This window comes from Pseudomonas sp. NC02 (genome assembly GCF_002874965.1).
GTDB lineage: Bacteria > Pseudomonadota > Gammaproteobacteria > Pseudomonadales > Pseudomonadaceae > Aquipseudomonas.
On record NZ_CP025624.1, the window covers coordinates 3,651,559 to 3,707,297 of the forward strand.

Here is a 55,739-nt window from a genome sequence, read left to right on the forward strand (position 1 = left end):
AGCTCAAGACCCTGGCGCCACTGCTGGAACGGGCGCAATACGGCATCGAATTTCGCTGCAAGAAAACCATCGCCCAGGCCATGACCCTGATGCAGCGCATCGAGGACGCCCAGGGCATGGCGCGCCTGGGGCACTTCTTTATCCTGATGGAAGTGCTGAGTGCCTGCGAGGACTACCATCTGCTCTCCGGCGTGACCACGCCGCAATTGGCGGACGAACACAGCATCGACCGCACCAACCGCGCGGTGGACTACATTTTTGCCCACTACGCGCGGGAGCTGTCCCTGGAAGAGGTGGCCGAATACCTCGGCATGAAACCCACCTATTTCTCCCGCGTGTTCAAACAAGCCACCGGCCGCACCTTCATCGAATTCGTCAACCGCCTGCGTATCAGCAAGTCCTGCGAGCTGCTGGCCGATGGTGACAAGGCCGTGACCGATGTGTGCTTCGAGTCAGGCTTCAACAACATCTCCAACTTCAACCGCCGCTTCCAGCAGCTCAAGGGCATGACCCCCTCGCACTACCGGCGCCTGGCGGTGCAGCGGTTAACCGAGCAGAACCTGGCCTGAAAACGCGCGTTCCTGTGGGAACCCGCTTGTGTGGGAGCGGGCTTGCTCGCGAATGCAGTGTGTCAGGCAGCGCAAATGTCGGCTGATTCACCGCCTTCGCGAGCAAGCCCGCTCCCACATTTGCATCGCGCTCACGCAGGAAGGCGATCGCTCCCAGCGAATCGTTTCAGCAATTTTCCGCTGCAGTGCAAAAAAGTATCAGTAAAAGTGCTCCCAAGGATTTGTCAGCACGTCAATTGAAGGCTGTAATCAACGCACACTCTTCCAGCTGTCGTGGAAGACACAACAACAATAACTGTCCTTCTGCAGCCCCTGGGCGCAGAAATGGAGTGCGCGATGAAGTTCACAGCCAAAGCTCTGCTTGCCTGCACCTGCATGACCCTCAGCGCCGTCAGTCTTGGCGCGCAAACCCTGACCATTGCCACCGTCAACAACAGCGACATGATCCGCATGCAAAAGCTCTCGAAAACCTTCGAGACCGAGCATCCGGAGATCAAGCTGAACTGGGTGGTACTCGAAGAAAACGTCCTGCGCCAACGCCTCACCACCGACATCGCCACCCAGGGCGGACAGTTCGACGTGTTGACCATCGGCATGTACGAAGCTGCACTCTGGGGCGCCAAAGGCTGGCTGGAACCGATGAAGGACCTGCCTGCTTCCTACGACCTGGACGACGTTTTCCCTTCCGTGCGTGACGGCCTTTCCGTCAAGGGCTCGCTGTACGCGTTGCCGTTCTACGCCGAAAGCTCCATCACCTACTATCGCACCGATCTGTTCAAGGACGCCGGGCTGACCATGCCCGAGCACCCGACCTGGACCCAGATCGGCGAATTCGCCGCCAAACTCACCAACAAGGACAAAGAGCAGTACGGCCTGTGCCTGCGCGGCAAGGCCGGTTGGGGCGAGAACATGGCGCTGATCACCACCCTGGCCAACGGCTACGGTGCACGCTGGTTCGATGAGAAGTGGCAACCGGAATTCAACGGGCCAGAGTGGAAAGACGCACTGAACTTCTACGTCGACAACATGAAGAAATCCGGCCCGCCGGGCGCTTCCAGCAACGGTTTCAACGAAAACCTGGCGCTGTTCAACAGCGGCAAGTGCGCGATCTGGGTCGACGCCAGCGTCGCCGGCTCGTTCGTCACCGACAAGACCCAAAGCAAGGTGGCTGACCACGTCGGCTTTACCTTTGCCCCGCACGAGAAGACCGACAAAGGTACTTCGTGGCTGTACTCCTGGTCCCTGGGGATTCCAACCAGTTCCAAAGCCAAGGACGCTGCCAAGGTGTTCACCACCTGGGCCACTTCCAAGGAATACAGCCAGTTGGTCGCCAAGACCGACGGGATTGCCAACGTACCGCCAGGTACCCGCAAATCGACCTACAGCGACGAATACATGAAGGCCGCGCCGTTTGCCAAGGTGACGCTGGAATCGCTGAAAGTCGCCGACCCGAAAGACCCGTCGGCCAAGCCGGTGCCGTATGTGGGCATCCAGCTGGTGACCATTCCTGAATTCCAGGCGATTGGTACCCAGGTCGGCAAGTTCTTCTCCAGCGCACTGACCGGTGGCTCCACTGCCGAAAAAGCCCTGGCGGATGCACAGACCTTCACCGAACGCGAAATGAAGCGGGCCGGTTATCCCAAGTAAAGCGGTCTCACCACACTGAATGTGGGAACCCGCTTTATGTAGGAGCCGGGCTTGCCCGCGATGCAGACAACTCGGTCTGTCAGTTTCACCGAGGCGCTCTCATCGCAGGCAAGCCAGCTCCCACATTTGACCGCACTCCGACCCGCATTCCGCATGTACCTGACTGGTCCTGATCACCATGAATACCACCACTGCCCAAGTGCAAACCGCTACGCCGGACAAGCCGCGTAAAAGCCGCCTGATCAACCCCGGCTGGTTCCTCGTCAGCCCCTCGGTGGCCTTGTTGCTGCTGTGGATGATCGTGCCGCTGGGCATGACCCTGTACTTCTCGCTGATTCGCTACAACCTGCTCTACCCCGGCGAAAACCAATTCGTGGGGCTGGAGAACTTCACCTACTTCATCACCGACTCGGGCTTCCTGCCCGGCGCCACCAACACCCTGTTGCTGGTGGGCAGCGTCTTGCTGATCAGCGTGGTGTTTGGCGTATTGATCAGCGCGCTGCTGGAAGCCAGCGAGTTCTTCGGTCGCGGCCTGGTGCGGGTGTTGCTGATTTCACCGTTCTTCATCATGCCCACCGTCGGTGCGCTGATCTGGAAGAACCTGATTTTCCATCCGGTGTCGGGGATCCTCGCCTACGTGTGGAAGCTGTTCGGCGCCCAGCCGGTGGACTGGCTGGCCCATTACCCGTTGCTGTCGATCATTATCATCGTGTCCTGGCAGTGGCTGCCCTTCGCGATCCTGCTGCTGATGACCGCCATGCAGTCCCTCGACCAGGAACAGAAGGAAGCCGCCCGCCTCGACGGTGCCGGCGCCATCGCGATCTTCTGGCACCTGACCCTGCCGCACCTGGCACGTCCGATTGCCGTGGTGGTGATGATCGAAACGATCTTCCTGCTCTCGGTGTTCGCCGAAATCTTCACCACCACCAACGGTGGCCCCGGCTACGCCTCGACCAACCTCGCCTACCTGATCTACAACCAGGCGCTGGTGCAGTTCGACGTGGGCATGGCCTCGGCCGGCGGCTTGATTGCCGTGGTCATCGCCAATATCGCGGCGATCATCCTGGTGCGGATGATCGGCAAAAACCTGACTGACAAGCCTTGAGGGCCGCGCCATGACGCTTCAACAATCCCGCCGCCTGCAAAGCGTGCTGCTCGGCACCCTGGCCTGGGCCATCGCGATCCTGATTTTCTTCCCGATCTTCTGGATGGTGCTGACCAGCTTCAAGACCGAAATCGACGCGTTCGCCACGCCGCCGCAGTTCATCTTCACGCCGACGCTGGAGAATTACCTGCACATCAACGAGCGCAGCAACTACTTCAGCTACGCCTGGAACTCGGTGCTGATTTCCTTCAGCGCCACCGCCCTGTGCCTGCTGATCTCGGTCCCGGCCGCCTACTCCATGGCGTTCTACGAGACCAAGCGCACCAAGGGCACGCTGCTGTGGATGCTCTCCACCAAGATGTTGCCGCCGGTGGGCGTACTGATGCCGATCTACCTGCTGGCCAAGAGCTTCGGCCTGCTGGATACGCGCATTGCGCTGATCATCATCTACACCCTGATCAACCTGCCGATCGTGGTCTGGATGGTTTACACCTACTTCAAGGACATCCCCAAGGACATCCTCGAAGCCGCCCGCCTGGACGGCGCCACCCTGTGGCAGGAAATGGTCCGGGTGCTGCTGCCGATCGCCAAGGGCGGCCTGGCTTCCACGGTGCTGCTGTCGCTGATCCTGTGCTGGAACGAGGCGTTCTGGTCGCTGAACCTGACCTCGTCCAACGCCGCGCCGCTCACCGCGTTGATCGCCTCCTACTCCAGCCCCGAAGGCTTGTTCTGGGCCAAATTATCTGCCGTGTCGACCCTGGCCTGTGCGCCGATCCTGATCTTTGGCTGGATCAGCCAGAAACAGCTGGTCCGCGGTTTGTCCTTCGGCGCCGTGAAGTAACGGCTCCTTCAAAAATATTTAGAAGCGGAGGCCCATCATGGCCAACCTGAAAATCAAGAATCTGCAAAAAGGCTTCGAAGGCTTCTCCATCATCAAGGGCATCGACCTTGAAGTGAACGACAAGGAGTTCGTGGTGTTCGTCGGCCCGTCGGGCTGCGGCAAATCCACCCTGCTGCGCTTGATTGCCGGCCTGGAAGAAGTCACCGAAGGCACCATCGAGCTGGATGGTCGCGACATCACCGAAGTCACCCCGGCCAAGCGCGACCTGGCGATGGTGTTCCAGACCTACGCCCTGTACCCGCACATGAGCGTGCGCAAGAACATGTCGTTTGCCCTGGACCTGGCCGGCGTCGACAAGAAGATTGTCGAGAGCAAGGTCAACGAAGCAGCACGTATCCTGGAGCTGGGCCCTTTGCTTGAGCGCAAGCCAAAGCAGTTGTCCGGCGGCCAGCGCCAGCGTGTCGCCATTGGCCGTGCGATTGTGCGTAACCCGAAGATCTTCCTGTTCGACGAACCCCTGTCCAACCTCGATGCCGCCCTGCGGGTGCAGATGCGCCTGGAGCTGTCGCGCCTGCATAAAGAGCTGCAAGCCACGATGATCTACGTGACCCACGACCAGGTCGAAGCCATGACCCTGGCCGACAAGGTGGTGGTACTGAACAGCGGCCGCGTGGAACAGGTGGGCTCGCCGCTGGAGCTGTATCACCAGCCGGCCAACCTGTTTGTGGCAGGCTTTTTGGGCACGCCGAAAATGGGTTTCCTCAAGGGCAAGGTCACTCGCGTTGACCCACAGAGCTGCGAAGTCGAACTGGACGCCGGCGGCCGCATCAGCCTGCCCCTGAGCAGCGCGACCTTGAGCGTCGGCAGCGCCGTGACCCTGGGCATTCGCCCGGAGCACCTGGAAATCGCCGCGCCGGGGCAAGCCACCCTGACCGTCACCGCCGACGTCGGCGAGCGCCTCGGCAGCGACACCTTCTGCCACGTGATTACCGCCAGCAAGGAGCCGTTGACCCTGCGGATCCGTGGCGACATGGCCAGCCAATATGGCGAGACCCTGCAGCTGTACCTGGACCCGACCCAATGCCATCTGTTCGACGCTGAGGGTGTTGCCGTGGCCCGCCCACTGCGCGCCGCCGCCTGATTTCGCGAGAATTTCCCGATGAAACTGAACAAGCAAAACCTCACGCAACTGGCGCCCGAAGTGCAACTGCCGGCCTATGCGATTGCCAATACCAGCCAGGGCATCGCGCACATCGGCGTTGGCGGGTTCCACCGCGCCCACCAGGCGTATTACACCGATGCCTTGATGAATACCGGCACAGGCCTGGACTGGAGCATTTGTGGTGTGGGCCTGCGCAGCGAGGACCGCAAGGCGCGGGACGACCTGGCCGGCCAGGACTACCTGTTCACCCTGTATGAACTGGGCGACACCGACGACACCGAAGTGCGCGTGATCGGCTCCATCAGCGACATGCTGCTGGCCGAAGACGGCGCCCAGGCGTTGATCGACAAGCTGGCCAGCCCGCAGATTCGCATCGTCTCGCTGACCATCACCGAAGGCGGCTACTGCATCGACGACAGCAACGGCGAGTTCATGGCCCACCTGCCGCAGATCCAGCATGACCTGGCCAACCCGGGCTCGCCGAAAACCGTGTTCGGGTTTATCTGCGCGGCGTTGACCCAGCGCCGGGCGGCCGGGGTGCCGGCGTTTACCGTGATGTCCTGCGATAACCTGCCCCACAACGGCGCCGTGACCCGCAAGGCGTTGCTGGCCTTCGCCGCGCTGCATGACGCCGACCTGCACGAGTGGATCAAGGCCAACGTGAGCTTCCCGAATGCGATGGTCGACCGCATCACGCCAATGACCAGTACCGCGCACCGCCTGCAATTGCATGACGATCACGGCATCGACGACGCCTGGCCGGTGGTCTGCGAGCCGTTTGTGCAATGGGTGCTGGAAGACAAGTTCGTCAACGGCCGCCCGGCGTGGGAGACGGTGGGCGTGCAGTTCACCGACGACGTGACACCGTATGAAGAGATGAAGATCGGCCTGCTCAACGGCAGCCACCTGGCATTGACGTACCTGGGCTTCCTGAAGGGCTATCGCTTCGTCCACGAGACCATGAACGACCCGTTGTTCGTGGCCTACATGCGCGCCTACATGGACCTGGACGTCACGCCCAACCTGGCGCCGGTACCGGGTATCGACCTGACCGAATACAAGCAGACCCTGGTGGACCGCTTTTCCAACCAGGCGATTGCCGACCAGCTGGAGCGCGTGTGTTCCGATGGGTCGTCGAAGTTTCCCAAGTTCACCGTACCGACCATCAACCGCCTGGTTGCCGATGGTCGCGAGACCGAGCGTGCTGCGCTGGTGGTGGCGGCCTGGGCGCTGTACTTGAAAGGCGTGGATGAGAATGGGGTGATCTACCGCATTCCAGACCCTCGCGCCGAGTTTTGCCAGGGGCTGGTGACGGAAGATGCGTTGATCAGCAAGCGGCTGCTGGGGGTGGAAGAGATTTTTGGTACGGCTATTCCCAACTCGCCCGAGTTTGTGGCAGCGTTTGAGCGGTGTTTCGAGAGCCTGCAGGATGTGGGTGTGAGCAAAACGCTGGAGCGGCTGCTCGCCAATCTCAACTGACGGAACCGAATCAAAAATGTGGGAGCGGGCTTGCTCGCGAAAGCGGTGGATCAGTCAATATTTGCATAACTGACACACCCTATTCGCGAGCAAGCCCGCTCCCACACTGACCGAGTTCTCCATAACAATGTGCTGAGCGACCCACCATGACCCAGCAAAACCTCTACCTCGGCATCGACTGCGGCACCCAGGGCACCAAGGCCATAGTGCTGGACGCCAGCAGCGGCAAAGTCCTGGGCCTGGGCGCCGCCAGCCACACGCTGATCAGCGGTGCCAATGGCCGCCGCGAACAGCACACCCAGGAGTGGCTGGACGCGTTTACCGAAGCCACTCACCGCGCCTTGCAACAGGCCGGGGTTGACGGCCAGGACATACTCGCCATCGGCGTTTCCGGCCAGCAACACGGCCTGGTATTACTGGGTGACCAAGGCCAGGTGCTGCGCCCCGCCAAGCTGTGGTGCGACACCGAAACCGCGCCGGAAAATGATCGCCTGCTGCAACACCTGGGCGGTGAAAGTGGCTCCCTGGAACGCCTCGGCGTGGCCATCGCGCCGGGCTACACCGTGTCCAAACTGCTGTGGACCCGCGAGCAACACCCGGAGGTGTTCGCACGCATCGCGCATATCCTGCTGCCCCACGACTACCTCAACTACTGGCTCACCGGCCGCGCCTGCGCCGAATACGGCGATGCCTCCGGCACCGGTTATTTCAACGTGCGCACCCGTGAATGGGACCTGGCACTGTTGCGCCACATCGATCCCGACGGGCGCCTGGAAGCTGCGCTGCCCGAGTTGATCGAGGCCAACCAGCCAGTGGGCACCATCCTGCCAGCCATCGCCGAGCGCCTGGGCATCAACCCGAATGCGCGGGTGTCCAGCGGCGGCGGCGACAACATGATGGGCGCCATCGGCACCGGCAATATCGCCCCCGGCGTGATCACCATGAGCCTGGGTTCATCCGGTACCGTGTATGCCTTTGCCGATCAGGCCAACGTCAGCCCGCAGGCGTCGGTCGCGACCTTCTGCTCCTCCAGCGGCGGCTGGCTGCCGTTGATCTGCACCATGAACCTGACCAACGCCACTGGGGTCATCCGCGAGCTGTTCGACCTGGACCTGGCGGCGTTCAACGCGTTGGTGGCCGAGGCACCGATCGGAGCCGACGGCGTGAGCATGCTGCCGTTCCTCAACGGCGAGCGGGTGCCCGCCCTGCCCCACGCCACCGGCAGCCTGCACGGCCTGACGATGACCAATCTGACCCGCGCCAACCTGTGCCGCGCCGTGGTCGAAGGCACTACCTTCGGCTTGCGCTATGGCCTGGACCTGCTGCGCCAGACCGGCTTGCAGAGCCAGAGCATCCGCCTGATCGGTGGCGGCTCGAAAAGCCCGGTGTGGCGGCAGATGGTCGCGGATATCATGAACACCGAAGTGGTCTGCACCGAACAAAGCGAAGCCGCAGCCCTGGGTGCGGCAATCCAGGCCGCGTGGTGCCAGTCCGGTGAAAGCCTGGCGCAGTTGTGCCAGCGCTGCGTGAGCGTCGACGCAGCCAGCCGCACACTGCCGGATGCCGGCAGCGTCAGCGCCTACCAGCAGGCTTATGAGCGTTATCAACAGCACGTGGCATCCCTTTAAGAGCGAACGAATATGTATTTGGTATGTGGCGAAGCGCTGTTTGATTTTTTCAGCGAGGACGATGCCAGCGGCAAGGCATCCAGGGTCAATTACAAGGCGATTGCCGGCGGCTCGCCGTTCAACGTCGCGGTAGGCTTGCGTCGACTGGGAATCGACGCGGGCTTTTTCGCCGGGATCTCCGACGACTACCTGGGCCGACGCCTGTTGCAGGTGCTCAAGGACGAAGGCGTGGGCGAGGATTACCTCGTGGAATTCTCAGCGCCCACCACCCTGGCAATGGTCGCCGTGGGCGCCAATGGCTCACCGCAATACAGCTTTCGCGGTGAAGGTTGCGCCGACCGCCAGTTGCAACTTGAGCATCTACCGGCGTTGGGCGACGAAGTACGTGGCGTACACATCGGCTCGTTCTCACTGGTGGTGCAGCCGATTGCCGACACGTTGCTGGCCCTGGTACGCCGGGAAAGCGGCAAGCGCCTGATCAGCCTCGACCCCAACGTACGCCTGAACCCGGAGCCGAACATCGAGCTGTGGCGCGCCCGCGTGGCCGAGCTGGTCAAGCATGCCGACCTGATCAAGGTCAGTGACGAAGACCTGCACCTGCTCTACCCCGGCCAAACCCCGGAAAGCGTCCTGCAAGGCTGGTTGCAGCACCGTTGCCAGCTGGTGTTCCTGACCCGCGGCGGCGACGGCGCGACGGTGTTCAGCCGCCAGCACGGCAGTTGGTCGGCGCCGGCGGCCAAGGTCGTCATGGCGGACACGGTAGGGGCTGGCGATACGTTCCAGGCCGCGTTGATTGCCTGGCTCACCGAGCAGCAACTGGACTCGGTAGAGGGCCTGCAACGGCTGACCCGCGAGCAGATCAGCAGCATGCTCACCTTCGCCATCCGCGCTGCCGCACTCACCTGCAGCAAGACCGGGCCGGACCTGCCCTACCGCCAGCAATTGAACTAGCCCCGCCTGCCCCCGCGCGCTGCGGGGGCAACTCATTTACTCCTTTCTCCTTTCCTCCACAACCTGTCAACTTTGACAGTTGTCAGTCGTGGTTTTCGGGTCAAGACTCCGGTTACGCCTCGTGCGCAAGGAAGTGGCGCTGACGTCATTGTGTTGCCGGGAGATTTTATGAAAAACATCAAGATTGGCTTGTTCGTAGGGATAGTGTTGGCCACGTCGGTTGCTCGCGCAACGCCACTGGATACCACGACAGACCTGAAGTCTATTGCATGGGAATATGTGTCCATTGAGTCTGTAGCACCCTATGCCCCATTGAAAACTTTGAGCCCAGAAAAGAGCGCCACTCAACCCGGATTCCCTGCGGGTTTCTGTAACGGCACCTCTGCAAATGGAATCAGTTGCCGCACGGGAGCGAGAAAAGCTGTCGGACATACACGCATAGGGGTGAATTTGCACTATTGAAGTGGCCAGCATGAGCCGGATACTTGGTTTGCGCAGCACGGGATCGTGTTGGCCACGTTGGTTCCAGGCGCAACGCCCGTCGATACAAAGGCAATTCTGGAAGATGTGAGGAGACCCAGTTGGACAGCTATACGCTGGAGGGTTTCAGCGGTAATGCGCAGGTACGCATGAGCTGGTAGGCTCACGCTTCCCTAGCGCGGGTAACCGCCCGGGCAACGATGGCGCCCACCACCGCCCCCACTATCGGTGCCGCCCAGAATAGCCACAACTGCATCAGGTATTCCCCGCCGGCAAACAATGCTGGCCCGGTGCTGCGCGCCGGGTTGACCGAGGTGTTGGTGACGGGGATGGCCACCAGGTGAATCAGCGTCAGGGTCAGGCCAATGGCAATCGGCGCAAACCCGACCGCCGCACCCGGGCCGGTGACACGCATGATGATGAACACAAAAAAGAACGTCGCCACCGCCTCTACCACCAACGCGGCCAGCAGGCTGTACTGCCCGGGGCTCAACTGGCCATAGCCGTTGGCGGCGAAAGCACCCACTTCAAACCCCGGGCGGCCACTGGCGATCAGCGCCAACACGGCGGCGGCGACAATCGCACCGGCGACTTGGGCAATGATGTACGGCACCACGTCAACGCCCGGCATCCGGCGCCCCACCCATAGGCCGATGGTCACCGCCGGGTTGAAGTGTGCACCAGAAATACTGCCCACCGCGTAGGCCATCGTCAGCACCGTCAAGCCAAAGGCCAGGGCGACACCGGCGAAGCCGATCCCGAGTTCCGGAAACGCCGCGGCCAGTATCGCGCTGCCGCACCCGCAGAAGGTCAACCAGAACGTCCCAAGAAACTCTGCTGCGATTTTCTTTTGCAAACCAACTCCACCCAATGCCAACGCCATCCGATTGATGGGCCTGGCGGCGACGGTAGCAAAAGCGATTAACTTGGCTGTATCAGACTTGTCCGGTAAACCGGTGAGCCTTTTTCTATGGCAGCGTTGCAACGACTGCATCGTCGGTGCCCGTGCTGTCTTCAGCACCGCCTGCCACATAAGTGCCGTTTGGGGATATCGCCGTCAGACCGCTTTCCTGACCGCCGCCGAACTGTGGAATGGCCACGGTTCCCGTCGCAGAAGTCCAGGTGGCGGCCTGGTGATGCTCGCCGGCATTTTCGCTGGTCAGTGCCACGACGTCGTTATCACTCAAATCCACGAAGCCTATATGTGTGCCGCCTGCCAACGGCGGAATCAACTGAGTGCTGCCCGACGAAGGCGTCCAGAAGGCCAACAGATGATGGCCATTGCTGTCCTGGTACGACACAACGGCATGCCCGTTATTGTTCAACCGCAAACCGGTGATTCGAGATGCCCCCGATACACCACTGATGCTGCTCAACTGAACCGGCGTGGCGCTTGGATTGGGCCAGTAGACGGCTTGGGGCACATCCGGCGCCGAGAAGTGGCAAGTGCCCAGCAACTGCACTGCATTGTTTACGCTGCTTACGCTGCAGCCCGTGCTACCGGCAGGTGTGGTCAAGGGCGTCGTGACCAAGGTGCCCAGTAGCCCGGTTTTCTGCACGACTTTGGCGACGGTGTTGCCAGACGCAGGATTCGGGCAGTCGAGCGCAACGGTGGGCACACCGTTTATAGGCGTGTTGTTGATGTCGGCGGGAAAGCAGTTGTCGTGCAGGGCGGACACTTGAAGCGGGGCTGTACTCCCGGAAAACCACAACACTGCCGTTGCGTCACCGGTACCGCTTAAGCTCGCCCCGGCCAATACATCGCTCTGGTTGAAGGCACTAATGACAGTGCGCGCCTCAGGCAGTAATCCAGTGCCCAATACCGAGACGGCTTGCAACGCCACCGGCGCAGCGCCCGGCGTAGCGCTGTTCCAGATGACGGCGGTGGCTCGATTGTCTGCCATTTTGCATGAGCCCGCTATTTGTCCGTTATTGTCTATAGCCACGGCGGTGCAGCCTTGGCCACTCACCAATGGCGGTAGCGGAACTTCAGTGCCTGCCGTGGACGCGACCCACGCCACGGATGGCCCCGAAGTAGTGCCCGGGGTACAGGTACCCACCACAACGCCCGAGTTGTTGACCGCCAAGGAAACACATTGCTTCCCGGCAGCCGTGCCTTCACCGACGAATGTTGCTGCGCTGACAGCGCCCGTATAGGCAGTTGCACCCGCCATCGCGAGAACCAGCGTGCGGTTGATCAAATTGTTCATGGCTATTCTTTCCTTGGAGGCCAGTTTGATGGCCGGCGGGTGAGACGTTTCAAGCGCCGGGGCAACCTAGTTATGGCACAGTTCCCAGGACAGACAACTGTCAGAGTTGACAGGTTGTGAGGTGATAAAAAAAGGCGTAATAGATGCTTCCCTCACGCAGCCCACGCCCCCATGAAGATGAAGCTTTTGTCAGTAAAGCCTCACTTAATCGATGGTTAATCCCCCGGGAAGACAGTTGATTCGACCGCACTCGCACGGCTCCAGCCGTTGCCCAGGGCGGCCGCGGCTCATCACGTTGTTGAGCCTGCGAACGACTTGCGGAGAAACACCATGAAACTGCGTACGTTAATGCTCGGTGCTGCACTGGCCCTGACGGCTGTAACGGGGATGGCGCAGGCTGACACCGCACCCGTCGTCACGCCTTATCACTACGGCGAGAAGATGGATGTGCAGAAGGTGCTTGCCATGCATGAAACCGATACCAATGAATGCAAGGTGATCAAGGCCGATATCAAGTTCGTGGACAGTCAAGGGAAAGTCCAGGACGTGGGCTATCACAAACTGTCGGAAGCCTGTGATTTCCAGAATTGAACCGATCGTTTTTTTTGTAGGAGCGAGCTTGCTCGCGAAAGACCCCAGCGAAACGCGGGAATCCTGAATGTAAGCGATGGCCTTGCGTTCTTCGCGAGCAAGCGCGCTCCTACAGGGGTATCCTTGAGCGCTCGTTACGGCTGAAAGGATTCGCCATGCAAGTGCACTTCCGTCCCCTCGCTACCTTCACTGCCCTGCTGTGCTTTGCCCTCGCGCTGATCTGGGGTTTGCGCCCGGACCTGCTCCTGTGGGTGTGGAGTGTTGAATACTCCAGCGCCACCGGCCTGGTCGCCCGACGCAACGCCGCGCTGTTCCTGGCCATTGGCATCATGTTTTACCGCGCCCGCCATTCCCCACCTGATGCGACACGGCACGCCATGACCTCCGGCTTTGCGATCGGCTGTTTTGTGCTGGCGATGTTGGGGATCAGCGAATGGATCAGCGGCCATGCGGGCCCGGGGATTTTGCTGGCGGTGATCACGGAAACGGCGTTGGGCCTGGCGTTTCTCCAGGCCCGCAAGTCTTCACTGATTGAAGCTCAACCGTCCGTTTAATAGACGTCCGTTTAATAGAAAGGACGCGCACCGGCTCGTTTGAGGGCCGGGGCATGGGTGTGGGTGTGCTTGAGGTCTTCACGCAACTCGGTAATCAAATTGCAGATCGCCCGACTGCTGTCGAGCTTGTTCGCGCAAATGCCGGTGACCACCAAGTCGACCCGGTCATGGTCGATCTCGTGATAAACCTTCACCGTCAGCGAGGCGTCTGGCGCCTTGGTGACTTCACAGCGCTTAGGCAGAAAACTTCCTTCAATAATGCCGCGTAATTCCAGATCCGAAAGCATGGCCGACCTCTCCTTTTATGAGATTGCCAATCGATTGTTATCAATATTCTTTATTCGTACGGCTGGCGAACGCGGTGACACGCTCGCCGTTTGCGCCTGACCAGCCCTGGCAGACGGCTTTGCTTACCCAGCGTACTAGGCTCGCTCGAAATGCGTTGGATCCTTTCCTCATAAGCGACGACATTACTTATATAAGTTACGTGGCAGACCGCCATCAACCCTCCCGTTTGAGGTATGAACCGTCGTGCTTGTAGCTCATTCAGAGTTGTAACAGGATCTTATAAAGCATTAAACGTGCCGCCATACGCACTGCCCTGCGCCCCAGACAAATCGGGGCTTTCGGACAAAATTACGTGCCGTCGATTCATGCGTCTTGCAATGAGCCTCCCTTGGCATCATGCAAATTGAAAGACCGCTCGCTATAAGTGCCCGCAACAAACTTTTTGACGCCTTCATAACCACTATCCAAACGGATGAATGTAACTAAATTAAACAGTCTTTAGGTTAAACGTTTAACCTGTCTGAGCAGCCACTCGTTCAGCAACATGCCGCAAACTATCGAAGTTGATATTGGCCCCGGAGTTGATCGCCACCCATGTTTGCCCCTGGAGGCCAGTCTTCCCGACATACTTGCGGATACCGGCGACAGCCAGGGCACCTGAAGGCTCAGTGATCGAGCGCGTATCGTCGTAGATCAGCTTGATGGCACTGCACAGTTCGTCATTGCTGACGGTGATCACTTCATCCACATGGTGCCGGCAGATTTCAAAACCATAGGCGCCGATCTGGGCCACGGCCGTGCCATCGGCAAAGCTGTCGACACTCGGCAACACCACCCGGCTCCCAGCGCGCAAGGCTGCCAGCAGGCAACTGGAGCCTTCGGGCTCGACGCCGATGATGCGCACTTCGGGCCGCAGGTATTTCACGTAGGCCGCGATACCGGCGATCAACCCGCCGCCGCCCACCGGGACGAAGATCGCGTCCAGCGGGCCCTGCTGCTGACGCAGCACTTCCATCCCCACTGTGCCCTGCCCGGCAATCACGTCCGGGTCGTCGAACGGCGAAACAAACGTACTGCCGGTGGCCTCGGCCAATTGCAACGCATGGGCCAAGGCGAACGGAAAGCTGGCCCCATGCAACACCGCCTCGCCGCCTCGGGAGCGTACGCCCAACACTTTCAGCTCCGGGGTGCTGCACGGCATGACAATCGTCGCCTTGATCCCCAACTCCCGCGCCGCCAATGCCACGCCCTGGGCATGATTACCCGCAGAAGCAGTGATCACGCCTCGCGCCTTTTGCTCGGCACTGAGCTGCATCAGTTTGTTGTAGGCGCCTCGAATCTTGAAGGAAAAGGTCGGTTGCAGGTCCTCACGCTTGAGCAGGATCTGATTGCCCAGCAATGCCGACAGCGCCGGCGCCACCTGCAACGGCGTACGCACCGCCAGGTCGTAGACCGGGGCGGCCAGGATCTTCTTCACGTAGTGCTCAAGCAATCCCGAATCTTGGGGCTGGCTCGCCGGGCGGGTACTCATGGATGTCTCCTGGGTGTTTACAAGGCCCTGGAGACGGAAAAACAAAACCCGCCTCTAGGGCGGGTTTGGGTGCAGCCGTGTGCTATCCCGCCAAATGAGGAATGGCGGTAATAATGCTTGGCTGGCAACGAAAGGTTTGAAATGTCATGAATCAAAATTAACCGGCGCCATCCGGCAAGTCAATGGCGAAACGCCAGGCTTTACGCGAAGCATACGAAACGTATACGCTTTGTATATCAACCCTGCACAGTGAAGCTTATGGGCATCGTCAAGATCACCGACCAATTGCACGAACAACTCCGTCTGGCCAGCGCCACCATGGACCGTTCCATCAACGCCCAGGCCGAGTTCTGGATCAAGATCGGCCTGCTCGCCGAGCTCAATCCGCACCTGGCCTATAACGACCTGATCAACAAGCTGTTGCTGGACAAACCCGACCTGATCCGGGGGCGCGCGCAATGATCAAGACGGCGGAACAACTCGCGGTGATGCGCGAATCCGGTCGCCTGTTGGCCCAGGTGTTTACCATGCTCGACGGCTTTGTCGCCGCCGGCCAGTCGACCCTGGAGATCGACAGCGCCGTCGAAGCTTTCATCCGCAACGACCTGCAATCGCGGCCGGCGAGCCTGGGCCAGTACGACTACCCCTTCTGCATCAACACCTCGATCAACGAGGTGGTGTGCCATGGCATGCCGAGCGCCAAAGCCGTGCTCAAGGATGGCGACATCGTCAATATCGACATCACCCTGGAAAAAGGCGGTTTCATTGCCGACTCCAGCAAGATGTACATGATCGGCAACGTCGCGCCCAAGGCCCGGCGCCTGGTGGAAATGACGTTTGAGGCCATGTGGGCCGGGATCCGCCAGGTCAAACCCGGCGCGCGCCTGGGGGATATCGGCTACGCCATCCAGAGCCATGCCCAGAACAACGGCTACAGCGTGGTGCGTGAATATTGCGGGCACGGCATCGGCCGCGAGATGCACGAGGACCCGCAGGTCCTGCACTTCGGCCGCCCCGGTACCGGGCTCGAACTGCGTGAAGGCATGGTGTTTACCATTGAGCCGATGCTCAACCAGGGCAGCGCCAAGGTGCGCAGCTTGAAGGATGGCTGGACGGTGGTGACGCGGGACAACAGCTTGTCGGCGCAGTGGGAACATACCGTGGCGGTGACGCGGGATGGGTTTGAGGTGTTGACGTTGCAGCCGGACGTCTGAATGGCGCACATCCCCTGTGGGAGCGGGCTTGCTCGCGAAAGCGGTGTGACAGTCGCCATCTACAGTGACTGATCCACCGCTTTCGCGAGCAAGCCCGCTCCCACATTTAGACCTCAGTGATATTCAGGATTTTAGTCATACTGCCTTGTCACCACTCCCCGCAATCCGCTTCAACCCCAGCACCATCAACCCCGCCCCGAGTCCCATCGCGGCCATGAACAACGGGTACGAAATCCACCACGGCGTGCCCGCCGTCATCATGCTGAACTCCGACATCCCGCCCACGCTGGCGATCAGGTTCAACGGCAGGAACACCACGTTGATCAGCGTCAGCTTGCGCAGCAGGTTGTTCATGCTGTTGTTCATCAGGTTGCCCCGGGCGTCGATCAGCCCGGAGAACACGTTGGAGTAAATCTCCGCCTGCTTGTAGCACTGGTTGTTCTCGATAATCAGGTCATCGATCAGGCCCAGTGTTTCAGCGCTGAAATGTTCCTTTTCCCCATGGTTGCGCAGGCGCGTCAGCACCGCGCCGTTGCTGTGCAGGGCGTTGATGTAATAGATCAGGCTTTCGCTGAGGTTGAACATCTGCATCAGGTGGCGATTGCTCATCGATGCATTGAACTGCTGCTGCAGTTCCCGGGCGACCATCTTGATCACCTTGAGGTGGCCCAGGTAGTGATGGATGTTGTTGAGCAGCAAGTCCAGCAACACATCCAGCGGCGTGCGCAATGGCCGGCGCGCCCCCAGCCCGGAAAGCTGGCTGTCGTCGGTGGCGATCACCAGGAGTTGGTCCCCGGAAAACAACAGGCCGCAGGACGATACTTCAAACACCAGGTTGCCGCCGCCGGAATAGTTCTCCGGGCGCTTCCAGATCAGGAACAGGTTATCGGGGTGGAACTCGATGCGCGACACTTCGTCCGGGTCCAGCGCCGAAGCCAGGGCGTGTTCATCGAGCTTGTAGCAGTCGCGCAGGTACTTGCGCTCGTGGGGGTCAGGATTGCTGAACAGCAAGACATCCCCGCCGTCCCCCAGGCTGTTGTACAACTTGCCATCGGTTAATTCAAAGCGCTGGATCATCGCGCGTCACCACACCTGGCCTTGACGCTTCAACTCCAGGCGTCGCACGAACTCTTCCAGTACCAGGGAATACAAGTCGTCTTGCAGGTAGGCATCTTCGATGCCGGCGTCCATGTTGGGGTTATCGTTGACCTCGATCACCACCACCTTGTCGCCGGACTGCTTGAGGTCGACGCCGTACAGGCCGTCGCCGATCAGGTTGGCGGTTTTTACCGCCAGTTCCACCACCGCCTTGGGGGCTTCGTGAACCGCCAGGGTACGGCACTCGCCGTTGATGTCCTGGCCGATGGCCTTGTGGTTGTAGATCTGCCAATGCCCCTTGGACATGAAGTACTGGCAGGCAAAGATCGGTTTGCGGTTGAGGACGCCGATGCGCCAGTCGTACTCGGTGTAGAAAAATTCCTGGGCCAGCAGCAACACGGAATGCTCGAACAGTTCGGCGGTGGCGGTCAGCAGCGCTTGCTGGCTTTCGACCTTGATCACGCCGCGGGAGAAACACCCGTCGGGGATCTTCAGCACCAGCGGGAAGCCGAGGCGCTCACCCACCCTTTCGAAATCTTCGGGTCGCTCCTTGTAGAGAATTTCGGTGGCGGGCATGCCCAGTTGATGGCTTTTCAGCAGGTCCGTGAGGTAGACCTTGTTGGTACAGCGCAGGATCGAGGCCGGGTCGTCCATCACCACCAGCCCTTCGCTTTCGGCCTTTTTCGCGAAGCGGTAGGTGTGGTTGTCGACGCTGGTGGTCTCGCGGATCAGCAGGGCGTCGTATTCGGCCAGGCGGGCGTAGTCCTTGCGTTCGATCAGTTCCACGTCGATGCCGAGCCCCTTGCCGACCCGGACGAAATTTTCCAGGGCGCGGGCGTTGGACGGCGGCAGTTGTTCCTGCGGGTCGTGCAGGATCGCCAGGTCATAGCGGGCCAGACGGCGGGAGCGCGGTTGACGCCAGATCTTGCGGCTGAAGTTGTCCAGGGCATTCGCGAATTGGTCTTCCTGGTCATCACGCAACTTGTGCAATACGCCAGACTTGATGCCTTCGATGTGCCAGCCGTTATTCTTGCGAAACTCAACTAACAGGATCGGACAGGGAAACGCTTCAAACAATTGGCGGGCCAGATCCTGCAAGGGTTCAATATTGGTCCGGCCAAAGTAAAGTGTCAGGGTAAAGCCTTCAGTGTTGCTGTAGAGATGATGACTCAAGGTTTTATCGAGGGTTTTATCCAGGTCATCCAGGGCCAGGCCGTACAGGGACTTTTTCGTCAGTTCGCTGATGGTGCGCACCGACGGAATCACCTTGTGCCCCCGCGCCTCGGCCAGCAGCGAGCAGTAGTAGCCGTGCCCCAGGTACTTGTAGCTGCGGCACAGGTTGATCACCTGCACGCGCTTGCCCGTCTCGTTTTCCCGGGTTTGCTCAAGGTATTCCTGGGCGGTGACGATGTCTTCGCTGGGGAAGTACGAGGCCCAGTCTTCCTTGCGCTCGACAATGATTACGACTTGACTTGCACTCTTGGGAGGGCTGGAAAAATAACCGTTGGAAGTTATTGTCGCCGCCACTGTTTGCTCGGATACTTCACGCCAATGACCTTGTACCGCTGACATATTGATTGATCCGCTTTAGAGAACTAGACCTTTTCTATTAAGCACGATCTTTTAGAGAAGTCCCGTTTCGTTACGCAACTTTTACGGCGGTCACATGGCTCTTTCCTTTCGCGTTGCAACACCCGATGACGTGCCTGCATTGGTGGCATTGGAACAGCACTGTTTCACCACGGACCGGCTCTCCACCCGCAGCTTCCAGTGGATGGTCAGTCGCGCCCACGGGCAACTGCTGGTGGCAGAAAAACACGGCGAATTGCTGGGCTACGCCCTGGTGTTGTTCCATCGTGGCACCTCCCTGGCGCGCCTGTACTCCATCGCCATCGCCGAGTCTTCCCGGGGCCTGGGCCTGGGCAAACAACTGCTGACGCGCATCGAAGCCTGTGCGGTGGAGCATGACTGCGCCTACCTGCGCCTGGAAGTGCGTACCGACAACCCCGGCGCCATCGCCCTGTATGAGCGCAACGGCTACCGGCGCTTTGCCCTGGTCAACGACTACTACGAAGACCACGCCCCGGCCCTGCGCCTGGAGAAACGCATCCTCCAGCACCAGGACGCGCGCGCCTTGAGCGTGCCCTATTACCAGCAAACCACCGACTTCACCTGCGGCGCCGCCAGCCTGCTGATGGCCATGGGTGCCCTGGAACCTGCGCGGGTGGCCCAGCGCCGGGAAGAACTGCAGATCTGGCGCGAGGCAACCACCGTGTTCATGACCGCCGGCCATGGCGGCTGCAGCCCCCAGGGTTTGGCGCTGGCCGCCTGGCGCCGGGGCTTTCGGGTGCGCATGCAGGTCAATGTCAGCGGGCCGTTGTTTCTCGACGGGGTGCGTGATCAGCATAAAAAAGACGTCATGCGTTTGGTGCATGACGCCTTCGAGGAAGAGTTGGCCTTGAGCGACGTTGAGCAAGTGCTCGGCGGCCCGCTGGATTTACCCCAGGTGCTGCGCGAAGGCGGCCAGCCGCTGGTGTTGATCAGCAGCTACCGCCTGACCCGCTCCAAGTCGCCCCACTGGGTAATCGTCACCGACTGCGACGAAGACTTCGTGTACCTGCACGACCCGGACGTGGATCACAGCCAGCACCGCCAGCCCATGGACTGCCAGCATCTGCCGGTCAGCCATGGGGAGTTCGAGCGAATGTGCCGGTTCGGCAATAACAAATTGCGGGCAGCGGTGGTGGTGTTCAGGCGACTTGCTTGATCCCGGCCTTGGCTTCCAGTTCGCGCACCAGCGGTAATACACGCTTGCCGAAGTATTCCACTTCTTCCTGAAAGTGCAGGAAGCCGGCCAGTACCAGGTCCACGCCGACCGCCTTCAAGGCGACGATGCGCTCGGCAATCTGCTGCGGGGTGCCGATCAGGTTGGTCTTGAAGCCGTCGTTGTATTGCACCAGATCCTCGAAGGTCGACTTGGCCCAGTTGCCCTCACCTTCCGGTGACGCCTTGCCCGCCTGTTTCGCCGCATCGCCAAACGCGTTGACGGCTTCCGGGTCGGCCTGCTCGATGATTTGCGCGAGCACGGCGCGGGCTTCTTCCTCGGTGTCGCGAGCGATCACAAACGCATTCACACCGACTTTCACCGAATGGTTATTGGCCGCCGCCTTGGCGCGAATGTCATCGACCTGAGCCTTGATGCCTTCCGGGGTATTGCCGTTGGTGAAGTACCAGTCCGACACCCGTGCCGCCATGTCCCGCGCGGCCCGCGAACTGCCACCCTGGAAGATTTCCGGGTGGGGCTCGCCCAGTGGCTTGGGCTTGAGGCTGTAGTTGTCGAAGCGGTAGAAATCACCCCGGAAGGTGAAGTTGTCCTGGGTCCAGATGCCTTTCAGGGCGCGGATGAATTCCTCGGAGCGGCGATAACGCTCGTCGTGCTCCAGCCAGTGTTCGCCGATGGCCTGGAATTCACCCTTGAACCAGCCGCTGACGATATTGACGGCAACGCGGCCGTTGGTGAGTTGGTCGATGGTTGCCAGTTGCTTGGCCGCCAGCGCAGGTTGCCAGGGGCCTGGCAGGATTGCCGCGATCACCTTGAGCTTGGTGGTGGCCGCCAGCAACGCGTGGCTGAACGCGACCGACTCATGCTGGTATTCGGCGCCATAACCGGCGGTGAAACGAATCTGTGTCAGGGCGTATTCAAAGCCGGCTTCTTCAGCCAACTGCGCCAGCTTGCGGTTGTAGTCGATGCCCCAATGGGTGCGCTGTTCGATCTTGCTAACCACCAGCCCCCCGCTGACGTTGGGCACCCAGTAGGCAAATTTGACGGCTTGCTGACTCATTGGACTGTACCTCGCGGATTGGCATGTACGAGGTGTGGAGCAGCAACTGTGCCAGTGGGCGTGAGAGGCCCGCACTACCGGCCTTCGAGCGCGGAAACAGGCGAAAAGCAGCCTGTTCCGAGCTGTCGTGGATTGCAGCGGTTTGTCGTTTTGCTGTTGCAGGAACAACAGTTGAATCGGCACCCGTCCCGTAAATACGTGCCTTCGCGCCCGGCATGGACCGTGCAATAGCTCACCTATCTCACTGCCCAGGAACCGTCCCCATGACCGAACATCACGTGATCAATCCACTGTCCACCGGCGTCGATTATCACGCCCTGGCCGAACGCTTCCGGCCGATTTTCCAGCGCATCGCCGAGGGTGCCGTAGAGCGCGAACAAACCCGCGCCCTGCCCTACGAGCCGATCCAATGGCTCAAGCAAGCCGGCTTTGGCGCCGTGCGCGTCCCGGTGGAATACGGCGGTGGCGGCGCCTCCCTGCCCCAGCTATTCGAACTGCTGATCGAACTGGCCGAAGCCGACTCCAACGTGCCCCAGGCCCTGCGCGGGCACTTCGCGTTTGCCGAAGACCGCCTGAATGCCGCCCCCGGCGCGGCGCGAGACCTCTGGTTCAAACGCTTTGTCGACGGTGACATCGTGGGCTGCGCCTGGACCGAAATCGGCAGCGTGGCCATCGGCGATGTCGTCACTAAAGTCAGCCCCGACGGCGACAAATGGAAACTCAACGGTGAAAAGTTCTACAGCACCGGCAGCCTGTTTTCCGACTGGATCGACGTCTACGCCCAACGCAGCGACACCGGCGGCGATGTGATTGCCGCCACCCGCACCCGCCAGCCCGGCGTGGCGCAAAGCGATGACTGGGACGGCTTTGGCCAACGTACCACCGGCAGCGGCACCTCGCGTTTTACCGATGCGGTGGTGGAGGCGGAAAACGTCATCGACTTTGCCACGCGCTTCAAATATCAGACTGCGTTCTATCAGTTGGTGCTGCTCGCCACCCTCGCCGGCATCGGCCGCGCGGCCCTCAAGGATGTGGCGCATCAGGTGCGCAGCCGCAAACGGATCTACAGCCATGGCAATGCCGCCCATGTGAGCCAGGACTCGCAGATTCAGCAGGTGGTGGGTGAAGTTGCAGCACTGGTATACGCCGCCGAAGCCAGCGCATTGAAAGCCGCAGTTCCAGCGCAGCGGGCTTATGTGGCGCGGTTCGGTGGGGACGATGCCGTGGAGCACGAAGCCAATGTGGCCGCCGAAATCGAATCAGCCACGGCGCAGGTGGTGGTCTCGGAACTGATCCAGCGCGCCACCACTGAACTGTTCAACGCACTGGGGGCTTCGGATGTGCGCCAGGGCAAAGCCCTCGACCGGCACTGGCGCAACGCCCGCACCGTGTCGTCCCACAACCCGGTGATCTACAAGGCGCGGATTGTCGGCGACTGGGTGATCAACCGCACCGAGCCGCCGTTCGTGTGGCAGATCGGCAATGGGCCGGCGCGTTAAAACGCCAGCTTGAAGCCGATCATCACCAGCATGAACGCCAGGCAAGGACGCAATATCCCGTCCGGAACCTTGCCGGCCATGTGGCTGCCGACATAAATCCCCGGCAGCGAGCCCAGCAACAGGAAGCCCAGCAGGGTCCAGTCCATGTTGCCCATGCTGGCGTGCCCTAGGCCGGCGACCAGGGTCAGCGGCACGGCGTGGGCGATTTCGGTACCCACCAGGCGCTTGGTGGCCAGGAACGGGTACAGGATAAACAGCGCCACCGTGCCCAGGGCACCGGCGCCGATGGAGGTCAGGGCCACCATGGTGCCGAGGACAGCGCCGGTGATGATGGTCAGCGCATTGAGGTTGCGCGGCGCCATCTTGTAGTCGTCGCCGGCATGCCGCTGGGCAAAGGCCAACAGCTTGTTCTTGAACAGGATCGCCGTGGCCGTCAGCAGCAAGACCACGCCCAGGGACTGCTTGATCACCGCGTTCAAGGCGGCGGGGTCGGTGTCCAGGCTCTTGAGAAACCACAAGGTCAGCAACACGGCGGGCACGCTGCCCAGGGTCAGCCAGCCGGTGATGGTCCAGTCGATGTTGCGATTCTTGCTGTGAACCAGCACCCCGCCGGACTTGGTGATGGCGGCGTACAACAGGTCGGTGCCCACGGCGGTGGCCGGGTTGATGCCGAACCAGAGCAGGATCGGCGTCATCAACGAGCCCCCGCCTACACCGGTCATTCCCACGATAAATCCAACAATCAGGCCAGCAATCGAGAAACCAAAATTACCTACATCCATTACCACTACCTGCGGCCTTATAAAATTCTGGCCGCAGCATAGCGATTTTTCTTATAACTACTTATATCAAAACGATCTGACTTTATGCCTTTCTGGTCAGCCGCTGGCTGCGATAAGCCTGGGTCTGGTACGGAAACGCAACCGTCTCACGGCCGCGCAAGGCCGGATGCGTGTTGATCAGCGACTGCAACTGCTCAGTGACCTGCGCCTTTTCTGCCGGTGGCAATGCGGCGATAAAGCTCACGGAAAGGAAGCGGTCCATGATCACTTCCTGGGGGCTGCCGACATGGCTGTAGGGGAAGCAGGTCATTTCGGGGGCGGAAAAATACTCGCCGGTAAAGGCCTCGCGCCAACGTCCGGTATGAAAGCGCGGTGTGTCGCCCTCGTAGGGCGTGATGATTTCGGTGATGGCCGCGACCCAGTCCACCGACTCATCCCGCACATTCCAGATCAACCCCAGGCGACCGTCCGGCTTGAGCACCCGGTGAATTTCCGCCAGGGCCGCTTCCGTGGAAAACCAATGGAACGCCTGGGCGCACACCAGGGCATCAGCGGTGGCCGCCTCCAGGGGGATGGCTTCAGCGGTGCCCGACAGCAGGCGCACCTGGGGCAGCAGTTTGTGCAACTGCGCCCCCATTGCCTCCACCGGCTCCACTGCGATCAACGTCGGCGCCACGGTGCTGAGCAAGCGGGTGAACTTGCCGGTGCCGGCGCCCAGGTCGATGACCGTGGAGTGGGGATTGATCTGCAGGGCGTCGGTGAGCCAACCCGTGAGTTGCCGTGGATAGTCCGGCCGGCCTTGGGCGTACGTGACGGCCTGAGTAGAGAAACCCTGTTGAGCAGACTTGTGAACACCGGTCATCGTCAATCTCTCCTCTGGTAGTGCGGGGGCCCACAGTGTGCGCCCTTGAAGATTTATTTTCTAATCGCTGCATCCGTTTGCGCGTGCCGTGGGTAGTACAGGTAGCAGCGCCTTGCTGCCCCTATGGAGAGACACCGATGAACGCCAAAGCCCTGTTCTGCGTGACCTGCCTGTTCGCCGCTGCACCGACTGCCTTTGCCCAGACCGGTTTACCCGACAGCATAAAGGTGCCGGACGGCCACAAGGTGACCATGGAAACCACCGGAGTCGGCGAAATCACCTACGAATGCCGGGACAAGGCCAATGCTGCCGGCCAGACCGAATGGTTTTTCGTCGGTCCCAAGGCGGTGCTCAATGACCGCAGCGGCCAGCAGGTCGGTAGCTACTTCGGCCCGCCGGCCACCTGGCAGGCCAAGGACGGTTCGAAAGTCACCGGCACCCAGTTGGCCGTGGCGCCGTCCAGCCCTGGCAACCTGCCTTATCAACTGGTCAAGGCCAACCCCGCCGAAGGCAAGGGCGCGATGAGTGGCGTCGCGTATATCCAGCGGGTGGCCCTCAAGGGCGGCGTGGCGCCAGGCACGGAATGCACGGCGGCCAACAAGGGCAAGCAGGAAGTGGTCAAGTACCAGGCCGACTACATCTTCTGGGCGGCCAACTGACCAGATTCGTCTACGCTGCTGCCAAAGCGCCCCGGGCTCACCGCCGGGGCCTCCACCTGGAAACCTGTCTTTGCCTGAAGCCGATTTTGACTATCAAGCCTGCCTGCTGGCCTGTGCCCGTGGCGAACAACCGGCCTTGCGCCGGCTGTATCAACAGGAAAGCAGCCGGCTGCTGGGGGTCGCGTTGCGCATCGTGCGTGACAAGGCGGTGGCCGAAGATATCGTGCATGACGCCTTCATCAAGGTCTGGAACGGCGCGGCCAGTTTTGACCCGCACAGAGGCTCGGCCCGCGGCTGGGTATACAGCGTGACCCGGCACCTGGCGCTAAATGCCGTGCGCAGCAATGGACGCGAGGTGCCCCTCAGCGAAGAGCATGAAAGCGCAGAGCGCGCTGACACCTTCGACTATCAGGCGCACTCGGCGCGGATCTACAGCTGCCTCGAACAACTCGACCCGGCCCGCCGCAACTGCATCCTGCATGCGTATGTAGACGGTTATTCCCACAGCGAAATCGCGCACAAACTCGGCACCCCGCTGGGTACCGTGAAAGCGTGGATCAAACGCAGCCTCGCGGCATTGCGTGAGTGCATGGCATGAACAGCATCGACGAACTGGCCAGCGAATATGTGCTGGGCACCTTGCCCATCGAGCAACGCACCGAGGTGGAACAGCGCCTGGCCACCGATGCCGACTTGCGTGCGGCAGTGGACGCCTGGGAACAGCGCCTGCTGCCACTGACTGGACAGGCCGCCCCGGCAACGCCTTCGGTGTATTTATGGCGACGCATCGAGCGCAGCCTGGGGCATTCAGCCACCCGGGACTCGTCGGTCTCATGGTGGAACAGGCTGGCGTTGTGGCGCGGACTGGCCGGCGCCGGCATCGCGGCGAGCCTGGTATTGGCGACACTGCTGTTGACCCGTACGGCCGCCATCAACCCGACCGCGTATGTGGTGGTGCTGGTAGCCCCGCAAAACCAGGCCCCGGGCTGGGTAATCCAGGCGAGCAATACCCAGGAAATCCAGCTGATTCCCCTGGGCATCATGGAAGTACCGGCAGACAAGACGCTGCAGTTCTGGACCAAGGGCGAAGACTGGCAAGGCCCGGTGTCGCTGGGCTTGGTCAAGCCTGGACAGACGTTATCTGTGCCCCTGGACAAACTCCCGCCACTGGCGCCGAACCAGCTGTTTGAGCTGACCCTGGAAAATCCCGGCGGGTCGAAAACCGGCAAGCCGACAGGTCCGATTCAGGCAATTGGCCGGGCCGTTAAAGTAATCTGAACGTAATGCAATGTTGTGGAAGGCCAGTTCGCGCATGTGCATTACATCTCGGGGCTATGGCGTCACCATTGCGCTATAGAATCGGGCTCGGAAACCCGGCTCCCTGGACCCTTCATGCCCTCAAAAACCCGTTCGCTGCTGATTCTCGCACTTGTCGTCATCTTCACCGGCATCGGCGCCGGCCTGGGCGGCATGCTCCTCGCCTTGCTGCTGCACGGCATCCAGCATCTGGCCTACGGCTACAGCCTCGACAGCCTGATCAGCCATGAAACCTTTTTGCTCGGCGTCACCGCCGCCGCGCCCGAACGCCGGGTGCTGGTGCTGATCACCTGTGGCCTGGTGGCCGGTGTGGGTTGGTGGTTGATCTACCGCTATGGCCGCCCGTTGGTGAGCATCAAGCAAGCGGTCTCCGCCCAGGCACCGATCATGCCGCCCAAGACCACCCTCGCCCACGCCGTGCTGCAAATCATCACTGTGGCCCTCGGCTCGCCATTGGGCCGTGAAGTGGCGCCACGGGAAGTCGGCGCGCTGGCCGCCACCTGGTTGTCACAACGGGCGCGACTGGCGCCGGACATGCACCGGCTGATCGTCGCCTGCGGTGCAGGCGCCGGGCTGGCGGCGGTGTACAACGTGCCGTTGGGCGGCGCGGTGTTTGTGCTCGAAGTGTTGGTGGGTGTGTTCAGTTGGCCGGCGGCAGTGATTGCGTTGGCCACCTCGGCCATCGGCGCGTCGGTGGCCTGGATTGGCTTGGGCGCAGAGGCGCAATACGTGGTGCCGCACTTTGTGCTCAGCCCTGGCTTGATCGCCTGGGCGCTGGGCTGCGGGCCGGTGTTTGGCCTGGCCGCCTACGGATTCACCCGGTTGACCGGCGCGGCCCGCAGCAACGCCGCCCGTGGCTGGCGGTTGCCGGTACTGTCGTTGATCAACTTCACGATCATCGGGGGCCTGGCGATTTTCCTGCCGCAGATCCTCGGCAACGGCAAGGGCCCGGCGCAACTGGGCTTTGACAATGAGCTGACCATCGGCCTCGCCGCGGTGCTGCTAGTGGTCAAGGTACTGATCACTGCGAGCAGCCTGCGCGCCGGTGCCGAAGGCGGTTTGCTGACCCCGGCGCTGGCCAACGGCGCCCTGCTCGCCATCATCCTCGGCGGCGCCTGGAGCCTGCTGTGGCCCGGCGTGCCGCTGGGGGCTTTCGCGATCATCGGTGCGGCGGCGTTCCTGGCATCGAGCATGAGCATGCCGTTGACGGCAATCGTGCTGGTGGCGGAATTCACCCGCATCGACCATGACTTCCTGGTGCCGATCATTCTCGCGGTTGCAGGTTCGATGTGCATGAGCAAGCTGTGCGTCCTGTGGGAAAAGCGCTGAAGAAGCTGGATTAAAACCCCGACACGCGCCATCCTCCGCGCTTTAAGCCGCCCCATCAGCGGCGTTCCACGCACAAAGGATATGCCCATGCACGACCAACCCCTCGCCCCCGCCGATTTCGAGTTCATCGACGACACCCTGCTCAAGTACGGCGACGACCATTCGGTGCTGAACCTGGCCGAGCTTAACGGTTACTTCACCGCCCTGGTTTCAAGCCCCGCGCAGGTGGAGGTTGCCGAATGGTTCCCCGGTATCTTTGGTGGGCAGAACCCGGATTGGGAAAGCCCGGAAGAAGCTGGCCAGTTCCTTGAACTGTGCGTGCGCCATATGAACGCCATTGCCACGCAACTGGCGACCGACGCCCAGGGTTTCAAGGCACGTTTCGAGGAAACCGAGCATCAGGACCAGCCACTGACCCTGGCGGAAGAATGGTGCTTTGGTTATATCCGTGGCGCCGCTATCGGCAACTGGCCAGAGCTGCCTGCCGAACAGGCCGGGCAACTGGAAAAGATTTCCTGGTGCGCCGAGCAGGACAACTTTGAACTGCCGGCAGACCTGGATGTAAATGCCCATCAGCAACGGGTAGCCGCTATCGAACCGGCCGCCCGTGCGTTGCACGACTACTGGTTGGCCCAGCGCTGATTGAGCGTGTGCTGAACGCAACACCTGTGGCGAGGGAGCTTGCTCCCTCGCCACATTTTGTTTTGCCTCCGGGTTCAGTTGCCGCTAGTTGAAATCGACGTCAAACGCCTGATAGAACGCATTGCCGGTGTTGGCCACGATCCACATCAACACCAGCACATGCCGGCCCTTCTTGCCCTTGGGCAATGTCACCTGATGTTCAACCTTGGCCTTCAGTTCAGCCGAGTGCTGGTAATACGGCACCTGGGTATAGAAGTCCTCGAAGAACGGTTTGGGCTCCAGTTGAGCGCGGCTGATGCGCTGCTTGGGGTCCCAACCGTCCTTGGTGATCAACCAGCGATAGCCACGGGTCACGTGCGCGGCGGTGTAAGCCCACTGCACCTTGAATACCTGGCCGGCTTCAACATTCAACAACGGCCAGTTAAACGGGGTGTTGAGCTTCTTACCCATTTCTTCGTCGGTGAAGTTCACGCAGTCGCGGGCATCGGTCTTGCCGCCGCTGAGGATGTGCCCGTCGGCGGGGGGCGTGACGCTCTGATCGTCAGTTTCGTAAGGTGCCGGAAACGGGCCGGCGTTGAGGGCCGGGAAGTTCTTGCCGCCTTCCATTTCGTTGACTTGCCAGTTTTCCAGCAGGCCACGCTCTACCGCCACCGAGCCACGACTGGCGGGTGTCACGACGCGACCATGCCTGAGTTGAGTCTGGGGTTTGTTCATTTCAGTCACTCCTTGATTGAAGACTTCCCCTCATGGGAAGCGCCTTGAACTTAGCCCACCTCGCCGGGTTGTCTACCCGACGCTTCTGTCAGACAAATCGCGTCAAGTCCTTGTTTTGCAGAGTTTTCGCACTGGTCTTGCACCAGAGTTATCGTCGGTCCTACCCTGCGACAGGCGATCGGACTACAGCCGCCGTCCATGAACGCCTGGCCTCAGGTGTTGAGGATCATCTCAAACCCGCCATAGATCATCCGTTGCCCATCAAACGGCATCGGATTGACGTCTGCCTTCAGGCGCGGGTCTTCCATCACCTTGCTCATCCCGGCGTCACGCACCTGCCGCGACGGCCAGACGATCCAGGAAAACACCACGGTTTCATCCTCCTTGAGCTTGACCGCCATGGGAAACGAGGTCACCTGCCCCTGGGGCACGTCATCGCCCCAGCACTCGATGATATTCAGCGCGCCATGGTCCTTGAACACCACGGCGGCGGCCTTGGCATGCTGGATGAATTGTTCGCGGTTTGCGGTGGGCACCGCGATGACACAGCCATCTACGTAAGACATGATCACTCTCCTGATTCGACGGGTTGTTGTGCCTGTAGTCGATCCATCAGGCGCTCAATCGACATCAACGTGGGAAATGTCGACCAGTGGTGTGTTATCGATTGCGATGCCGGGCCGATTCTTGATATGACAGGCGCCTTCAACAACAAAGCCCACTCAAAGGACTGACCCGCCATGACCGCCCACGCTACCGCCTTCCACGCCCTGCACCATGCTCAACTGTTTATCCTGCCCAACGTCGCCGATGCCGGCGGCGCGCGCCTGGTGGCGCAACTGGGCAGCCAGGCCGTCGCCACCAGCAGCGCGGCCGTTGCCTGGACCCACGGCTACAAGGACGGCAATCAGCTGCCGCTGCCGCTGCTGGTCAGCACCGTGCAATCCATCGCCCGGGTGATTGACGTGCCGCTGAGCGTGGACATCGAGGCCGGTTATTCCGACGACCCGGAGCACGTGGGCCGGGTGATCAAGGCCGTAATCGACGCGGGCGCCATCGGCGTCAATATCGAGGACGGTGCCGGCACCCCTGAACTGCTGGCCCGCAAGATCGAAGTCGCCCGTCGTGTGGCGGACAGCTGTGGCGTGAAGCTGTTTATCAATGCCCGCAGCGACGTGTATTTGAAAGGATTGGCCCCGGAGCCACAGCGCCTTGAAGAACTCCTCAAGCGCGCCGCGTTGTACCAGGGCGCAGGCGCCGACGGGCTGTTTGCCGCCGGCATCCACCTGGAGCACGAAATCCAGCAGCTCTGCCAGGCGACCAACTTGCCGGTCAACGTGCTGGCCTGGGCCGGCCTGCCCGCGCCCGAGACGCTGCAAGCCTTGGGCGTACGCCGCCTCACGGCCGGCTCGAGCATCGCCGAATTCCTGTATGGCGCCATGCACAGCCTGGCCGAAGGCTTCCTGCGTACCGGGCAACTGGATACGCACGCGCTCAAGGCGTTCACCTATGGCGACATGAATGGCCGCATGGCGCCATAACCCGCGACTCTGAACGATCCCCGCTCGACAACGGTAGCGTGTTTGGCCGATTATTCGTGTCCGCCAAACGCCACCCGCCTTGAAGCAGGAGCCTTGTACCTTGAGTTCGCAGAAAACCGTGACCGTTACACCGCCCAACTTTCCATTGAACGGCAAGGTAGCGCCCCCCGGCTCCAAATCCATTACCAACCGTGCCTTGCTGCTGGCGGCCCTGGCCAAGGGCACCAGTCGCTTGAGCGGCGCGCTGAAAAGCGATGACACTCGTCACATGTCGGTGGCCCTGCGGCAGATGGGCGTGGTGATCGATGAACCGGACGACACCACGTTCGTCGTCACCAGCCTGGGCAAGCTGCAATTGCCGGCGCAGCCGTTGTTTCTCGGCAACGCCGGCACCGCGATGCGCTTTCTCACCGCTGCCGTGGCCACTGTACAAGGCACCGTGGTGCTGGATGGCGACGCCTACATGCGAAAGCGTCCGATCGGCCCGCTGCTCGCGACCCTCGGCCAGAATGGCATCCAGGTCGACAGCCCTACCGGTTGCCCACCCGTGACCGTCCATGGCACTGGCCGCGTGCAAGCCAAGCGTTTCGAGATCGACGGCGGCCTGTCGAGCCAGTACGTGTCGGCGCTGCTGATGCTGGCGGCGTGCGGCGAAGCGCCGATTGAAGTAGCGCTGACCGGCAAGGACATTGGCGCCCGTGGCTATGTCGACCTGACCCTGGACTGCATGCGCGCCTTCGGTGCCCAGGTGGACATCGTCGATGAAAGCACCTGGCGCGTGGCCCCGACCGGCTACACCGCCCACGACTACCTGATCGAGCCTGACGCTTCCGCCGCCACCTATTTGTGGGCCGCTGAAGTGCTGACCGGTGGCCGCATCGACCTTGGTGTCGCCCCGCAGGATTTCACCCAGCCCGATGCCAAGGCCCAGGCAGTGATCGCGCAGTTCCCGCAGATGCCGCCGGTGGTCATTGGCTCGCAGATGCAGGATGCCATTCCAACCCTCGCCGTACTGGCCGCGTTCAACAACACGCCGGTACGCTTCACCGAACTGGCCAACCTGCGGGTCAAGGAATGTGACCGGGTGCAGGCCCTGCATGACGGCCTGAATGAAATCCGTCCGGGTCTGGCGACCATTGAAGGTGATGATTTGCTGGTGGCCAGCGATCCGGCCCTGGCGGGCACCACGTGCAACGCGCTGATCGACACCCACGCCGACCACCGCATCGCGATGTGCTTTGCCTTGGCGGGCTTGAAGGTCTCGGGGATCAGGATTCAGGACCCGGACTGCGTCGGTAAGACCTATCCTGAGTACTGGAAAGAGCTGGAAAGCCTTGGGGTCCATCTGACCTGGTAAGCCGCCGGCGCCGGTAACGGGAGGGAGACTGCATGACGATTCGCCAACCCTGCCCACCCGGCGTCTGCGACTGCAATCGTGAGCAACTGCTCGACCTTCTCGGCGCCGATGCACGCATCCTGCACCTAACGCGCCAGGAAGAAAAACGCCTGCTCGAACGCCTCGAAAACCTGCAAAGCCTGCCCGACCTTGAGCGCATGCAACAGCTGATGTACCAGCAACTGGGCATTCGCGTGCATATCGCGCCGGGCCATACGGAAGTGAAGACGATGCGCGGGATTCAGATCGCTATCGATGACTTGCCGGGGTTGTGTCGCAAGACCCGGCAGTCGATTCCGGCAGCGATTCGCAAGGGAATGGAGAAACGGCCGGAGATTGCGTATCGGTTGCTGGATGCTCATGACTTGTTTCGCGAGGGTTGAGGGCCGCCTTCCATTTGCGGCGATTTTCTCGCTTGAGTCTGCGGGCCTGTTGGTATTCGAGGCGAGCCTGGGCCATCTCCTGAGTACGCGGGGGCCGAAGGCCGGCTTTGTAGCGCTTGCGTTCGTGACGAAGCAGGACGAGTTCTGCGCGCATTTGGCGGTGGCGGTGGGTATTGAGCAGGTAGAGGCTTAGCAGCGGGAACAGCAGCCCCGTTGTGTAGATAAAAGGATGGGGCTGATAGCTGTAGGTGAACAGCACAATGAAAAAGCTCATCACACAACTGCCTGCCAGTATCCAGACGCCCCAGTCACGACCTCGGAGGATAAGAAAGTTGCCCGCTGACAAGATAATGGAAGCGATACCCACATCCAGCCCCGTGTAACTACGATAAGCAGGCACGCCTCGCATGTAGGTACTACCCATCGACGACCCCGCTACCGCAAGAGCAAAAAGCGCAAACATAAAAGCACAGACTAAAACCGGAAAATAGTGAGCCATAAAAGCTCTAGGGGAATTTCTCAGTTCCATTATTCAAACTCTTCGTATAGGCCGATGGCCAGTGTCCGGATATTCCCGGAGACGCCGCTGCCTATGACACTCATGGTTGCACCCACTCCTGCCCCCGCAATCGCCGGGTCAGCATCGATCGCGGCAAACAACCGGCCGAGGTCGATACTGCCTTCGATCCGTTTGCGGGTGGTGCGATAGGCAGCTGGAAAACCGTCCTTCAAGACGCTGGAAGTCATTCCTTTACTCCTGGATTCCACGAGAACGCAAAGAGTAAGACTGAGCCGCCTGAAAGGTTGTCAGAAAGGTCCTCCTTTCCAGACTGACATTTCCCGATCACCTCTCCATAACTTGTGGGCAATCATTCCAATTGGAAAAGTACGCCCGTGCTACTAATTCCCTCTTCCCCCCGCAAACGACCACTCATCCGCCGCCGTCGTCGTAATCACTACCATCACATCCTCAGGGCTCAGCCCAATCGCAGCCTCCAGCCGCTCCACCAACACCTGGTAAAACCGCCGTTTGGTCTCGGTATCACGAGGTTTACCGCCCGTGATCGCGATAAGTACATAGTCGTGGCTGCGCGGGCCGCCCAAATAGTTGGGGTCGATGATCATCTCGCCAATTTCGTGCTGGTGGATCACGTGGAAGCGATCCGCGTCAGGAATCTTGAAGCTCTCAACCAGGGCGTCATGCAATCCCTGTGAAAGCGCTTGCAGATATTCAGGGGATTTCCCGCGATGCAGGGAGATTCGGGCGTAAGGCATGGTGGTTACTCCGCAGGATGGATGGCTGCCAACAGGTTCAGCGCCGACGCCGCTGTCGGCCAGCCGGAGTAAAACGCCAGGTGAGTGATGACTTCACCCAGTTCCTCGACGCTCAAGCCATTGCCAACCGCCCGCTGCAAGTGAAACGGTAGTTGCTCCAGACGGTACATCGCCACCAGTGCCGCCACGGTGATCAGGCTGCGCTCCCTGGGCGACAGGCCCTCGCGCTCCCAGATATCGGCGAACAGCACGTCGCGGGTCAGCTCGGTAAATTTGTTGCTCATGGACGCTCGCTCCGACAATTCAGTTGACGGGCAAAAACTAGCAAGCCAGGATCATTCCGAATATCAGATTTAATAGCATCCACCATCCCGTTTTAATGGACCATTCAATGCGCCGCCCCACCTTCGACCTTGATGTACTGCGCACCTTCGTCACCGGCGTCGAGCTGAACAGTTTTGCCAAGGCGGCGGATCGCCTGGGCCGTTCGACTTCAGCCGTCAGCGCGCAATTAAAGAAACTCGAAGAACAGGTCGGCACGCCGGTGCTGAGCAAATCCGGGCGCGGGCTGGTGCTGACGCCGGTGGGTGAAGCGCTGCTCGGCCACGCCAGGCGGTTGCTGGACCTCAATGACACTGTCTTCAGCAGCCTTAACGAAACCCAAACCGCAGGCACTTTGCGCCTCGGTTTGCAGGAGGATTTCGGCGAGCATGTGCTCAGTGACATCCTGCGGCGCTTCGCCAGGCTTTATCCGATGATCAGCCTTGAAGTGCGGATAGGCCGCAATGCCGAGCTGTTGACCCTGATCGACAGCGCGAGCCTGGACCTGGCGCTGACCTGGGAAACCGGTCAGACATCGTCCTGCCGCACCCGCCTGGGGCAAACACCCATGCACTGGATCGGGCCCCGGGACAAACCCCAACTACCGCGCTCCGAGGACGCGCCGCTGCCGCTGGTGATGTTCGAGGCACCCTGCGTATTGCGCAGCGCCGCCACCGAAGCCCTGGACCGCGCCGGCATTGCCTGGCGCATTGCCTTGACCAGCCCCAGCGTGGGTGGGATCTGGGCGGCGGTCGATGCCGGGTTGGGTGTGACCTTGCGCACCCGTATCGGTTTGCCTGCGCACCTGCGTGTACTCGACGGTCTGCCGCCGGTGCCGTCCCTTGGCTATGAATTGCATTGCAGCCATCCAGCGCCAGGCGCTGCGGCCGAACAGCTGGCAGCGCTCATACAGAGCAGCCTGGTTTAGGCGGTTTCGCAGGGTTGCAGGGTGACGAACAGTTGTCGCCCCAACTTCGCCGCCGTCTCCAGATGCTGTTCGGCAGCGCCGCTTTCCGAGTCCAGCAGCAGCTCGGATGTCAGCACTTTCGCACCGCAGTAATCAAAGATCCCATGGTCGATTTGCGTGCGCATGGCGTCGGCATAGCCGTGGCGTTCAAACACCCCTTCGTCCGCCCCGCCAACGCCCAGTAAGTGCACCTGCAAGTGGCCGAGTTTTTTCACCACCTTCGTCTCAAGGCTGTAGTCGATCGCCCAACCGTTGACGAATACCCGGTCGATCCAGCCCTTGAGCAAGGCCGGCATCGACCACCAGAAGATCGGGTACACCAGCACCAAGGCGTCGGCGCGGTCGAGTCGGGCCTGTTCGGCCAGTACGTCGGCCGGCGGCGTGGCGCGGGTGCGGTGCACTTTATGGTCGGCGGCGTTGTAGCGTGGGTCGAAACCTTCGGCGGCGAGGTCGGCGATCTCGAAGGTGTGCCCTGCGGCTGTGATGCCGGCAGCCGCCTGTTTGGCGAGGCTGTGGGTGAGGGATTGTGGGTCGTGATGGGCAACGACGATCAGCGCGTGCATGGCAATGACTCCTTCGGGGGGTGGCGATGAGCAGGCAAATTGAGTAGGCTTGAGCTAAGTTACCGTTGGTAAGTTACTTTTGGTATATAAGCATGTCAAGCGATCAATCCCCTGCCCCTCGCCGTCGCCTGTCCCGGGATGACCGGTTGCGCCAGTTGCTCGACGTGGCCTGGCAACTGGTGCGCGAAGAAGGCACCGACGCGCTGACCCTCGGGCATCTGGCCGAGTTGGCCGGCGTTACAAAGCCGGTGGTGTATGATCATTTCGGCGATCGCGCGGGGCTGCTGGCCGCGCTGTATGAAGATTTCGACGCGCGGCAGAACCAGGTATTTGCCGCTGCAATCGAGGCCAGCGAACCCACCCTGGATGATCGCGCCCGGGTGATTGCCTCGTGTTATGTCGACTGTGTGTTGTTGCAGGGGCGGGAAATTCCGGGAGTGATTGCGGCCCTGGCCGGCAGCCCGGAACTGGAAACCATCAAGCGCGAGTACGACGTGATTTTCCTCGGCAAGTGTCGCGACGCCCTCGCCCCCTTTGCCGTGGACGGTGTGATTGGCCAGCCCGGTTTACGCGCAATGCTGGGCGCAGCGGACGCCTTGTCCCATGCTGCGGCCAGCGGGGAGATCAGCCCGCTGGAGGCGCAAGAGGAGCTGTTTGCGAGCATCAAGTCGATGGTGAGTCGAGTAGCGCGTTAGCCCAGCCTTGCGTGCACGAACATCCGAGCCTTGTGGGTCATCTGGTCGAAGTGACGATCACGCTGTTTTTCGGCATCGACCATCGCCCGCTTGCCGTGCTTTTGCAGGAGGTAGGTGTGGATCTGCCGCACCTCCAGCGAGCTGTAGATCGACGCCACATCCAGCAACCCCATCAAGCCGTCAGTGCTGTAGTCGCGGGTGTTCATCAACACCTGGGTACCGCGCACACCGCGCAGTTGAAAGCCCATGGACTCGAACGCCGGGACCTTCTCCACTGCGCAGGTCAGTTCGGCATGGGGGTAGCGGGCCAGGATGTCCTGCATCATCGCCCGCGCCACGCCTTTGCGCCGATGGCTGGCGTGCACCGCCATGTAAGCCACGCCGCACGCCTCGGGATCGTCCTTCACCGGCAGGTACAGCAGGAAGCCGATCACCTGCTCCTGCGCGTCCAGCGCGACGATCAATTCCACCGCAATGCCCTTGGACCCGCCCAGCGCTTCCAGGTACAGGTGCACCTCGTACCCGATGGCGTACTGGTAGACGTTGTACAGCAGATTGCTTGGCGGGATGGCGACCATGCTGATGTCCGTCAGGTAGTCGACCACCATCTGCAGGATCTGCGCGTTGATCGGCTCGGGGCATGGGGTTTCGTAATGGGTAAGGCTGAACATTTGAATTCCTGGTGTTTCATTTCAAGGCCCGGCGGATTGTACCTGCTGAAGGGCCGCCGTGGACCCGCAAGCACCCCTTGTGGCGAGGGAGCTTGCTCCCGCTGGGCTGCGTAGCAGCCCCATTAAGCGCACCGCGTTCTTTTCGCGGGAAACAGGATGCAGGTTTTGGGGCTGCTTCGCAGCCCAGCGGGAGCAAGCTCCCTCGCCACAGGGGGAGCTGGATGTCCGGGCTCGGCTCATTGCGCACATACCTCCCGCAGGCAACCGCGCAGCCAGCGATGGGCCAGGTCGGCGTCCAGGCGCGGGTGCCAGAGCATCGAGACGGTGAAGTCCGGGAACACGAACGGCAGCGCAAAGCGGTAGAGGTCGCTGTGCAGGTTGGCGGTATGCCGCTCCGGCACGCTGGCGATCAGGTCGGTGCTGCGGGCCAGGGCCAGGGCGGTCGAGAAGCCGGCGACGATGGTCACCACGTCCCGGGTCAGCCCGAGCGCTTCAAGGGCTTGATGGATCTGGCCCTGATCACGGCCGCGCCGGGACACGTAGATGTGCTGGCCTTCGGCGAAGCGCTGCGGCGTGACTTCGCCCTGGCTGAGCGGATGGCCCTTGCGCACCACGCCGATAAACCGGTCGCGGAACAGCGCCTGGGTCAGCACCTCGGGGCTGGCGCTGCTGTCGACCACGCCGGTTTCCAGGTCGACACTGCCATCGCGCAGCGGCGTACTGCCTTTGTCCGGCTTGTGCACGAAGCGCAACCGCACGCCAGGCGCTTCCCGGGCGATCCGCGTCAACAGCGCCGGGCCGAAGTTTTCAACAAATCCGTCGCTGGTGCGCAAGGTGAAGGTGCGTACCAGTTGGCTCACATCCAGCGTCGCAGCGGGTCGCAACACCGCTTCGGCGTCCTGCACCAACTGGCTGACCTGTTCGCGCAACGCCAGAGCGCGCGGCGTGGGTACCAGGCCGCGGCCGGCACGGACCAATAACGGATCGCCGGTGGTTTCCCGCAGTCGCGCCAGCGCCCGGCTCATCGCCGACGGGCTCAGGCGCAAGCGTTGAGCGGCACGGGCGACGCTGCCTTCGGCGAGCAACACATCCAGGGTGACCAGCAGATTGAAATCAGGTGTCGACACGGCAAACCTCATAGGGCGTTTGGCGCACGTATAAAGTGCAAATGCTGCGCCTTCCGCCATGTTAGGTGACGGCGTAGATTTCTGACAGCGGTCAAACCCAGGAGCCTCTTGATGAAATCACCTGCACCCCGTGGCGCTCTCGTCGCCCTGTCACTGTCCATGTTGCTGGCGTCCTTGGGCACCAGCATCGCCAACGTCGGCCTGCCGAGCCTGGTGCAGGCGTTTGATGCATCGTTCCAGGCGGCGCAGTGGGTGGTGCTCGCCTACTTGCTGGCGATTACTGCGGTGATCGTCAGCGTCGGGCGACTGGGCGACCTGATGGGCCGCAGCCGCCTGCTCTTGGCCGGGTTATTGCTCTTCACCGTTGCCTCGGCCCTGTGCGGCATGGCTCCGTCCCTCGGGCTGTTGATTGCGGCCCGCGCCCTGCAAGGCCTGGGCGCGGCGATCATGATGGCGATGACCATGGCGCTGGTGGGCGAGACCGTGGCCAAGGAACGCACCGGCCGCGCCATGGGGTTGCTGGGCACGATGTCGGCCATGGGCACCGCGCTGGGGCCAAGCCTTGGCGGGGTGTTGATCGCGGGGTTTGGCTGGCGCGCGCTGTTTTTCATCACCGTGCCGCTGGGTTTGCTGACATTTGCCCTCGCCCGGCGCTATCTGCGCGTCGACCGCCATGGGCTACAGCCCGCGCAATCCGGGTTCAGTTTCTTGTCGACTTTACGGGATTCAACGCTAAGCGCTGGCCTGGCCATGAGCGCGCTGGTATCGGCGGTGATGATGGCGACCTTGGTGGTCGGGCCCTTCTACCTGACCCACGGTGCAGGCCTCGACCCTGCCTGGATGGGCCTGACAATGGCAGTCGGGCCCTGCGTTTCGGCATTGACGGGCATCCCTGCGGGACGTTTGACCGACCGTTTCGGCTGCGGCCCGATGACCATCGCCGGGCTGCTGGCGATGCTGGCGGGGTGCCTGCTGCTCTCGCTGGCGCCGCTGAACCTTGGGGTTGCCGGGTATATCACCCCGCTGATCATCCTCACCCTCGGCTACGCCCAGTTTCAGGCCGCCAACAACACCGCGGTGATGAGCGACGTACTGCCAGACCGCCGTGGCGTAGTCGCCGGCTTGCTCAACCTGTCGCGCAATGTGGGGCTGATCGCGGGCGCCTCGGCATTGGGTGCTTTCTTTGCGCACGTTTCAGGTGACCTCGCCACAGCCACTCCCGGCGATGTGGGAAGTGGGATGCAAGCCACGTTCGGCGTGGCATTGGCACTGATTGGTGTAGGTCTTTTCCTGGCCCTACGCGCCCGGTTCCGCGTAACACCTGTCTTGACAAGGTAAAATCGTAACGACTATTGTCTGACAACCTGATTACCAAGGTTTTCCCATGCTTGAGCTCCAGCGCCCTGATTCGCTCGTTATGCGCGTCGTCAGCGCCATTCGTGCAGAAATCGATTCCGGCCAACTGGCGCCCGAAGCGCGCCTGCCCACCGAACAGCAACTGGCTGAACAACTCAATGTCAGCCGTTCGGTGGTGCGCGAAGCGATTGCCCAGCTCAAGGCCGATGGCGTACTGACTGCGCGGCGTGGCCTGGGCTCATTTATCTCGCAAACCCCGGCCGGCACCGTGTTCCGCTTCCCGGAAAAAAACGGTCGCCGCCCGGACCTGGCGCAAATGTTCGAAGTGCGCCTGTGGATCGAAACCCAGGCCGCCTCGATTGCCGCCCAACGCCGCGACGCCGCCGACCTGCAGCGCATGAAGACCGCCCTGCAGGAAATGCACGACAAGCGCGCCGACTTCGACGCCGCCGCCCTGGCCGATGTGGAATTCCATCGCGCCATCGCCGAGGCCAGCAAGAACGACTATTTCGTGGCCTTCCATGACTTCCTCAGAAGCCAACTGGCCAGCGCCCGCAAGACCGCCTGGGAAAACTCCGCCACCCGCTTTGTCAGCGGCTCGGCCGATGCCACCCAGGAACACACTGCGCTCTACCAGGCCATCGTCGACGGTGATGCCCAAGGCGCTGCCGCCTGTGCCGAGGCTCACTTGCGCGCCGCAGCAAGGCGCCTGCATCTGGAATTGCCCGCTATCAATTGACCGATCCGAACCCGTTTAAAGCGTGCCGATGGCGCGCTGTTTTTTTTACAGAACCATTAGTCTGACAACCTGATAAGCAGACTGAAATGCGTAGGTACCCAAAACAATGATTTATGACTTTTGCATCATCGGCGGCGGCATCGTCGGTTTGGCCACCGCGATGGAGTTGCTCAAGCGCCAGCCCAACGCCTCGCTGGTGATCCTGGAGAAGGAAAGCCTGTTGGCCAAACACCAGACCGGCCATAACAGCGGCGTGATCCATGCCGGCATCTACTACGCGCCGGGCAGCCTCAAGGCCGACTTGTGCAAACGTGGCGCCGAAGCCACCAAGCAGTTTTGCACCGAGCACGGGATCAAGTTCGAGGTGTGCGGCAAGTTGCTGGTGGCTTCGACTGATCTGGAAGTACAACGGATGGAAGCGCTGTACGCCCGCTCGCAGCTCAACGGCATGAAAGTCGAACGCCTGGACGCCGACCAGTTGCGCCAGCGCGAACCGAACATCGTCGGGCTGGGCGGGCTGTTTCTCGACGCCACCGGCATTGTCGATTACCGCGAAGTCTGCGAAACCATGGCCCGGGTGATTCGTCGCGCCGGCGGGGAAATCTGCCTGGAACGCACCGTCACTGCGATCGTCGAGGACACCGACAAAGTCACCGTCAGCACCCGGGGCGAAAGCTGGCAGGCCAGGCATCTGGTGGTGTGTGCAGGTTTGCAATCGGACCGCCTGGCCGTGATGGCCGGCGTCAAGATCGACCACCAGATCATCCCGTTCCGTGGCGAATACTTCCGCTTGCCGGAATCGAAGAACACCATCGTCAACCACCTGATCTACCCGATTCCCGACCCGGAGCTGCCCTTCCTCGGCGTGCACCTGACCCGCATGATCGACGGCAGCGTCACCGTTGGCCCGAATGCCGTACTCGGCCTGGGTCGCGAGAACTACCGCAAATTCTCGGTGAACTGGCGCGACGTGGCGCAGTACGCGAGCTTCCCGGGCTTCTGGAAAACCATCTGGCAGAACCTCGGTTCGGGCAGCGTCGAGATGAAGAACTCGCTGTTCAAGTCCGGCTACCTGGAGCAGTGCCGCAAGTACTGCCCATCGCTCAACATCGAAGACCTGCTGCCTTATGAAGCCGGCATCCGCGCCCAGGCCGTGATGCGCGACGGCACCCTGGTGCACGACTTCCTGTTCGCCCAGACCCCGCGAATGCTCCACGTGTGCAATGCGCCCTCACCCGCTGCCACCTCCGCGATTCCTATCGGCGCAATGATCGCCGACCGCATGTTCAAGCCCCACTGACGCACCGCACCACGCCTCACTTTGACAATAAATATAATGACTCATAAGGAAGTACAGAATGACGGCTACAGCCCGCACCCCGGACGTTGAAACCCCCGAGCAAACCAGGAAACGCCTGCGCAAAGTCGCGGCCGCGACGATCTTCGGTTCGATGCTGGAGTGGTATGATTTTTACCTGTACGCCACCATGGCGGCGATTGTGTTCTCGAAGATTTTCTTCGATAACAGCGACCCGAAAGCCGCTACGCTGATGGCGTTTTCCACCTTTGCCATCGGCTTCATCGCGCGCCCGTTCGGCGGCATTCTGTTTGGCTACCTGGGCGACAAGTTCGGGCGTAAACAAGTGCTGGTGCTGACCTTCTGCATGATGGGCGTGTGCACCACACTGATCGGGCTGATCCCCAGCTACGCCTCCATCGGCATCTGGGCGCCGATCGTGCTGGTGTTTATCCGCATCATCCAGGGCCTGGGGGCCGGTGCCGAACTGTCCGGCGCGGCGGTTACCTCCTACGAGCACGCCTCAGAAGGCAAGCGCGGCAGCCAGGGTGCATGGCCGGCGCTCGGGCTGAACCTGGGCTTGCTGCTGTCTTCGCTGACCGTGTACCTGCTGACCATCAACGGCAATGAATTCCTGCTGGCCGGCGGCTGGCGGATTCCGTTCATTTGCAGCATCGCGCTGGTGGGTGTGGGCCTGTGGGTGCGCAACAGCATCCCGGAAACCCCGGAATTCAAGGAACTGAGCAAGGAAACCGCAAAGGCCAAGGCCTCGCCGCTCAAGGCGCTGTTCAAGAACGACCTCAAGGGCCTGGCCGTGGTGTTCTTCGTGGCGATTGGCTACAACGCGCTGAGCTACATCTTCAAGACCTTCTCCCTGGCTTACCTCACCCAGTTCAAGGGTGTCGATGTGCACGTCACGTCGCTGTCGGTGACCATTGCCAGCCTGATCGCCATCGTCGCCGTGCCATGCTTCGGCTGGTTGTGCGACAAGTGGAGCAGCAAGACCGTGCTGATGCTCGGCGGCCTGCTGTCGCTGCTGTTTGCCTACCCGTTCCTTGCGCTGCTCAATACCGGTGAAAGCCTGATGATCTACGTCGCCATTGGCGTGGGCACCGGCATCCTCGCGCCGATGATGTTTGCGCCGCAGGGTTCGTTCCTGAGCCGCCAGTTCCCGACCCAGACCCGCTCCTCGGGCTTTGGCACCGGGCGGGAAATCGGCACCGCGATCGCAGGTGGCCTGGCGCCATTAGGGGCGTTGTCGATGGTGGCGGCGTCGGCCACTCACTCCACTGATGGCGTTGTGATAATCCTCGCGATCTCGTCCCTGCTGGTGGTGGTGTTCGCCTTGTGCGATCAGGGCCGTAAACACTCGGCATTCAAGAACTGAGGCAAAAAGTTCGGACCAACGGGTGCATGGATGCCCCTTCATCGCGCATCATGGGCACTTTCAAGCTCAAGGGAAACGTCCATGCGCGTTCTGTCATTGATGATGGGTCTTACGACGCTGGCCGCCAGTCTGGTGTTTACCGCCCAGGCGCAGGCGGGTGAAGAAAGCCTGTTGGTCGACTCGATCAATCAATACCGCAGCCAGGTCCAGCGCTGCGGCAACCAGGGTTCCCAGGAATTGCCACCGCTGGCCAGCGACACGCGGCTGGTGTTGCCGGTCAACAGTGTCGGCGACTTGCAGCAGGCGCTGGCGCGGGCGGCGTACCCGATGGTCAACGTCCAGGCCATCAGCCTGTCCGGGCCCAGGAACGCCGAAGCCGCGATGAAAGCCGTGCGCGAAAGTTTTTGCCGGGTGGTGCTCGACCCGCAGTTCATTGATATCGGCGTGAGCAACAGCGGCCAGGACTGGCGCATCGTGCTGGCCCGCCCGCTGCTGACCAGCGGCCTGGGCGAGACCCAGACCGAAGGCAAGAAGGTGCTCGACCTGATCAACACCGCCCGCCAGCAACCACGCCAATGTGGCGCCCAGGCCTTTGCCGCCACCACACCCCTGAGCTGGAACGAAGCACTCGCCAACGCCGCCGCCGGCCACGCGCGCAACATGGCCAACGGCAACTTCTTCGATCACCTGGACCACGATGGCCGCACCCCGGGTGACCGGGCTGAACTGGCAGGCTACATCGGCCAGCAGATCGGCGAGAACATCGCCGCCGGCATGGACACCCCACGCAAAGTGGTCGACGGCTGGCTGGCCAGCCCCGGGCACTGTGCCAACCTGATGAACCCGCAGTTCCGCGAAATGGGCGCCGCCTACGCCATGGACCCGAAAAGTGATGCCGGCATCTACTGGACCGGTTTGTTTGGCGTGCAGCAGCAATAACGGTTTGTATCCCAACGTATCTTCCCGGCGAGGCGACACACTGCGAGGTGCAGGCCCCCGGCGATGACACATTGCGGATACGCCGGCGCGGTTTCCTGTGCACACCGGCCCACCCCGGGCCACTTGCGAGGAAACCGTCATGTCCCAGAACAGCACCGTGCTCTACACCGGCAGAACCCACACCACCGGCGGGCGTGAAGGCGCGTCCCACAGCGATGACCTGCACCTGGACATCAAGCTGTCGCCGCCCGGCTCCAAGGCGCCCGGCACCAACCCCGAGCAACTGTTTGGTGCCGGCTGGTCCGCCTGCTTTATCGGCGCAATGGGCAAAGCCGCACAAACCCTTCACATCCGCCTGCCCGCCGACACGGCAGTGAGTGCCGAAGTGGACCTGGTGAACAGCCCGGAAGATGGCTATTACCTGCAGGCGCGCCTGCGGGTCAGCCTGCCGGGTATCGAACACTCGGCGGCGCAGGCACTGGTGGACCGTGCCCACCAGACGTGTCCGTATTCCAAGGCCACCCGCGGCAATATCGCGGTAACGATTACGGTGGCCTGAAGGGAGCTCAGCGAAGCATTATCCGGCCGAGACACTAAAGTGCCATCTAGTGGATAATCCCGCTGAACTGGCTGAGTCCCGGGATGTCTGTAGCTTGGCATCCCTACCTCAGCGAACCGTGGCAAGAAGGCGTTCACCGAATGACAAACTGGCTGCAAGGCGGCGGCGAAATGGCCGAACGGGTCCGGCATCACAACTGGGCCAATACGCCATTGGGGCCTTTGGAACACTGGCCGGACGTACTGAAGACCACCGTCGCCCTGTGCCTTGCCTCCAGTTTCCCCCAGGCGATCGTCTGGGGGCCTGCGCTGATCACGCTTTACAACGACGGGTTTATCCCGATTCTCGGCGACAAGCCTGATGCCCTCGGGCGGCCATTCAACGAGATCTGGCAGGAGGCCTGGCCCGAGATCAGTCCGATCGCGGATGCCGCCTTCGCAGGTGAAGCCACCTTTATCGAAAACTTCCCGCTGACGATCGAACGCGGCGGCGCGCCGGAGCAGGCGTACTTCACCTTCTGCTACAGCCCGATCCGCGACGTACAGGGCAAGGTGGTCGGCATGCTCGACACCGTGACCGAAACCACCGCCACCGTGGTTTTGTCCCAGCGCCTGGCCGAGCTGAATGCAAGCCTGGAGCAGCGCGTCACCGAAAGGACCACCCTGCTGACCCAGACCGAAGCCGCCTTGCGTCAATCGCAAAAGCTTGAAGCCATCGGCCAGTTGACCGGTGGCGTGGCCCACGACTTCAACAACCTGCTGACCATCATTCGCTCATCCGTCGACTTCCTGCGGATGCCGAGCCTGTCCGAAGAGCGTCGCCAGCGCTACATGAGCGCGGTCACCGACACCGTGGACCGGGCCGGCAAATTGACCAGCCAGTTGCTCGCATTTGCCCGGCGCCAGCCGCTGAACCCGGAAGTGTTCGATGCAGGCCTGCGGGTGAAAAACATCGGCGAGATGCTTGAGACGGTGACTGGCGCGCGGATTCATGTGCACGTCGAACTGCCCGGGCAGCCGTGCTACATCCGCGCCGACTCCAGCCAGTTTGAAACCGCCCTGATCAACATCGCCCTCAACGCCCGGGACGCGATGAACGGCCAGGGCAGCTTGACCCTGCGATTGGACGCCGATCAAGCACTGCCGAGCATCCGTGGTGACGCCGGTTCACGCCAGGCGTTCATCGCCATTTCACTCACCGACACCGGCAGCGGGATTCCCGGGGAGACGTTCGAGCGCATCTTCGAACCCTTCTTCACCACCAAGGAAGTCGGCAAGGGCACCGGCCTGGGACTGTCCCAGGTGTTCGGCTTCGCCAAGCAATCGGGCGGCAACGTCGATGTGGCCAGCCAGGTCGGCCAGGGCACGGTGTTTACCCTGTACTTGCCGCAAGTGGTACCTGAAGAGAGCTTCCAACGAGACACCCCGGACACCTGCGGGCTGATCACCGAATGCGCCCAGCGCCATATCCTGGTGGTGGAAGACAACCTGGAAGTGGGCCGCTTTGCCAATCAGATCCTCCAGGACCTCGGCTACCGGACCACCTGGGCAACCAATGCCGAACAGGCGCTGGAACTGGCCGGCGCAGACGCGTTGGGGTTCGATGCAGTGTTTTCAGATGTGGTGATGCCCGGCATCACCGGGGTGGCCCTGGCCAGGGAACTGCGACGGCGCCGGCCCGGCCTGCCGGTGGTACTGACCTCGGGCTACAGCGAGGAGCTGGCGGAAAGCGGCTATGAAGGCCTGGTGTTCCTGCCCAAGCCCTACTCGGCCGACCAGGTCTCACAGGTGCTGGCCAAGGCGCTGCTCAAGGGCTGAGGCCTATTCCGCGACGGCCACCTGGTTACGCCCGAGGGCCTTGGCGCGGTACAGCGCCTTGTCTGCGGTGTTCATCAGGCCGTGCAGGTCCTGGTCCACCGCGCGGGCCCAGGCCACGCCGAGGCTGGCGGTCAACCCCTGGACCGGCTCGCTGGTCAGCCCGGCAATGGCCTTGATCAACTGCTCGGCGATGTCCCGCCCGGTCTCCAGCGACGTATCCGGCAGCAACACCGCAAACTCCTCGCCCCCCAGCCGCCCGTACACATCGGCCTGGCGAAACGATGCGCTGATCACCCCGCCGATCTGACGCAGCACCTGGTCCCCGGCCTGGTGGCCGTAGGTGTCATTGATGTCCTTGAAGTGGTCCATGTCCATCATCAGCGCGCACAACGGCTGCTGGTTATGCCGGCACTGTTCGTAGAGCAACTGCGCATGCTCGAAAAACGCCCGGCGGTTCATCAGGCCGGTGAGTTCGTCGGTTTGTGCGGCGCGGGTGGAGATGTTGTGGGCACGCTCCATTTGCCGGGTCAGGCGAAAGGCTTTTTCCAGGGCATCCGACAGCTTGCGCGTGGCGCCACCGACAAACGAAGAGAACACCAGCACCGCCAGGGCCATGCCGACTTGCATCGACGACGGTTGAAACAGCAGCCACAGGGTGCACGGCAGCAGTACCAGGCCCATGGAGACCAGGGTCATGTAGCGATAGGCCGAATAACACGAGACTGCGCTGACCGACATGCCCACGGTGAACAACATCACCAGGGCCTGGGACAGGCGGTCGTCGGTGGGCATCAGGACGAATGCGCCGATGCCCCAGACCCCGGCCGACAACATCAACGTTACCCAATAGCGCCGCTCCCAGCGCGCGGGGGTGCGTTCACTGTTGGGGCAGCGAAACCAGTCCATGAACATCCACACCCGCAGCAACGACGTCCCGGCCAATACCACCAGCCAGACCAGCATTACCCGGTGATCAAAACGTTCCCAGCACAGCCAGCACAGCATGGCGGCCGCCATATAACTGCCGAACACTGCAGAGAATGACTGGCGAAACAGCTGGTGCAATCGATCTGTTCGTACCTGCTCCTCGATGAAGCAATCCTGGTCCTGCCCACGCCCAAGGCCATTCATTTGGTCCGCCTGATCTTACTGCCGCGACAAAGTGCCATTGTGGCATCCTGCCAGTAGCCCTAACAACTGAATCAAGCGTGCTAGAGCGCCGAAAGCAGGATAAATATAGGTGAACACCTTCTCGCTCGCTCCAAGGATCAGAGTCCACCCATGAATACCCACCCGATTACCACCGAACGCCTGATTCTCAGGCCCGCAGCGGCCGACGATGTGGCCAGTGTATTTGCCATTTATGGCGATCCCGAGACCAACCGCTACAACCCGGCCGGCCCGTTGACGGACCTGGGCCAAGCCGAGGCCGCCCTGGCTCGCTGGCTGCTGCACTGGGCAGAACATGGTTTCGGCCAATGGGCGATTACTACACAAGAGGCGCCGGGCTGCGTGATCGGCTTTGGTGGCATCACCTTGTACCCCTACAACGACGTTGAGCGGATCAACCTGGGCTACCGCTTTGCGGTCAGCGCCTGGGGCCAGGGCTTTGCAACCGAGCTTGCCAGGGCGGCGGTGCAGTTTGCCTTTGTCGCGCTGGACCAGCCGCAGGTGTACGGCGTGGTGCGTCCGGCGCATATAGCATCGATCAAGGTGCTGGAGAAAATCGGCATGCAGTACATCGATGAGCTGGACGATGTACCCGGTCAGGCGCCGAGCCTGGTGTATGTGGCCCGGCGGGCCCTCTGACCTTTGTATCGCAGTGTGTCCAAACACCGCTGCGATACAAAACCTTTAACCCAACCGCTTTCTCGAAACAGACGGGATACACAACTACGTTCAACTGTGAGCCAGGCACACCACCCGCCGCCGGAGACTCACCATGCACACACAGTTGAACACCCCACCCCGCCGCCTGATGGGCGCGTCGCTGCTGGCCTTTGCGCTGTTGCAGTTCGGTGCCCTCGGCGTCGCCAGTGCACAGGATGCGCAAGCACCTGCGGCTGCCAGCGCAACTGCCCACAGCGCGCTCGGCCCGTTGAAGCATGTGAAAGCCGGCTTGCTGGATGTGGCCTACGCCGAAGTCGGCCCGGCCGATGGCCCGGTGGTGATCCTGCTGCATGGCTGGCCCTACGACATTGACAGCTACTCCGAGGTAGCGCCGCTGCTGGCTGCCCAGGGCTACCGGGTGCTGGTGCCTTACGCCCGCGGCTATGGCGATACCCATTTCCTCTCGGCAAAGACCCTGCGCAACGGCCAGCCGGCCGCCCTCGCCGTCGACCTGATCGACTTCATGGACGCGCTGAAGATCAAGCAGGCCGTGCTCGGCGGCTATGACTGGGGTGCGCGCACCGCCGACATCGTCTCGGCGTTGTGGCCTGAGCGGGTCAAGGCGCTGGTATCGGTCAGCGGCTACCTGATCGGCAACCAGGCCGCGGGCAAGAACCCATTGCCGCCCAAGGCCGAGTTGCAATGGTGGTACCAGTTCTACTTCGCCACCGATCGCGGCGCCGCCGGCTATGCGAAAAACACCCACGACTTCGCCAAGTTGATCTGGCAGATCGCCTCGCCAAAATGGGCATTCGACGGCGCCACCTTCGACCGCAGCGCCAAAGGCCTGGACAACCCCGACCACGTCGCCGTATCGATCTTCAACTACCGCTGGCGCCTGGGGCTGGTGCAGGGAGAGAAAAAATACGCTGCGCTGGAGCAGAAACTCGCCACCGCCCCGTCCATCAACGTACCCACCATCACCATGGAAGGCGACGCCAACGGCGCGCCGCACCCGGCCGCAGAGGACTATGCCAAACGCTTTACCGGCAAGTACGAATACCGGCTGATCACCGGCGGCATCGGCCACAACCTGCCGCAGGAAGCACCGCAAGCCTTTGCCAAGGCTGTGATCGATGCGGACCACCTGTGATGAAGCGCCTGCTTCTTGCTGCACTCGTCGCTGCAACAGCTGCCGTGGTGGCCACCGCTACCGGGTTCGCCTTTGGCGGCCCGGCTACCAGCGAGCCTTCGCCGATCTACGGCGTGACCATTCCCGACGGCTACCGTCAATGGGAGCTGATCGCGCCGGCCCAGGAAGCCGACCCGCTGAATGAACTGCGGGTGGTGCTGGGCAATAAAGTGGCGCTCAAGGCGTACCGCGAAGGCACGCTGCCCTTCCCCGACGGCACTGTGCTGGCGAAACTGGCCTGGAAGCACGTGCAATCGCCCGAGTTCAAGACCGCGTCGATTCCCGGTGCGGCGACCACCGTGCAGTTCATGGTCAAGGACTCGAAGAAATACGCAGCGACCGGAGGCTGGGGCTTTGGACGGTTCATCAATGGCAAGCCGGTGGACCAGGCGCAGCATGAGACGTGCTTTGCCTGCCATCAGGCGCTGGTGAAGAACCATGATTATGTGTTCACCCGGCTGGCGCCTTAGCGCAATAGCCTTTTTCAACAACAAACGCCGCGGCAACCGGGCATCCCGTAGCAGCTACCTCGCTTGGGCTCGACAGCTGCTACGTTGTGTGGGGTTTTATCAGGCCGGAACGCCCAGAATGATATGGGACGCCTTGATCACCGCCGTGGCGCTCACGCCCGGCTTCAACCCCAGCTCGGCCACCGCGTCGCGGGTCACGATGGAAAACACCTTCGAACCACCCGCCAACTCGATCACCACTTCCGCATTCACCGCGCCGTCATTCACGCTCAGCACCTTGCCTTCCAGGCAGTTGCGGGCCGACAGGCGGATGTCGCTGGATTCGGTCATCAACATCACCCACGGCGCCTTGATCAGCGCGACCGCTTCCTTGCCTACGGCAATGCCCAGGTTGCGGATGCTTTCCAGGGTCACCACCGCCACCAACTGCTCGCCACCGGGCAGGGTCAACACCACTTCGGCGTTGACCGCGCCGTCCTGGACCTGGCTGACCTGGCCTTTGAATACGTTGCGTGCACTGACTTTCATGGGAACGGTCCTTTTCTTGACTTATAGGTTAGGAATTGCCGCGCATGATTAAACGTTGCGTTGTGTAAAAACAACTATAGCGCCCTGCTCTGCCTGGAACCCCACGCCAATAAAGAAGGCCGCCCAATGGGCGGCCTTCATCTGGAGCAGTTACCGACGACTGATTAAAACAGCGCGTAGGTGTAGTTGAAGATCAGGCGAGTCTGATCCTGGTCGGCGGTGCCGGTGTTATGGCCGTGGTAGCTGCCGGTACGGAACGTAGTACCGAAGCCTTTCAGCGGGCCTTCCTGCACGACGTAATCAAGACGGAAATCGGTTTCGCGTTCCGACTGATCGCTGCCACCGGCAACCTTGGCCTTGATGTCGCTGCCGTTCAGGTAGGCAATCGAGGCTTTCAGGCCCGGCACCAGGGTTCTGAAGTCATACAGGTACTGACCGAAATTGACCTGCTCGCCCGCACGGGAGAACTGGCCAACCACCGCGTCGGTGAACAGGTAGAAGTCGGAACCGGCCGCGCCTTGGGCGGTTGGATCGGCGATGCTGCCCTGGTTGACCCAGACGAAGCCACCGTCATCACTCACGCCGATATGGCCGAGCATCAACTGGCTGCCGCCCAACTGATAGGTGAAGGCAGCACTGTAGGTTTTGTTGTCGACTTCACCGGCGTGCTTGGCATAGCCGCCGTTGTTGTTGAACGCATAGCCGGCCGAACCGTTTTTGCCGTCGCTGGTGCTGTCGAAATAACGCAGGTCGGTCTTGAACGACTGGTCATTGCCCAACGGCAATACGTGGACCAGGCCAAAATAGTTCTGTTTGTAGAAGTCTTCCAGGTTGGCGTAGTAGTACTGCAACGTCAGGTTTTTAGCGATGACGTTGTCAGAAGAACCAAACGGCTGGTAGTCGACACCACCGAAACGGAAGCTGTCGCTGTCGCGAGTGGCACCGGCCACGCTCAAGCCCGTGGAGTTGCTCGATGCACGACCTTCAGCCTTGTTCAGCTCGCCGCCGGTGAAGGTGACGTTGGGAATGTCCTTGGAAGTCAGGATGCCGCCGTCAAAGGTCTGCGGCGCGGCACGGCTGTCGTTGGACACCAGGATCGGCAGGATCGGCGCCAAACCACCGCCCACGTGCAATTCAGTCTGGGAAATACGGAATTTAACGTTGCCGGCTGCGCGACCGAAGCTGTCAGCAGGCTCGGTGCCGTTGTTCTTCACCGGGAAGAAGCTGTTACCGTTACCCGACAGGCCATTGCCCGCTGCGTGCCCATCGCCACCGTCCAGTCGCAACGCGCCGAAAGCCATCACGTCGAAACCTACGCCGACGGTGCCCTGGGTGTAACCGGATTTATAGTCGAAACGCAGTACTTGAGCCGCTTCCCGCAGGTCGTTCGCCGTGCCGGAGTGAACGTCGGCGTTGTAGTACATGGTGCGCGAACTGATCGAAGAATGACTGTCTTCGAGGAAGCCGCTATGGCCGTCACCCGTGCCGAGTGAGCCAAGACCAAAGCCGTCTGCGCTGGCGTGTTGTGCAAGGACAGCCGCCGTGATGGCCAACGCTAATGTAGAGAGTTTCATTTACTGCGCCCCTGTGAACATTATTTTTTTACTGTCCTTCGAGCGAATACCGTTGCGGCCCTGCAAACGCTGCGGATTGTGGCATGGGGCCGATGGCGCAGAATGTGAAATTTTTGTCATGTACCGATGAAAAAACCGTCATGAAAAGGCCGTACAAGCCGGCCTTGTTCGAGGGTTGAATGGCCTGCGGTTGTACGACAACCGCTACTGCGCCGTGCGTTGATCAGGCTGGAGTCGGTGGCGAAAATGCGAGAAATGGTAGGCAACCGCCAGCCACATAAACCATGCAGGCATCACGCAAAGGGCCAGGCGGGTATCTGGGCGAAGTGCCAGCAGGCAAAGTACGAACGCCAGGAAGCCAAGTGAAACCCACGCCAACGGCACGCCACCGGGCATTTTGTAGAGGGATTTTTCATGTAGCTCAGGGCACTTTTTTCGATAGGCGATGTAGGACGCCAGGATAGTCGACCAGGTAAAGATCACCAGGATCGCCGAAACAGTGGAGACGATGGTAAAGGCCGTCATCACTTCCGGGACTATAAACAGCAGCAACAAGCCCAGCAGCATCAGGAAGGTGGTAAACGCCAGGCTGATAAACGGCACGCTGTTTTTCGACAGTCGTCGGAATATCCCGGGTGCGTCTCCCAGGTCCGCCAGGCCGAACAACATGCGACTCGCCGAAAACACCCCGCTGTTGGCCGAAGAAGCCGCCGAGGTCAGTACCACGAAATTCACAATCCCGGCGGCGGCGGGAAAGCCGGCCACCAGGAACAGCTCGACAAAGGGGCTCTTGCTGGGCGACACCTGCTCCCAGGATGTCACCGCAATGATGCAGGCCAAGGCCAGCACGTAGAACAGGATGATCCGCAGCGGAATCGAGTTGATTGCCTTGGGCAGTGTCTTCTCCGGCGAACGGGTTTCGGCCGCCGCCGTGCCGATCAACTCGGTACCGGCAAACGAGAAGATCGCCATCTGGAACCCGGCAAAGAAGCCGAACACGCCATTGGGAAACGCCGCCTGTTTATCCAGCAAATGATTCAGGGAAGCCGTGACGCCGGTGGGCGACACAAACGAGCTGGCAATCAACACCACGCTCACACTGATCAGGGTCACCACGGCGATGATCTTGATGATCGCAAACCAGAACTCCACCTCGCCGAACAGCCGCACCGTCAGCACATTCAAGGCAAACAGGGTCAGCAGCATTGCAATCGCCGGTATCCAGGCCGGCACGTGCGGGAACCAGTACTGGAAAAAGCCCCCGACCACCACCGCATCCCCCACCACCGCCACGCTCCAGCTCAGCCAGTACGACCAGCCAAGAAAAAACGCCGCACGCGGCCCCAGGTAGGCACCGGCAAAGTCGGCGAAGCTCTTGAAGTTCAGGTTGGACAGCAGCAGCTCACCCATGGCGCGCATCACGAAATACACAAACAGCCCGATGATCATGTAGATCAGGATGATCGAGGTGCCGGATAGCGCGATGATCTTGCCCGAGCCCATGAACAGGCCGGTGCCGATCGCACCGCCCATGGCCATCAGTTGGATATGGCGGTTGTTGAGGGTGCGTTGCAAAGCGGGCTTTTCAATCAGCCCGGGCACGGTTGTTTTCATCACAAAACCTCTTGTTATGTTTTTGAGTTTTGGCAGAAAAAAGTCAGGCGTTGTTTATTGTTGGAATGGCATCGGGGTCAGGCGTGTTTGTTCTCGAAACCGTGCAGCACGTTGACCGCGTTGATGCCGATTTCATCGACCATGTAGCCGCCTTCCATCACAAACAGCGTGGGCACGCCGACGCTGGCGATGATCTCGCCGATGCCGAGGAAGTCGCGGCTTTCCAGCAGGAAATGGCTGATGGGGTCGTCCTTGAAGGTGTCGACGCCGAGGGAAATCACCAGCACTTGCGGCGAGAACGTTCTGAGTTGATTGCAGGCGTCGAGCAACGCTTCTTTGTAGGTGCTCCACCCGGTGTTTTTCGCCAGCGGGTAGTTCAGGTTGAACCCCTCGCCCGCCCCGGCACCGCGCTCGGCACTGAAGCCCGAATAGTAGGGATACGACACGGACGGATCGCCATGCAGCGAGACGAACATCACGTCATTGCGGTTGTAGAAGATGTTCTGCGTGCCGTTGCCGTGGTGGAAATCCACGTCCAGCACCGCGACCCGTTTGGCGCCTTGGGTGATCGCCTGTTGCGCGGCAATGGCTGCGTTATTCAGGTAGCAATAACCGCCCATGTATTCCCGCGCCGCATGGTGGCCCGGTGGCCGGCACAGGGCGAAGGCGCTGTCGTGGCCTTCATCAATCAATGCCAGGCCGGTGAGTGCGATATCGGCGCTGGTCTTCACCGCTTCCCAGGTGGTGCTGGTGATCGGTGAACCGGCATCCATCGCGAAAAACCCGAGCTTGCCGTCGATGAATTCCGGCACCTGCTCATTGGCCAGGTCCCGCACCGGCCACACCAGCGGCAAGGCGTCATGGGCACGGCCAATCGCCGTCCATTCGGCCCAGGCAGTTTCCAGGAAGGACACGTAGCGTTCGCTGTGGGCATTGACGTAACAGGCCCGGTCGAACGTGCGCGGCACGATGATATCGCCCAGCCCAACGTGCTTGACCCGATCACGCACCGTGTCGGCGCGGCTGGGTTGTTCGAAGGACGGCTTGAGCACGCCATCCTTGAGTTCGGTGCCATGGTGCAAACGATGAGAGTCGCTGAAAACAGTCAACATGAAAGACATCCACCCGTGAAAGACAGGTGATTATTTTGTTCTGGCTGCGGTGGGCTTTCTTTGCTTTTACGTGCGCCGATGCTAGCGTAATCGGGAATTTTTACCCCAAAGAGCCGCCATGAAGAAAAATAAAACCAGACAGGTCGCACTTGACGACACCGATCTCGCCATCCTCGCCTTGCTGCAGGAAGACGCGAGTATTTCCAACGCCGAACTCAGCGAGCGCCTGTCACTGAGCCTCACCCCATGCTGGCGACGGCGCAAGCGGCTGGAGGAAGAAGGCGTGATCAAGGACTACCAGGCCAACCTCGATCGCAAGATGCTGGGCCTGGAAATCATGGCGTTTGTGCATGTGCGGTTTGCCGTGCATTCCGACCATACGCCAGAGGACTTTGAGGCCGTGATCAAGGAACTGCCGCAGGTGCAGTCCTGCCACAAGATCACCGGGGATGCGGATTATCTGCTGCAGGTGCTGGCGGAGGATCTGGATGCCTACAGCGATTTTGTAGAGAGCGTGTTGCGGCGGCAATTGGGGATTGCGTCGATTCAGTCGAGCCTGGCGTTGCGGGAGGTGAAGGCGACAAGTCGGGTGGCCATTCCGGGGCGGGTGGGGAAGTGATCCGATGCAAATACCATTGTGGCAAGGGAGCTTGCTCCCGTTGGACTGCGTAGCGGTCCTGTCGTTGGAGGCGCTTCGCACCCCAGCGGGAGCAAGCTCCCTCGCCACAGGCTGTGTGTTGTCCGAAGATATCTGACGGCTAGTGCAGTGACTGCTGCAGAAACTCACTGATCAAGCTGAGTACCTGCTGCTGGATCTGCGGCTTGGGACGAGCACCCTTGGCATCCAGGCAAATGAAGCCTTCGCCGGGGTCGCTCTGTTCAATCCGCTCCACCGCGCCCGGCTTGCAGATGGGCAGGAAGCTGAAGTGCGTGGCGTCGCTGATTTCCACGTAGCGCGAAGTCTTCTGCGGCAGGCGCTTGGCCAAGTCGGCCGACTCGAGTGCGGCGGGCAATTCCGGCGACGGTGTGCCCGCCGCAATCACCAGCGTGGGGCGGTTCAGCGCCGCGAGGCTGGCATCGCTGAAGCCGCGGGCGAAGCCCAGGTCCAGGGAAACAATGGCCGCCACGCGCGGGTCGCTCAAGTCACCGGCCAGTCGCTGCCTCGCCTGCTCGGTACGACCAACCTCAAGTTGTTCGTAGGCCTTGCAAGGGGCAATTTCCGGATGCAACTTGCAGTCCTCGGTAAAGCGCTGCGGATCAAAGCGGGCACCGCCGACTTCGAGTGCGGTCCAGCCACCGAGGGAGTGCCCGACGACGGCGATCTTGCGTTGGGCCACCGCGCCGAAGCGTTTCGGCTGGGCAATCACGGCATCAATCACCCGATGGATATCG

General features: G+C 61.3%; 58 protein-coding genes (2 of these 58 only partly in view). 35 read left to right on the forward strand and 23 right to left on the reverse strand.

Going from position 1 to position 55,739, the window contains the following annotated elements:
• The 8 genes from C0058_RS17250 to C0058_RS17290 all read left to right on the forward strand — a co-directional run.
• Positions 1–569, forward strand: partial view of an AraC family transcriptional regulator gene (locus C0058_RS17250; RefSeq protein WP_102369166.1) — the 3' portion only. The gene continues 337 nt to the left of window position 1, outside the view; the window shows 569 of its 906 coding nt (coding positions 338–906); the start codon falls outside the window, past its left edge; the stop codon is at positions 567–569.
• A gap of 336 nt (positions 570–905) precedes the next feature.
• On the forward strand, positions 906–2,216 hold the full coding sequence (locus C0058_RS17255) for a sugar ABC transporter substrate-binding protein (RefSeq protein ID WP_003215317.1): 1,311 nt from the start codon (positions 906–908) through the stop codon (positions 2,214–2,216).
• 178 nt (positions 2,217–2,394) lie between these two features.
• Positions 2,395–3,321 carry a carbohydrate ABC transporter permease gene (locus tag C0058_RS17265; protein WP_003215314.1) on the forward strand — a complete coding sequence of 309 codons (927 nt, stop codon included), beginning with the start codon at positions 2,395–2,397 and terminating at the stop codon, positions 3,319–3,321.
• Positions 3,322–3,331: 10 nt separating this feature from the next.
• Positions 3,332–4,162 carry a carbohydrate ABC transporter permease gene (locus tag C0058_RS17270; protein WP_003215312.1) on the forward strand — a complete coding sequence of 277 codons (831 nt, stop codon included), beginning with the start codon at positions 3,332–3,334 and terminating at the stop codon, positions 4,160–4,162.
• 37 nt (positions 4,163–4,199) lie between these two features.
• Positions 4,200–5,303: an ABC transporter ATP-binding protein gene (locus C0058_RS17275; protein WP_003215310.1), complete on the forward strand. Its 1,104-nt coding sequence runs from the start codon at positions 4,200–4,202 to the stop codon at positions 5,301–5,303.
• A gap of 18 nt (positions 5,304–5,321) precedes the next feature.
• Positions 5,322–6,803: a mannitol dehydrogenase family protein gene (locus C0058_RS17280; RefSeq protein ID WP_102369167.1), complete on the forward strand. Its 1,482-nt coding sequence runs from the start codon at positions 5,322–5,324 to the stop codon at positions 6,801–6,803.
• A gap of 146 nt (positions 6,804–6,949) precedes the next feature.
• A complete protein-coding gene (gene xylB / locus C0058_RS17285; RefSeq protein ID WP_102369168.1) occupies positions 6,950–8,431 on the forward strand; it encodes a xylulokinase in 1,482 nt (493 codons plus the stop codon).
• A 12-nt stretch (positions 8,432–8,443) separates the two neighbouring features.
• Complete coding sequence (locus C0058_RS17290; protein WP_102369169.1) at positions 8,444–9,382, forward strand: carbohydrate kinase; 939 nt, start codon at positions 8,444–8,446, stop codon at positions 9,380–9,382.
• A 643-nt stretch (positions 9,383–10,025) separates the two neighbouring features.
• Here C0058_RS17290 and aqpZ read toward each other — a convergent pair.
• Both aqpZ and C0058_RS17300 read right to left on the reverse strand, forming a co-directional pair.
• Positions 10,026–10,718, reverse strand: a complete 693-nt coding sequence (gene aqpZ / locus C0058_RS17295) for an aquaporin Z (RefSeq protein WP_102369170.1) — start codon at positions 10,716–10,718, stop codon at positions 10,026–10,028.
• 112 nt (positions 10,719–10,830) lie between these two features.
• On the reverse strand, positions 10,831–12,072 hold the full coding sequence (locus C0058_RS17300) for a hypothetical protein (RefSeq protein ID WP_008436119.1): 1,242 nt from the start codon (positions 12,070–12,072) through the stop codon (positions 10,831–10,833).
• A gap of 330 nt (positions 12,073–12,402) precedes the next feature.
• On the opposite strand from C0058_RS17300, the gene C0058_RS17305 reads away from it, so the two are divergent.
• Entirely contained in the window at positions 12,403–12,663 is a 261-nt protein-coding gene (locus C0058_RS17305; protein WP_102369171.1) for a DUF2790 domain-containing protein, read from the forward strand.
• A gap of 155 nt (positions 12,664–12,818) precedes the next feature.
• On the forward strand, positions 12,819–13,217 hold the full coding sequence (locus tag C0058_RS17310) for a hypothetical protein (RefSeq protein ID WP_102369172.1): 399 nt from the start codon (positions 12,819–12,821) through the stop codon (positions 13,215–13,217).
• A gap of 11 nt (positions 13,218–13,228) precedes the next feature.
• Here C0058_RS17310 and C0058_RS17315 read toward each other — a convergent pair whose 3' ends face one another.
• On the reverse strand, positions 13,229–13,504 hold the full coding sequence (locus C0058_RS17315; protein ID WP_063029815.1) for a DUF1652 domain-containing protein: 276 nt from the start codon (positions 13,502–13,504) through the stop codon (positions 13,229–13,231).
• 512 nt (positions 13,505–14,016) lie between these two features.
• The gene (gene ilvA, locus C0058_RS17320; protein WP_102369173.1) at positions 14,017–15,036 is read right to left on the reverse strand and encodes a threonine ammonia-lyase, biosynthetic; all 1,020 of its coding nucleotides are present in this window, start codon (positions 15,034–15,036) and stop codon (positions 14,017–14,019) included.
• 258 nt (positions 15,037–15,294) lie between these two features.
• Between ilvA and C0058_RS17325 the strand changes: the two genes are divergently transcribed.
• Complete coding sequence (locus C0058_RS17325; protein WP_017475587.1) at positions 15,295–15,498, forward strand: ParD-like family protein; 204 nt, start codon at positions 15,295–15,297, stop codon at positions 15,496–15,498.
• On the forward strand, positions 15,495–16,250 hold the full coding sequence (gene map, locus C0058_RS17330; RefSeq protein ID WP_102369174.1) for a type I methionyl aminopeptidase: 756 nt from the start codon (positions 15,495–15,497) through the stop codon (positions 16,248–16,250). Before C0058_RS17325 ends, map begins: the two co-directional genes overlap by 4 nt.
• Before the next feature lie 135 nt (positions 16,251–16,385).
• On the opposite strand, the gene C0058_RS17335 is transcribed toward map, so the two are convergent.
• Both C0058_RS17335 and C0058_RS17340 read right to left on the reverse strand, forming a co-directional pair.
• Complete coding sequence (locus tag C0058_RS17335; protein WP_008430799.1) at positions 16,386–17,327, reverse strand: magnesium transporter CorA family protein; 942 nt, start codon at positions 17,325–17,327, stop codon at positions 16,386–16,388.
• A 6-nt stretch (positions 17,328–17,333) separates the two neighbouring features.
• On the reverse strand, positions 17,334–18,920 hold the full coding sequence (locus tag C0058_RS17340) for a RimK family protein (RefSeq protein WP_102369175.1): 1,587 nt from the start codon (positions 18,918–18,920) through the stop codon (positions 17,334–17,336).
• A 94-nt stretch (positions 18,921–19,014) separates the two neighbouring features.
• On the opposite strand from C0058_RS17340, the gene C0058_RS17345 reads away from it, so the two are divergent.
• Positions 19,015–20,115 (forward strand): GNAT family N-acetyltransferase/peptidase C39 family protein, encoded by a 1,101-nt coding sequence (locus C0058_RS17345; protein ID WP_003215276.1) that lies wholly within the window; start codon positions 19,015–19,017, stop codon positions 20,113–20,115.
• Here C0058_RS17345 and sfnG read toward each other — a convergent pair.
• The gene (sfnG, locus tag C0058_RS17350) at positions 20,099–21,190 is read right to left on the reverse strand and encodes a dimethylsulfone monooxygenase SfnG (protein WP_087692696.1); all 1,092 of its coding nucleotides are present in this window, start codon (positions 21,188–21,190) and stop codon (positions 20,099–20,101) included. The two genes, C0058_RS17345 and sfnG, sit on opposite strands and share 17 nt — an antisense overlap.
• 263 nt (positions 21,191–21,453) lie before the next feature.
• Here sfnG and C0058_RS17355 point away from each other — a divergent pair, with 263 nt between their 5' ends.
• Positions 21,454–22,689, forward strand: a complete 1,236-nt coding sequence (locus C0058_RS17355; RefSeq protein WP_102369176.1) for an acyl-CoA dehydrogenase family protein — start codon at positions 21,454–21,456, stop codon at positions 22,687–22,689.
• On the opposite strand, the gene C0058_RS17360 is transcribed toward C0058_RS17355, so the two are convergent.
• Both C0058_RS17360 and C0058_RS17365 read right to left on the reverse strand, forming a co-directional pair.
• On the reverse strand, positions 22,686–23,471 hold the full coding sequence (locus tag C0058_RS17360; protein WP_008430805.1) for a sulfite exporter TauE/SafE family protein: 786 nt from the start codon (positions 23,469–23,471) through the stop codon (positions 22,686–22,688). The two genes, C0058_RS17355 and C0058_RS17360, sit on opposite strands and share 4 nt — an antisense overlap.
• A gap of 82 nt (positions 23,472–23,553) precedes the next feature.
• Complete coding sequence (locus tag C0058_RS17365) at positions 23,554–24,333, reverse strand: class I SAM-dependent methyltransferase (RefSeq protein ID WP_087692698.1); 780 nt, start codon at positions 24,331–24,333, stop codon at positions 23,554–23,556.
• A gap of 137 nt (positions 24,334–24,470) precedes the next feature.
• On the opposite strand from C0058_RS17365, the gene C0058_RS17370 reads away from it, so the two are divergent.
• The 5 genes from C0058_RS17370 (at position 24,471) to C0058_RS17390 (ending at position 28,280) form a co-directional block, all read left to right on the forward strand.
• Complete coding sequence (locus C0058_RS17370; RefSeq protein WP_003215266.1) at positions 24,471–24,992, forward strand: DUF3455 domain-containing protein; 522 nt, start codon at positions 24,471–24,473, stop codon at positions 24,990–24,992.
• Between the two features lie 70 nt (positions 24,993–25,062).
• Complete coding sequence (locus C0058_RS17375) at positions 25,063–25,590, forward strand: sigma-70 family RNA polymerase sigma factor (protein WP_102369177.1); 528 nt, start codon at positions 25,063–25,065, stop codon at positions 25,588–25,590.
• Positions 25,587–26,270, forward strand: a complete 684-nt coding sequence (locus tag C0058_RS17380; RefSeq protein ID WP_102369178.1) for an anti-sigma factor domain-containing protein — start codon at positions 25,587–25,589, stop codon at positions 26,268–26,270. The genes C0058_RS17375 and C0058_RS17380 overlap by 4 nt, the downstream gene beginning before the upstream one ends.
• Before the next feature lie 114 nt (positions 26,271–26,384).
• Positions 26,385–27,638 (forward strand): chloride channel protein, encoded by a 1,254-nt coding sequence (locus C0058_RS17385; RefSeq protein ID WP_102369179.1) that lies wholly within the window; start codon positions 26,385–26,387, stop codon positions 27,636–27,638.
• 87 nt (positions 27,639–27,725) lie between these two features.
• Complete coding sequence (locus C0058_RS17390) at positions 27,726–28,280, forward strand: UPF0149 family protein (RefSeq protein ID WP_102369180.1); 555 nt, start codon at positions 27,726–27,728, stop codon at positions 28,278–28,280.
• 84 nt (positions 28,281–28,364) lie between these two features.
• Here the strand turns inward: C0058_RS17390 and C0058_RS17395 are convergent, their stop codons facing one another.
• Together C0058_RS17395 and C0058_RS17400 are read right to left on the reverse strand one after the other, a co-directional pair.
• A complete protein-coding gene (locus C0058_RS17395; RefSeq protein WP_102369181.1) occupies positions 28,365–28,994 on the reverse strand; it encodes a lytic polysaccharide monooxygenase auxiliary activity family 9 protein in 630 nt (209 codons plus the stop codon).
• 212 nt (positions 28,995–29,206) lie between these two features.
• Complete coding sequence (locus tag C0058_RS17400) at positions 29,207–29,560, reverse strand: DUF1428 domain-containing protein (protein WP_003215254.1); 354 nt, start codon at positions 29,558–29,560, stop codon at positions 29,207–29,209.
• A 174-nt stretch (positions 29,561–29,734) separates the two neighbouring features.
• On the opposite strand from C0058_RS17400, the gene C0058_RS17405 reads away from it, so the two are divergent.
• The 3 genes from C0058_RS17405 to C0058_RS17415 all read left to right on the forward strand — a co-directional run bounded on the left by C0058_RS17405 (position 29,735) and on the right by C0058_RS17415 (position 32,314).
• The gene (locus C0058_RS17405) at positions 29,735–30,535 is read left to right on the forward strand and encodes an isocitrate lyase/phosphoenolpyruvate mutase family protein (RefSeq protein WP_102369182.1); all 801 of its coding nucleotides are present in this window, start codon (positions 29,735–29,737) and stop codon (positions 30,533–30,535) included.
• 100 nt (positions 30,536–30,635) lie between these two features.
• Positions 30,636–31,892: a 3-phosphoshikimate 1-carboxyvinyltransferase gene (aroA, locus tag C0058_RS17410; protein ID WP_102369183.1), complete on the forward strand. Its 1,257-nt coding sequence runs from the start codon at positions 30,636–30,638 to the stop codon at positions 31,890–31,892.
• A gap of 32 nt (positions 31,893–31,924) precedes the next feature.
• On the forward strand, positions 31,925–32,314 hold the full coding sequence (locus tag C0058_RS17415) for a hypothetical protein (protein ID WP_102369184.1): 390 nt from the start codon (positions 31,925–31,927) through the stop codon (positions 32,312–32,314).
• A gap of 528 nt (positions 32,315–32,842) precedes the next feature.
• On the opposite strand, the gene C0058_RS17425 is transcribed toward C0058_RS17415, so the two are convergent.
• The 3 genes from C0058_RS17425 to C0058_RS17435 all read right to left on the reverse strand — a co-directional run bounded on the left by C0058_RS17425 (position 32,843) and on the right by C0058_RS17435 (position 33,873).
• Complete coding sequence (locus tag C0058_RS17425) at positions 32,843–33,061, reverse strand: hypothetical protein (RefSeq protein ID WP_008436400.1); 219 nt, start codon at positions 33,059–33,061, stop codon at positions 32,843–32,845.
• A 153-nt stretch (positions 33,062–33,214) separates the two neighbouring features.
• Positions 33,215–33,589 carry a tautomerase family protein gene (locus tag C0058_RS17430; RefSeq protein WP_008436392.1) on the reverse strand — a complete coding sequence of 125 codons (375 nt, stop codon included), beginning with the start codon at positions 33,587–33,589 and terminating at the stop codon, positions 33,215–33,217.
• Positions 33,590–33,594: 5 nt separating this feature from the next.
• Positions 33,595–33,873, reverse strand: a complete 279-nt coding sequence (locus C0058_RS17435; RefSeq protein WP_008436391.1) for a carboxymuconolactone decarboxylase family protein — start codon at positions 33,871–33,873, stop codon at positions 33,595–33,597.
• Between the two features lie 107 nt (positions 33,874–33,980).
• Between C0058_RS17435 and C0058_RS17440 the strand changes: the two genes are divergently transcribed.
• Entirely contained in the window at positions 33,981–34,838 is an 858-nt protein-coding gene (locus tag C0058_RS17440) for a LysR substrate-binding domain-containing protein (protein WP_102369185.1), read from the forward strand.
• On the opposite strand, the gene C0058_RS17445 is transcribed toward C0058_RS17440, so the two are convergent.
• The gene (locus C0058_RS17445; protein WP_102369186.1) at positions 34,835–35,440 is read right to left on the reverse strand and encodes an NAD(P)H-dependent oxidoreductase; all 606 of its coding nucleotides are present in this window, start codon (positions 35,438–35,440) and stop codon (positions 34,835–34,837) included. The genes C0058_RS17440 and C0058_RS17445 overlap by 4 nt on opposite strands.
• Positions 35,441–35,532: 92 nt before the next feature.
• Between C0058_RS17445 and C0058_RS17450 the strand changes: the two genes are divergently transcribed.
• Positions 35,533–36,135, forward strand: coding sequence for a TetR/AcrR family transcriptional regulator (locus tag C0058_RS17450; RefSeq protein WP_102369187.1), 603 nt, complete (start codon positions 35,533–35,535; stop codon positions 36,133–36,135).
• Here the strand turns inward: C0058_RS17450 and C0058_RS17455 are convergent.
• Positions 36,132–36,806, reverse strand: coding sequence for a GNAT family N-acetyltransferase (locus tag C0058_RS17455; protein ID WP_102369188.1), 675 nt, complete (start codon positions 36,804–36,806; stop codon positions 36,132–36,134). The genes C0058_RS17450 and C0058_RS17455 overlap by 4 nt on opposite strands.
• 236 nt (positions 36,807–37,042) lie before the next feature.
• Positions 37,043–37,933 carry a LysR family transcriptional regulator gene (locus tag C0058_RS17460; protein ID WP_003215222.1) on the reverse strand — a complete coding sequence of 297 codons (891 nt, stop codon included), beginning with the start codon at positions 37,931–37,933 and terminating at the stop codon, positions 37,043–37,045.
• 111 nt (positions 37,934–38,044) lie between these two features.
• Here C0058_RS17460 and C0058_RS17465 point away from each other — a divergent pair, with 111 nt between their 5' ends.
• The 7 genes from C0058_RS17465 (at position 38,045) to C0058_RS17495 (ending at position 46,027) form a co-directional block, all read left to right on the forward strand.
• Entirely contained in the window at positions 38,045–39,271 is a 1,227-nt protein-coding gene (locus tag C0058_RS17465) for an MFS transporter (RefSeq protein WP_102369189.1), read from the forward strand.
• A 46-nt stretch (positions 39,272–39,317) separates the two neighbouring features.
• Positions 39,318–40,028 carry a FadR/GntR family transcriptional regulator gene (locus tag C0058_RS17470; protein ID WP_008436372.1) on the forward strand — a complete coding sequence of 237 codons (711 nt, stop codon included), beginning with the start codon at positions 39,318–39,320 and terminating at the stop codon, positions 40,026–40,028.
• 106 nt (positions 40,029–40,134) lie between these two features.
• The gene (gene lhgO, locus C0058_RS17475) at positions 40,135–41,328 is read left to right on the forward strand and encodes an L-2-hydroxyglutarate oxidase (protein WP_087695067.1); all 1,194 of its coding nucleotides are present in this window, start codon (positions 40,135–40,137) and stop codon (positions 41,326–41,328) included.
• A 58-nt stretch (positions 41,329–41,386) separates the two neighbouring features.
• Complete coding sequence (locus C0058_RS17480) at positions 41,387–42,712, forward strand: MFS transporter (protein WP_008436370.1); 1,326 nt, start codon at positions 41,387–41,389, stop codon at positions 42,710–42,712.
• An 81-nt stretch (positions 42,713–42,793) separates the two neighbouring features.
• A complete protein-coding gene (locus C0058_RS17485) occupies positions 42,794–43,651 on the forward strand; it encodes a CAP domain-containing protein (RefSeq protein WP_003215212.1) in 858 nt (285 codons plus the stop codon).
• A gap of 139 nt (positions 43,652–43,790) precedes the next feature.
• Positions 43,791–44,210: an organic hydroperoxide resistance protein gene (locus C0058_RS17490; protein WP_087695064.1), complete on the forward strand. Its 420-nt coding sequence runs from the start codon at positions 43,791–43,793 to the stop codon at positions 44,208–44,210.
• Between the two features lie 140 nt (positions 44,211–44,350).
• Complete coding sequence (locus C0058_RS17495; RefSeq protein WP_102369190.1) at positions 44,351–46,027, forward strand: ATP-binding protein; 1,677 nt, start codon at positions 44,351–44,353, stop codon at positions 46,025–46,027.
• A gap of 3 nt (positions 46,028–46,030) precedes the next feature.
• Here the strand turns inward: C0058_RS17495 and C0058_RS17500 are convergent, their stop codons facing one another.
• Positions 46,031–47,158 carry a sensor domain-containing diguanylate cyclase gene (locus C0058_RS17500; RefSeq protein WP_102369191.1) on the reverse strand — a complete coding sequence of 376 codons (1,128 nt, stop codon included), beginning with the start codon at positions 47,156–47,158 and terminating at the stop codon, positions 46,031–46,033.
• A gap of 150 nt (positions 47,159–47,308) precedes the next feature.
• Here C0058_RS17500 and C0058_RS17505 point away from each other — a divergent pair, with 150 nt between their 5' ends.
• The 3 genes from C0058_RS17505 to C0058_RS17515 all read left to right on the forward strand — a co-directional run bounded on the left by C0058_RS17505 (position 47,309) and on the right by C0058_RS17515 (position 49,519).
• The gene (locus C0058_RS17505; RefSeq protein WP_102369192.1) at positions 47,309–47,836 is read left to right on the forward strand and encodes a GNAT family N-acetyltransferase; all 528 of its coding nucleotides are present in this window, start codon (positions 47,309–47,311) and stop codon (positions 47,834–47,836) included.
• A 133-nt stretch (positions 47,837–47,969) separates the two neighbouring features.
• Complete coding sequence (locus C0058_RS17510) at positions 47,970–49,010, forward strand: alpha/beta fold hydrolase (RefSeq protein ID WP_102369193.1); 1,041 nt, start codon at positions 47,970–47,972, stop codon at positions 49,008–49,010.
• Positions 49,010–49,519, forward strand: coding sequence for a cytochrome P460 family protein (locus C0058_RS17515; protein ID WP_102369194.1), 510 nt, complete (start codon positions 49,010–49,012; stop codon positions 49,517–49,519). Before C0058_RS17510 ends, C0058_RS17515 begins: the two co-directional genes overlap by 1 nt.
• Before the next feature lie 99 nt (positions 49,520–49,618).
• Here C0058_RS17515 and C0058_RS17520 read toward each other — a convergent pair whose 3' ends face one another.
• From C0058_RS17520 to C0058_RS17535, 4 genes are all read right to left on the reverse strand, one after another.
• Positions 49,619–50,047, reverse strand: coding sequence for a molybdopterin-binding protein (locus C0058_RS17520; protein ID WP_087695062.1), 429 nt, complete (start codon positions 50,045–50,047; stop codon positions 49,619–49,621).
• Positions 50,048–50,211: 164 nt separating this feature from the next.
• Positions 50,212–51,621, reverse strand: coding sequence for an OprD family outer membrane porin (locus C0058_RS17525; RefSeq protein WP_023658889.1), 1,410 nt, complete (start codon positions 51,619–51,621; stop codon positions 50,212–50,214).
• Between the two features lie 204 nt (positions 51,622–51,825).
• Complete coding sequence (locus C0058_RS17530) at positions 51,826–53,235, reverse strand: amino acid permease (RefSeq protein WP_102369195.1); 1,410 nt, start codon at positions 53,233–53,235, stop codon at positions 51,826–51,828.
• Positions 53,236–53,312: 77 nt separating this feature from the next.
• On the reverse strand, positions 53,313–54,347 hold the full coding sequence (locus C0058_RS17535; protein ID WP_102369196.1) for a histone deacetylase family protein: 1,035 nt from the start codon (positions 54,345–54,347) through the stop codon (positions 53,313–53,315).
• Between the two features lie 118 nt (positions 54,348–54,465).
• Here C0058_RS17535 and C0058_RS17540 point away from each other — a divergent pair, with 118 nt between their 5' ends.
• Positions 54,466–54,966, forward strand: coding sequence for an Lrp/AsnC family transcriptional regulator (locus C0058_RS17540; RefSeq protein ID WP_008436349.1), 501 nt, complete (start codon positions 54,466–54,468; stop codon positions 54,964–54,966).
• Positions 54,967–55,105: 139 nt separating this feature from the next.
• On the opposite strand, the gene C0058_RS17545 is transcribed toward C0058_RS17540, so the two are convergent.
• Positions 55,106–55,739 carry the 3' portion of an alpha/beta fold hydrolase gene (locus C0058_RS17545; RefSeq protein ID WP_102369197.1) on the reverse strand. The gene runs 404 nt beyond the window's last position, so 634 of the gene's 1,038 nt are visible here — the last part of the coding sequence; the start codon falls outside the window, past its right edge; the stop codon is at positions 55,106–55,108.

Bases quoted from the DNA above. Each gene is read 5' to 3' on its own strand.
- C0058_RS17395 (WP_102369181.1), bottom strand. From the start codon at position 28,994: ATGAACAAACCCCAGACTCAACTCAGGCATGGTCGCGTCGTGACACCC.
- C0058_RS17485 (WP_003215212.1), top strand. From the start codon at position 42,794: ATGCGCGTTCTGTCATTGATGATGGGTCTTACGACGCTGGCCGCCAGT.
- C0058_RS17540 (WP_008436349.1), top strand. From the start codon at position 54,466: ATGAAGAAAAATAAAACCAGACAGGTCGCACTTGACGACACCGATCTC.
- C0058_RS17335 (WP_008430799.1), bottom strand. From the start codon at position 17,327: ATGATCCAGCGCTTTGAATTAACCGATGGCAAGTTGTACAACAGCCTG.
- C0058_RS17390 (WP_102369180.1), top strand. From the start codon at position 27,726: ATGCACGACCAACCCCTCGCCCCCGCCGATTTCGAGTTCATCGACGAC.
- C0058_RS17310 (WP_102369172.1), top strand. From the start codon at position 12,819: ATGCAAGTGCACTTCCGTCCCCTCGCTACCTTCACTGCCCTGCTGTGC.
- C0058_RS17495 (WP_102369190.1), top strand. From the start codon at position 44,351: ATGACAAACTGGCTGCAAGGCGGCGGCGAAATGGCCGAACGGGTCCGG.
- lhgO (WP_087695067.1), top strand. From the start codon at position 40,135: ATGATTTATGACTTTTGCATCATCGGCGGCGGCATCGTCGGTTTGGCC.
- C0058_RS17355 (WP_102369176.1), top strand. From the start codon at position 21,454: ATGACCGAACATCACGTGATCAATCCACTGTCCACCGGCGTCGATTAT.
- C0058_RS17280 (WP_102369167.1), top strand. From the start codon at position 5,322: ATGAAACTGAACAAGCAAAACCTCACGCAACTGGCGCCCGAAGTGCAA.
- C0058_RS17480 (WP_008436370.1), top strand. From the start codon at position 41,387: ATGACGGCTACAGCCCGCACCCCGGACGTTGAAACCCCCGAGCAAACC.
- C0058_RS17400 (WP_003215254.1), bottom strand. From the start codon at position 29,560: ATGTCTTACGTAGATGGCTGTGTCATCGCGGTGCCCACCGCAAACCGC.
- C0058_RS17425 (WP_008436400.1), bottom strand. From the start codon at position 33,061: ATGACTTCCAGCGTCTTGAAGGACGGTTTTCCAGCTGCCTATCGCACC.
- C0058_RS17365 (WP_087692698.1), bottom strand. From the start codon at position 24,333: ATGACCGGTGTTCACAAGTCTGCTCAACAGGGTTTCTCTACTCAGGCC.
- C0058_RS17535 (WP_102369196.1), bottom strand. From the start codon at position 54,347: ATGTTGACTGTTTTCAGCGACTCTCATCGTTTGCACCATGGCACCGAA.
- C0058_RS17450 (WP_102369187.1), top strand. From the start codon at position 35,533: ATGTCAAGCGATCAATCCCCTGCCCCTCGCCGTCGCCTGTCCCGGGAT.
- C0058_RS17360 (WP_008430805.1), bottom strand. From the start codon at position 23,471: ATGGATGTAGGTAATTTTGGTTTCTCGATTGCTGGCCTGATTGTTGGA.
- C0058_RS17515 (WP_102369194.1), top strand. From the start codon at position 49,010: ATGAAGCGCCTGCTTCTTGCTGCACTCGTCGCTGCAACAGCTGCCGTG.
- C0058_RS17455 (WP_102369188.1), bottom strand. From the start codon at position 36,806: ATGTTCAGCCTTACCCATTACGAAACCCCATGCCCCGAGCCGATCAAC.
- C0058_RS17385 (WP_102369179.1), top strand. From the start codon at position 26,385: ATGCCCTCAAAAACCCGTTCGCTGCTGATTCTCGCACTTGTCGTCATC.
- C0058_RS17510 (WP_102369193.1), top strand. From the start codon at position 47,970: ATGCACACACAGTTGAACACCCCACCCCGCCGCCTGATGGGCGCGTCG.
- C0058_RS17445 (WP_102369186.1), bottom strand. From the start codon at position 35,440: ATGCACGCGCTGATCGTCGTTGCCCATCACGACCCACAATCCCTCACC.
- C0058_RS17430 (WP_008436392.1), bottom strand. From the start codon at position 33,589: ATGCCTTACGCCCGAATCTCCCTGCATCGCGGGAAATCCCCTGAATAT.
- C0058_RS17415 (WP_102369184.1), top strand. From the start codon at position 31,925: ATGACGATTCGCCAACCCTGCCCACCCGGCGTCTGCGACTGCAATCGT.
- C0058_RS17255 (WP_003215317.1), top strand. From the start codon at position 906: ATGAAGTTCACAGCCAAAGCTCTGCTTGCCTGCACCTGCATGACCCTC.
- C0058_RS17300 (WP_008436119.1), bottom strand. From the start codon at position 12,072: ATGAACAATTTGATCAACCGCACGCTGGTTCTCGCGATGGCGGGTGCA.
- C0058_RS17530 (WP_102369195.1), bottom strand. From the start codon at position 53,235: ATGAAAACAACCGTGCCCGGGCTGATTGAAAAGCCCGCTTTGCAACGC.
- C0058_RS17470 (WP_008436372.1), top strand. From the start codon at position 39,318: ATGCTTGAGCTCCAGCGCCCTGATTCGCTCGTTATGCGCGTCGTCAGC.
- C0058_RS17270 (WP_003215312.1), top strand. From the start codon at position 3,332: ATGACGCTTCAACAATCCCGCCGCCTGCAAAGCGTGCTGCTCGGCACC.
- C0058_RS17265 (WP_003215314.1), top strand. From the start codon at position 2,395: ATGAATACCACCACTGCCCAAGTGCAAACCGCTACGCCGGACAAGCCG.
- C0058_RS17305 (WP_102369171.1), top strand. From the start codon at position 12,403: ATGAAACTGCGTACGTTAATGCTCGGTGCTGCACTGGCCCTGACGGCT.
- C0058_RS17315 (WP_063029815.1), bottom strand. From the start codon at position 13,504: ATGCTTTCGGATCTGGAATTACGCGGCATTATTGAAGGAAGTTTTCTG.
- map (WP_102369174.1), top strand. From the start codon at position 15,495: ATGATCAAGACGGCGGAACAACTCGCGGTGATGCGCGAATCCGGTCGC.
- C0058_RS17505 (WP_102369192.1), top strand. From the start codon at position 47,309: ATGAATACCCACCCGATTACCACCGAACGCCTGATTCTCAGGCCCGCA.
- xylB (WP_102369168.1), top strand. From the start codon at position 6,950: ATGACCCAGCAAAACCTCTACCTCGGCATCGACTGCGGCACCCAGGGC.
- C0058_RS17440 (WP_102369185.1), top strand. From the start codon at position 33,981: ATGCGCCGCCCCACCTTCGACCTTGATGTACTGCGCACCTTCGTCACC.
- C0058_RS17325 (WP_017475587.1), top strand. From the start codon at position 15,295: ATGGGCATCGTCAAGATCACCGACCAATTGCACGAACAACTCCGTCTG.
- C0058_RS17520 (WP_087695062.1), bottom strand. From the start codon at position 50,047: ATGAAAGTCAGTGCACGCAACGTATTCAAAGGCCAGGTCAGCCAGGTC.
- C0058_RS17525 (WP_023658889.1), bottom strand. From the start codon at position 51,621: ATGAAACTCTCTACATTAGCGTTGGCCATCACGGCGGCTGTCCTTGCA.
- C0058_RS17490 (WP_087695064.1), top strand. From the start codon at position 43,791: ATGTCCCAGAACAGCACCGTGCTCTACACCGGCAGAACCCACACCACC.
- C0058_RS17435 (WP_008436391.1), bottom strand. From the start codon at position 33,873: ATGAGCAACAAATTTACCGAGCTGACCCGCGACGTGCTGTTCGCCGAT.
- C0058_RS17370 (WP_003215266.1), top strand. From the start codon at position 24,471: ATGAACGCCAAAGCCCTGTTCTGCGTGACCTGCCTGTTCGCCGCTGCA.
- C0058_RS17345 (WP_003215276.1), top strand. From the start codon at position 19,015: ATGGCTCTTTCCTTTCGCGTTGCAACACCCGATGACGTGCCTGCATTG.
- C0058_RS17500 (WP_102369191.1), bottom strand. From the start codon at position 47,158: ATGAATGGCCTTGGGCGTGGGCAGGACCAGGATTGCTTCATCGAGGAG.
- C0058_RS17340 (WP_102369175.1), bottom strand. From the start codon at position 18,920: ATGTCAGCGGTACAAGGTCATTGGCGTGAAGTATCCGAGCAAACAGTG.
- C0058_RS17380 (WP_102369178.1), top strand. From the start codon at position 25,587: ATGAACAGCATCGACGAACTGGCCAGCGAATATGTGCTGGGCACCTTG.
- C0058_RS17275 (WP_003215310.1), top strand. From the start codon at position 4,200: ATGGCCAACCTGAAAATCAAGAATCTGCAAAAAGGCTTCGAAGGCTTC.
- ilvA (WP_102369173.1), bottom strand. From the start codon at position 15,036: ATGAGTACCCGCCCGGCGAGCCAGCCCCAAGATTCGGGATTGCTTGAG.
- sfnG (WP_087692696.1), bottom strand. From the start codon at position 21,190: ATGAGTCAGCAAGCCGTCAAATTTGCCTACTGGGTGCCCAACGTCAGC.
- C0058_RS17290 (WP_102369169.1), top strand. From the start codon at position 8,444: ATGTATTTGGTATGTGGCGAAGCGCTGTTTGATTTTTTCAGCGAGGAC.
- C0058_RS17405 (WP_102369182.1), top strand. From the start codon at position 29,735: ATGACCGCCCACGCTACCGCCTTCCACGCCCTGCACCATGCTCAACTG.
- C0058_RS17465 (WP_102369189.1), top strand. From the start codon at position 38,045: ATGAAATCACCTGCACCCCGTGGCGCTCTCGTCGCCCTGTCACTGTCC.